At 71.4% G+C, this 55,015-nt stretch carries 52 protein-coding genes (1 of these 52 cut by a window edge); 16 read left to right on the top strand and 36 right to left on the bottom strand.

Annotation, left to right across the window (positions count from 1 at the left end; genetic code table 11):
• Window positions 1-787, top strand: the 3' portion of a protein-coding gene (locus G3A44_RS16615) for a hypothetical protein (RefSeq protein ID WP_163458869.1). The gene continues 32 nt to the left of window position 1, outside the view; the window shows 787 of its 819 coding nt (coding positions 33-819); its start codon lies off the left edge, out of view; it ends in the stop codon at window positions 785-787.
• Window positions 788-824: 37 nt separating this feature from the next.
• On the opposite strand, the gene G3A44_RS16610 is transcribed toward G3A44_RS16615, so the two are convergent.
• Window positions 825-2,378, bottom strand: a complete 1,554-nt coding sequence (locus tag G3A44_RS16610; RefSeq protein ID WP_310734398.1) for an ATP-binding protein — start codon at window positions 2,376-2,378, stop codon at window positions 825-827.
• Window positions 2,375-3,145, bottom strand: a complete 771-nt coding sequence (locus G3A44_RS16605; RefSeq protein ID WP_163458868.1) for a response regulator — start codon at window positions 3,143-3,145, stop codon at window positions 2,375-2,377. Before G3A44_RS16605 ends, G3A44_RS16610 begins: the two co-directional genes overlap by 4 nt.
• A gap of 253 nt (window positions 3,146-3,398) precedes the next feature.
• Here G3A44_RS16605 and G3A44_RS16600 point away from each other — a divergent pair, with 253 nt between their 5' ends.
• The gene (locus G3A44_RS16600) at window positions 3,399-4,013 is read left to right on the top strand and encodes a Spy/CpxP family protein refolding chaperone (protein ID WP_163458867.1); all 615 of its coding nucleotides are present in this window, start codon (window positions 3,399-3,401) and stop codon (window positions 4,011-4,013) included.
• Between the two features lie 30 nt (window positions 4,014-4,043).
• On the opposite strand, the gene G3A44_RS16595 is transcribed toward G3A44_RS16600, so the two are convergent.
• Together G3A44_RS16595 and trhA are read right to left on the bottom strand one after the other, a co-directional pair.
• Window positions 4,044-5,501 (bottom strand): M20 family metallopeptidase, encoded by a 1,458-nt coding sequence (locus G3A44_RS16595; protein ID WP_163458866.1) that lies wholly within the window; start codon window positions 5,499-5,501, stop codon window positions 4,044-4,046.
• Between the two features lie 60 nt (window positions 5,502-5,561).
• Window positions 5,562-6,230, bottom strand: a complete 669-nt coding sequence (trhA, locus tag G3A44_RS16590) for a PAQR family membrane homeostasis protein TrhA (RefSeq protein WP_239061926.1) — start codon at window positions 6,228-6,230, stop codon at window positions 5,562-5,564.
• Window positions 6,231-6,414: 184 nt separating this feature from the next.
• On the opposite strand from trhA, the gene G3A44_RS16585 reads away from it, so the two are divergent.
• Window positions 6,415-7,263: an enoyl-CoA hydratase-related protein gene (locus G3A44_RS16585; protein ID WP_163458865.1), complete on the top strand. Its 849-nt coding sequence runs from the start codon at window positions 6,415-6,417 to the stop codon at window positions 7,261-7,263.
• A gap of 29 nt (window positions 7,264-7,292) precedes the next feature.
• On the opposite strand, the gene G3A44_RS16580 is transcribed toward G3A44_RS16585, so the two are convergent.
• The 5 genes from G3A44_RS16580 to G3A44_RS16560 all read right to left on the bottom strand — a co-directional run bounded on the left by G3A44_RS16580 (window position 7,293) and on the right by G3A44_RS16560 (window position 12,246).
• A complete protein-coding gene (locus G3A44_RS16580; RefSeq protein ID WP_163458864.1) occupies window positions 7,293-7,820 on the bottom strand; it encodes a superoxide dismutase family protein in 528 nt (175 codons plus the stop codon).
• 130 nt (window positions 7,821-7,950) lie between these two features.
• On the bottom strand, window positions 7,951-9,855 hold the full coding sequence (locus G3A44_RS16575; RefSeq protein WP_163458863.1) for an ATP-binding cassette domain-containing protein: 1,905 nt from the start codon (window positions 9,853-9,855) through the stop codon (window positions 7,951-7,953).
• Between the two features lie 34 nt (window positions 9,856-9,889).
• Entirely contained in the window at window positions 9,890-10,498 is a 609-nt protein-coding gene (locus G3A44_RS16570) for a hypothetical protein (RefSeq protein WP_163458862.1), read from the bottom strand.
• A 73-nt stretch (window positions 10,499-10,571) separates the two neighbouring features.
• On the bottom strand, window positions 10,572-10,940 hold the full coding sequence (locus tag G3A44_RS16565; RefSeq protein WP_163458861.1) for a methylglyoxal synthase: 369 nt from the start codon (window positions 10,938-10,940) through the stop codon (window positions 10,572-10,574).
• Between the two features lie 97 nt (window positions 10,941-11,037).
• Window positions 11,038-12,246, bottom strand: a complete 1,209-nt coding sequence (locus G3A44_RS16560; RefSeq protein WP_163458860.1) for a hypothetical protein — start codon at window positions 12,244-12,246, stop codon at window positions 11,038-11,040.
• A 385-nt stretch (window positions 12,247-12,631) separates the two neighbouring features.
• Here G3A44_RS16560 and G3A44_RS16555 point away from each other — a divergent pair, with 385 nt between their 5' ends.
• The gene (locus G3A44_RS16555) at window positions 12,632-13,264 is read left to right on the top strand and encodes an addiction module toxin RelE (protein WP_163458859.1); all 633 of its coding nucleotides are present in this window, start codon (window positions 12,632-12,634) and stop codon (window positions 13,262-13,264) included.
• 17 nt (window positions 13,265-13,281) lie between these two features.
• A complete protein-coding gene (locus G3A44_RS16550; RefSeq protein ID WP_375138671.1) occupies window positions 13,282-13,995 on the top strand; it encodes an HAD family hydrolase in 714 nt (237 codons plus the stop codon).
• 50 nt (window positions 13,996-14,045) lie between these two features.
• On the opposite strand, the gene G3A44_RS16545 is transcribed toward G3A44_RS16550, so the two are convergent.
• Both G3A44_RS16545 and G3A44_RS16540 read right to left on the bottom strand, forming a co-directional pair.
• On the bottom strand, window positions 14,046-14,558 hold the full coding sequence (locus G3A44_RS16545; protein ID WP_163458857.1) for a hypothetical protein: 513 nt from the start codon (window positions 14,556-14,558) through the stop codon (window positions 14,046-14,048).
• Between the two features lie 35 nt (window positions 14,559-14,593).
• Window positions 14,594-16,513 carry a sensor histidine kinase gene (locus G3A44_RS16540; RefSeq protein WP_163458856.1) on the bottom strand — a complete coding sequence of 640 codons (1,920 nt, stop codon included), beginning with the start codon at window positions 16,511-16,513 and terminating at the stop codon, window positions 14,594-14,596.
• Window positions 16,514-16,646: 133 nt separating this feature from the next.
• Between G3A44_RS16540 and G3A44_RS16535 the strand changes: the two genes are divergently transcribed.
• Window positions 16,647-17,276: a response regulator gene (locus G3A44_RS16535; protein WP_163458855.1), complete on the top strand. Its 630-nt coding sequence runs from the start codon at window positions 16,647-16,649 to the stop codon at window positions 17,274-17,276.
• Here G3A44_RS16535 and gshB read toward each other — a convergent pair whose 3' ends face one another.
• Window positions 17,277-18,236, bottom strand: a complete 960-nt coding sequence (gene gshB, locus G3A44_RS16530) for a glutathione synthase (protein WP_163458854.1) — start codon at window positions 18,234-18,236, stop codon at window positions 17,277-17,279.
• A gap of 235 nt (window positions 18,237-18,471) precedes the next feature.
• Here gshB and G3A44_RS16525 point away from each other — a divergent pair, with 235 nt between their 5' ends.
• Together G3A44_RS16525 and G3A44_RS16520 are read left to right on the top strand one after the other, a co-directional pair.
• A complete protein-coding gene (locus G3A44_RS16525; RefSeq protein ID WP_163458853.1) occupies window positions 18,472-19,863 on the top strand; it encodes an L-serine ammonia-lyase in 1,392 nt (463 codons plus the stop codon).
• A 65-nt stretch (window positions 19,864-19,928) separates the two neighbouring features.
• Entirely contained in the window at window positions 19,929-20,756 is an 828-nt protein-coding gene (locus G3A44_RS16520; protein WP_163458852.1) for a polysaccharide pyruvyl transferase family protein, read from the top strand.
• A 34-nt stretch (window positions 20,757-20,790) separates the two neighbouring features.
• Here G3A44_RS16520 and G3A44_RS16515 read toward each other — a convergent pair whose 3' ends face one another.
• On the bottom strand, window positions 20,791-21,411 hold the full coding sequence (locus tag G3A44_RS16515; RefSeq protein ID WP_163458851.1) for a class I SAM-dependent methyltransferase: 621 nt from the start codon (window positions 21,409-21,411) through the stop codon (window positions 20,791-20,793).
• Between the two features lie 58 nt (window positions 21,412-21,469).
• On the opposite strand from G3A44_RS16515, the gene gloA2 reads away from it, so the two are divergent.
• A complete protein-coding gene (gloA2, locus tag G3A44_RS16510; protein ID WP_163458850.1) occupies window positions 21,470-21,904 on the top strand; it encodes an SMU1112c/YaeR family gloxylase I-like metalloprotein in 435 nt (144 codons plus the stop codon).
• Between the two features lie 55 nt (window positions 21,905-21,959).
• Here gloA2 and G3A44_RS16505 read toward each other — a convergent pair whose 3' ends face one another.
• The 8 genes from G3A44_RS16505 to G3A44_RS16470 form a co-directional block, all read right to left on the bottom strand.
• On the bottom strand, window positions 21,960-23,225 hold the full coding sequence (locus G3A44_RS16505; protein WP_163458849.1) for a phenylacetate--CoA ligase family protein: 1,266 nt from the start codon (window positions 23,223-23,225) through the stop codon (window positions 21,960-21,962).
• The gene (locus G3A44_RS16500; RefSeq protein WP_163458848.1) at window positions 23,218-23,517 is read right to left on the bottom strand and encodes a hypothetical protein; all 300 of its coding nucleotides are present in this window, start codon (window positions 23,515-23,517) and stop codon (window positions 23,218-23,220) included. Before G3A44_RS16500 ends, G3A44_RS16505 begins: the two co-directional genes overlap by 8 nt.
• A 32-nt stretch (window positions 23,518-23,549) precedes the next feature.
• Window positions 23,550-24,356, bottom strand: coding sequence for an ABC transporter ATP-binding protein (locus G3A44_RS16495; protein WP_163458847.1), 807 nt, complete (start codon window positions 24,354-24,356; stop codon window positions 23,550-23,552).
• Window positions 24,357-24,490: 134 nt separating this feature from the next.
• Complete coding sequence (locus G3A44_RS16490; RefSeq protein WP_163458846.1) at window positions 24,491-25,819, bottom strand: ABC transporter substrate-binding protein; 1,329 nt, start codon at window positions 25,817-25,819, stop codon at window positions 24,491-24,493.
• Between the two features lie 60 nt (window positions 25,820-25,879).
• On the bottom strand, window positions 25,880-26,944 hold the full coding sequence (locus tag G3A44_RS16485) for a branched-chain amino acid ABC transporter permease (RefSeq protein ID WP_163458845.1): 1,065 nt from the start codon (window positions 26,942-26,944) through the stop codon (window positions 25,880-25,882).
• A gap of 36 nt (window positions 26,945-26,980) precedes the next feature.
• A complete protein-coding gene (locus tag G3A44_RS16480) occupies window positions 26,981-27,910 on the bottom strand; it encodes a branched-chain amino acid ABC transporter permease (protein ID WP_163458844.1) in 930 nt (309 codons plus the stop codon).
• Between the two features lie 114 nt (window positions 27,911-28,024).
• Window positions 28,025-28,810 (bottom strand): ABC transporter ATP-binding protein, encoded by a 786-nt coding sequence (locus G3A44_RS16475; protein WP_163458843.1) that lies wholly within the window; start codon window positions 28,808-28,810, stop codon window positions 28,025-28,027.
• A gap of 1 nt (window position 28,811) precedes the next feature.
• Window positions 28,812-30,761: an AMP-dependent synthetase/ligase gene (locus tag G3A44_RS16470; RefSeq protein ID WP_163458842.1), complete on the bottom strand. Its 1,950-nt coding sequence runs from the start codon at window positions 30,759-30,761 to the stop codon at window positions 28,812-28,814.
• A 245-nt stretch (window positions 30,762-31,006) separates the two neighbouring features.
• Between G3A44_RS16470 and G3A44_RS16465 the strand changes: the two genes are divergently transcribed.
• On the top strand, window positions 31,007-31,747 hold the full coding sequence (locus G3A44_RS16465) for a Crp/Fnr family transcriptional regulator (protein ID WP_163458841.1): 741 nt from the start codon (window positions 31,007-31,009) through the stop codon (window positions 31,745-31,747).
• A 35-nt stretch (window positions 31,748-31,782) separates the two neighbouring features.
• Window positions 31,783-32,535: an MgtC/SapB family protein gene (locus tag G3A44_RS16460; RefSeq protein WP_163458840.1), complete on the top strand. Its 753-nt coding sequence runs from the start codon at window positions 31,783-31,785 to the stop codon at window positions 32,533-32,535.
• A gap of 28 nt (window positions 32,536-32,563) precedes the next feature.
• Here the strand turns inward: G3A44_RS16460 and G3A44_RS16455 are convergent, their stop codons facing one another.
• Window positions 32,564-33,475 carry a 5'-nucleotidase gene (locus G3A44_RS16455; RefSeq protein WP_163458839.1) on the bottom strand — a complete coding sequence of 304 codons (912 nt, stop codon included), beginning with the start codon at window positions 33,473-33,475 and terminating at the stop codon, window positions 32,564-32,566.
• 120 nt (window positions 33,476-33,595) lie between these two features.
• Between G3A44_RS16455 and G3A44_RS16450 the strand changes: the two genes are divergently transcribed.
• Entirely contained in the window at window positions 33,596-35,452 is a 1,857-nt protein-coding gene (locus G3A44_RS16450) for a diguanylate cyclase (protein ID WP_163458838.1), read from the top strand.
• Here G3A44_RS16450 and G3A44_RS16445 read toward each other — a convergent pair.
• The 12 genes from G3A44_RS16445 to gspG all read right to left on the bottom strand — a co-directional run bounded on the left by G3A44_RS16445 (window position 35,442) and on the right by gspG (window position 47,888).
• Window positions 35,442-36,386, bottom strand: coding sequence for an AAA family ATPase (locus G3A44_RS16445; RefSeq protein ID WP_239061929.1), 945 nt, complete (start codon window positions 36,384-36,386; stop codon window positions 35,442-35,444). The genes G3A44_RS16450 and G3A44_RS16445 overlap by 11 nt on opposite strands.
• Before the next feature lie 323 nt (window positions 36,387-36,709).
• Window positions 36,710-37,924, bottom strand: coding sequence for a type II secretion system inner membrane protein GspF (gene gspF / locus G3A44_RS16440; RefSeq protein ID WP_163458836.1), 1,215 nt, complete (start codon window positions 37,922-37,924; stop codon window positions 36,710-36,712).
• 27 nt (window positions 37,925-37,951) lie between these two features.
• A complete protein-coding gene (gene gspE / locus G3A44_RS16435; RefSeq protein ID WP_163458885.1) occupies window positions 37,952-39,367 on the bottom strand; it encodes a type II secretion system ATPase GspE in 1,416 nt (471 codons plus the stop codon).
• 20 nt (window positions 39,368-39,387) lie between these two features.
• On the bottom strand, window positions 39,388-41,655 hold the full coding sequence (gene gspD / locus G3A44_RS16430) for a type II secretion system secretin GspD (protein ID WP_163458835.1): 2,268 nt from the start codon (window positions 41,653-41,655) through the stop codon (window positions 39,388-39,390).
• Between the two features lie 2 nt (window positions 41,656-41,657).
• The gene (gspN, locus tag G3A44_RS16425) at window positions 41,658-42,527 is read right to left on the bottom strand and encodes a type II secretion system protein N (protein ID WP_163458834.1); all 870 of its coding nucleotides are present in this window, start codon (window positions 42,525-42,527) and stop codon (window positions 41,658-41,660) included.
• Window positions 42,528-42,564: 37 nt separating this feature from the next.
• Window positions 42,565-43,089: a type II secretion system protein M gene (locus tag G3A44_RS16420; RefSeq protein ID WP_163458833.1), complete on the bottom strand. Its 525-nt coding sequence runs from the start codon at window positions 43,087-43,089 to the stop codon at window positions 42,565-42,567.
• A gap of 5 nt (window positions 43,090-43,094) precedes the next feature.
• A complete protein-coding gene (gene gspL / locus G3A44_RS16415) occupies window positions 43,095-44,588 on the bottom strand; it encodes a type II secretion system protein GspL (RefSeq protein ID WP_163458832.1) in 1,494 nt (497 codons plus the stop codon).
• 151 nt (window positions 44,589-44,739) lie between these two features.
• Window positions 44,740-45,771: a type II secretion system minor pseudopilin GspK gene (gene gspK, locus G3A44_RS16410; RefSeq protein WP_163458831.1), complete on the bottom strand. Its 1,032-nt coding sequence runs from the start codon at window positions 45,769-45,771 to the stop codon at window positions 44,740-44,742.
• Window positions 45,768-46,496 carry a prepilin-type N-terminal cleavage/methylation domain-containing protein gene (locus G3A44_RS16405; RefSeq protein WP_163458830.1) on the bottom strand — a complete coding sequence of 243 codons (729 nt, stop codon included), beginning with the start codon at window positions 46,494-46,496 and terminating at the stop codon, window positions 45,768-45,770. Before G3A44_RS16405 ends, gspK begins: the two co-directional genes overlap by 4 nt.
• A 41-nt stretch (window positions 46,497-46,537) precedes the next feature.
• A complete protein-coding gene (gene gspI, locus G3A44_RS16400) occupies window positions 46,538-46,954 on the bottom strand; it encodes a type II secretion system minor pseudopilin GspI (RefSeq protein WP_163458829.1) in 417 nt (138 codons plus the stop codon).
• A complete protein-coding gene (locus tag G3A44_RS16395; RefSeq protein WP_163458828.1) occupies window positions 46,951-47,403 on the bottom strand; it encodes a prepilin-type N-terminal cleavage/methylation domain-containing protein in 453 nt (150 codons plus the stop codon). Before G3A44_RS16395 ends, gspI begins: the two co-directional genes overlap by 4 nt.
• A 17-nt stretch (window positions 47,404-47,420) precedes the next feature.
• Complete coding sequence (gene gspG, locus G3A44_RS16390) at window positions 47,421-47,888, bottom strand: type II secretion system major pseudopilin GspG (RefSeq protein ID WP_163458827.1); 468 nt, start codon at window positions 47,886-47,888, stop codon at window positions 47,421-47,423.
• A 96-nt stretch (window positions 47,889-47,984) separates the two neighbouring features.
• On the opposite strand from gspG, the gene G3A44_RS24130 reads away from it, so the two are divergent.
• Window positions 47,985-48,611: a hypothetical protein gene (locus G3A44_RS24130; protein WP_163458826.1), complete on the top strand. Its 627-nt coding sequence runs from the start codon at window positions 47,985-47,987 to the stop codon at window positions 48,609-48,611.
• A 71-nt stretch (window positions 48,612-48,682) separates the two neighbouring features.
• On the opposite strand, the gene G3A44_RS16380 is transcribed toward G3A44_RS24130, so the two are convergent.
• Complete coding sequence (locus tag G3A44_RS16380; protein ID WP_163458825.1) at window positions 48,683-48,988, bottom strand: hypothetical protein; 306 nt, start codon at window positions 48,986-48,988, stop codon at window positions 48,683-48,685.
• A 27-nt stretch (window positions 48,989-49,015) separates the two neighbouring features.
• On the opposite strand from G3A44_RS16380, the gene G3A44_RS16375 reads away from it, so the two are divergent.
• Genes G3A44_RS16375 through G3A44_RS16365 form a run of 3 tightly spaced genes read left to right on the top strand, consistent with a single transcriptional unit; the run spans window position 49,016 to window position 54,314 of the window.
• Window positions 49,016-51,121 (top strand): hypothetical protein, encoded by a 2,106-nt coding sequence (locus tag G3A44_RS16375; RefSeq protein WP_163458824.1) that lies wholly within the window; start codon window positions 49,016-49,018, stop codon window positions 51,119-51,121.
• Complete coding sequence (locus tag G3A44_RS16370) at window positions 51,118-53,676, top strand: amidohydrolase family protein (protein WP_163458823.1); 2,559 nt, start codon at window positions 51,118-51,120, stop codon at window positions 53,674-53,676. The genes G3A44_RS16375 and G3A44_RS16370 overlap by 4 nt, the downstream gene beginning before the upstream one ends.
• A 26-nt stretch (window positions 53,677-53,702) precedes the next feature.
• On the top strand, window positions 53,703-54,314 hold the full coding sequence (locus tag G3A44_RS16365) for an SLATT domain-containing protein (protein ID WP_163458822.1): 612 nt from the start codon (window positions 53,703-53,705) through the stop codon (window positions 54,312-54,314).
• Window positions 54,315-54,328: 14 nt separating this feature from the next.
• Here G3A44_RS16365 and G3A44_RS16360 read toward each other — a convergent pair.
• The coding region (locus tag G3A44_RS16360) for a hypothetical protein (protein WP_163458821.1) at window positions 54,329-55,015 on the bottom strand (687 nt) is incomplete at its 5' end.

Raw genomic sequence — 55,015 nt, 5'->3', positions numbered from 1 at the left:
CGTCCTGGTTTTGAACCGCCGCGGCCTGCTGGTGCTGGCTGCCACCGCTGGGCTGCCGGCCGCGTGGCGCCCGGCGCGCGCAGGTGCCACCGCCCCGGCCCCGCCCTGGCTGGCGCTGGACCAGGTCTACATCCCCGCCCTGTTCCACACGGGCAGTGGAGGGCGTTCGCCCGAGGCCGCGCAGCGCGCCGGCCGTGCGCTGGCCCGCCTGCAGGCGCAGTGGCCGGCTTTGCGCCCAACCCTGCTGGCCTGGCGGCCGGCCGATGGCGGCTGGGTCGCCGCTTTGCGCAGGGTGGAAGGCCATCTGCAGCAGGCCGTGCAGGACGCGGCACGGGGCGACTGGCCGCACAGCCACGAAGCGCTGGAGGGCGTGCGCGACACCCTGGCCCAGGCCCGGCTGGCGCGCGGCGAGGCTTACCTGCTGGACGACTACACCGCCTTCCATGGCGCCATGGAAGCGATCACCGCGCAGGCGGCGAATCCGGCGCCGCTGGACCGCGCCGTGCTGCGCACCGCCTTCACCACCGCGCGGGCGCTTTGGCAAGCGTTGCTGCAGCAGCCGCCAGAGCCCACCCTCTGGGGCCTGAGTCCGGCGCGGCTGACCCAATGGCGCCAGGGCGTGCAGGAGGAGAGCGACGCCTTCACCGCCTTGTCGCAGGCGCTGGACCGGCCGGCCGCCGAGGTGCCGGAGCCGGCGCTGCGCCAGGCTGCCGCCGCCCTCAAGGCGCCCTTCGTCAAGGCTTACATTGCCTTTGGCCTGGGGCTGGATGAGGTGCCCGCGCGCTGACGCCTCCCCGCGTGCGCAGGGTCCTGACCCGACCGGTTCAGCGGTGGGCCGGGCGGGGCAGGCGCAGCTCGGCCTCCAGCCCGCCTTCAGGGTGGTTGCGCAGCCGCAGGCTGCCGCCGGCGGTCTCGGCGATGTGGCGGGCGATGCCCAGGCCCAGGCCGCTGCCGCCGCTGACGCGGTTGCGCGAGGCCTCCAGCCGGAAGAAGGGCTCGAACACCTGCTCCAGGCTCTCGGGCGGGATGCCCGGACCCTGGTCGCGCACCCGCAGCACCAGGCCGGTGGGGCCGTCTTGCAGCTGCAGGTCGGCGCGCTGGCCGTAGAGCACGGCGTTGTCGACCAGGTTGCCCACGCAGCGGCGCAGGCGGGCGGCGTCGCCCACCCAAGGGGCCACGGCGCGGCCGCGCAGGCTGACCGAGCGGCCCATGGCCTGCTGGTCGGCCACCAGGCTCTCCAGCAGCGCGTCCAGGTCCACCGGGCGGTGCTCCTGGGGCTGCTCCAGGCCGCGCAGAAAGGCCAGGGTGTCGCCCACCATCTGCGTCATCTCGTCCAGGTCGTGGGTCATGCGCTCGCGCAGGGCCTCGTCGTCCAGCAGTTCGGCGCGCAGGCGCATGCGGGTCAGCGGGGTCTTCAGGTCGTGCGACATGGCCGTCAGCATGCGGGTGCGTTCGTCCAGGGTACGGCGCAGCCGGGCCTGCATGGTGTTGAAGGCCCGGTTGGCCTGTTCCACCTCCTGCGGACCGTCCGTGGGCAGGGGTGGGCGGCTCAGGTCGTGGCCCAGGCCCTCGGCGGCCTCAGCCAGTTGCCGCAGCGGCTGGGTGACGCGGCGCACGGCCCACCAGCTCAACGCCAGCACGGCCGCCAGCAGCACGGCCAGGGAGCTGACCAGTCGCAGCGGCAGGTCGGGGTCGGCGGGCACGCCGGTGTCCACCCTCAGCCACTGGCCATCGGCCAGGCGCACCTGCGCGGCAAAGACCAGGCCGGCGCCGACCAGGCGCGCCCGGCGGCGGTCTTCGGCGCTGGCGGCCCGCTCGGCCCGCTGCTCCATCCGTTCCATCCGTTCCCGGTGGCGGCGCTCCATGTCCTCGTCCTCACCACGCGCCCAAGGGCCGCGCCGGTTTTCGGCGCCTCGGCCCGGTGGCAGGGGCAGCAACTGCACCTGCAGCACGCGGTCTTCGCCCAACTGCTCGCGCAGGGCCGCCTCAAACTGGGCCAGGTGCCGGGCTGCGCCGGGGTAGGCGTCCAGAAAGCCCGCCGGCGGCAGGGGCAGGTGGCGGGCCTGGGCCTGCAGCCGCACCTGCAGCGGCGGCGCGTCCAGCACCCGCACCAGGCGTTCACGCTCGCTGGGCTCCAGCGGGTCCAGCAGCAGCACCAGGTCGGCCAGGCGCTGGGCCGGTTGCGCCCCGGCGGCGCGCAGCATCACGCGGTCGCGTTCGGCCAGATTGATCCAGGCCGACAGGCCTTGCGCGGCCACCAGGCCCAGCACCATCACCGCCATCAGGCGGCCGAACAGGGTGCGTGGCAGCCATCGGGACCCGCCGCGGGCGGGCGAGGGCGCCGCCGGCGCTGCGGCGGGGGGCAGGGGGGCGATCACGGCTGGGCGCTCACCGGCACGGCCAGCACATAGCCCTCGCCGCGCACCGTCTTGATGTAGCGCGGCTCGCGCGGATCGTCCCCCAGGCGCTGGCGCAGGCGGCTGATCTGCACATCAATGGCCCGGTCCAGCGGGTCGGCTTCGCGGCCCTGGGTGAGGTCCAGCAGCTGGTCGCGGTTGAGCACACGGTGGGGATGGGCCAGCAGCACCCGCAGCAGCTTGTACTCGGCGCCGCTCAGCGGCACCACCAGGCCATCGCCCGCGCCTTCGAGCTGGCGGGACTGGGTGTCCAGCACCCAGTCGCCGAACTGCAAGCGACGCGCCGCATCGGGCTGCAGGTTGGCCGGCAGGCTGCGCGCGCGCCGCAGGATGACCTTGATGCGTGCCAGCAGCTCGCGGGCGCTGAAGGGCTTGGGCAGGTAGTCGTCGGCGCCCATCTCGAGGCCGATGATGCGGTCGGTCTCTTCGCCCCGGGCCGTCAGCATGATGATGGGCGTGTCGTCACCCTTGGCGCGCAGGTTGCGGCACAGGGTCAGCCCGTCCTCGCCGGGCAGCATCAGGTCCAGCACGATCAGGTCCACGCGGGCGCCTTCGAGCGCGCGCCACAGTGCGCGCCCGTCGGCCACGGCGCTCACCTTCAGCCCGTTGCGGCCCAGGTAGGTGGCCAGCAGGGTGCGGATTTCGGCGTCGTCGTCGACGATGAGGATGTGGTCGGGGCCATCGGCGCGCGCCTCAGGGCGGGCGCCATCCCAGGCGGGGGCGTTCATCTTCTGCTCCATGCCGTGATTGCACCCCGGGACCGCGGGCCGGGCCAGGGGTTTTGTATCGCAGTATGTCAAGCCGCCACGGTGCAACGCAGGCTGACAAAACGGCCGGCGGCTGACATGCGCGGTTGACATGCGGGGCGTGAAATGCAGTCCAAGGCGATGCCAGCCCGCCAGCCGCCAGGTCCCCCAAAGGCACCCAGCCGCCAGCCCGCCAGCTCAGCCTCCCCCTTCTTTCCGCTGCAGGAGATTCAGCATGACCAACGCCCGTCGTTTCGCCCCCTCCCGTCTGATGGCTGCCTCCGCCGTGGCCCTGGCCTCCACCCTGTGGCTGGGCCAGGCCCTGGCCCAGCCCGCCAGTGCCCCGCAGGGCGCACCCGCCGGCCAGCCCCCCATGGCCTGTGACGGTGCCGGCCCCATGGGCGGCCCGGGTGGCCACGGTGGCCGCCATGGCGGCTGGGATCGCGACGACCGCGAGGGCCGCGACCCCGTGGCCCGGGCCGAGAAGCACCTGGGCCGCCTGAAGACCGAGCTCAAGATCACCGCCGCCCAGGACAAGGCCTGGCAGGCCTTCAGCGGCACGGTGGGCAAGCAGGCCGCCACCCTGAAGGAGCGTCAGGCCAAGGCCCCGGACCGCGCCGCCCTGGCCAAGCTCACCGCCCCCGAGCGCATGGCCCAGCACACCGAGGCGATGAAGCAGCGCGTGGCCGACATGGAGGTGATGAACAAGGCGGTCAAGGACCTCTACGCCGCCCTCACCCCTGAGCAGCGCACCACGGCCGACAAGCTGATGGACCGCCTGCACGCCGGCCATGGCGGTCGGGGCGACCGTGACGACCGCGGCCCGCGTGGCCACCACGGCCGCGGCTGAGCGCCACGACCGGTCGCGCCACCACCCCGCTCAGGGGTGGGCGGCGATCACCTCGGCCACCGCGGCGGTCAGCCGCGTGGCGTACTCCAGGTGCAGGAACTCGTTGGGCCCGTGGGCGTTGCTCTTGGGGCCCAGCACGCCGCAGACCATCATCTGCGCGGCCGGGAAACCCTGCTGCAGCAGGTTCATCAGCGGGATGGTGCCGCCCTGGCCGATGTAGCCCAGCGGCGCGCCAAAGTGCCGCAACGAGGCGCCATCCATGGCCTGGCGCAGCCACGGGGCCAGGCCCGGCGCGTTCCAGCCGGTGGCGCCCCAGTTGCCCACCCGACCATCGGGCTCGAACGTCACCTTGGCGTTGTAGGGCGCGTTGTCCTCCAGCAGGGCCTTGAGTTGCACAGCGGCCTCGTGGCCCTCCACCAGCGGCGGCAGGCGCAGGCTGAGCTTGAAGGCGGTATAGGGGCGCAGCACGTTGCCGGCGTTGGCCAGGCTGGGCATGCCGTCCACGCCGGTCACGCTCAGCGTGGGGCGCCAGGTGCGGTTGAGCAGCGCTTCCACCGGGTCGTCGGTGGTGGGCAGGGCCAGGCCGCCGTCGGCACCGCAGGCCCAGGGGTAGTTTTTCCACACCGCCTCGCCCAGGATGGCGGCGGTGGCCCGGGCCTCGTCCACCCGGTGGGCCGGGATTTCGCAATGGAACCCCGCCGGCAGCAGCTGGCCGCTGCGCGCATCTTCCAGCCGGTCCAGCACCTGGCGCAGGATGCGGAAGCTGCTGGGCACCAGGCCGCTGGCGTCGCCGCTGTGGATGCCTTCGGTCAGGATCTCCACCTTCAGCGTACCGGTGATGTTGCCGCGCAGGTTGGTGGTGAGCCAGAGCTGGTCGTAGTTGCCGGCGCCCGAATCCAGGCACACCACCAGGCCCACGTCACCCAGGCGCGGGCGCAGCACGTCCAGGTAGGCGGGCAGGTCGAAGCTGCCGGATTCTTCACAGGTCTCGATCAGGCCGACGATGCGCGGGTGGGCCGCGCCCTGGGCCTTGAGCGCCTCCACCGCACTCACCGCCGCGTAGAGGGCGTAGCCGTCGTCGGCGCCGCCCCGGCCGTAGAGCTTGCCGGCCTCGATCTTGGGCGTCCACGGCCCCAGGTCACTGCGCCAGCCGCTGAATTCGGGCTGCTTGTCCAGGTGGCCGTACATCAGCACGGTCTGGGTGCTGGCGGGCTTGGTGGCCGCCACCTCAAAGAAGAGGACCGGCGTGCGGCCCTCGATGCGCACCACCTCCAGGGTCAGGCCGGGCACCTTGCGGGCCTCCACCCAGGCGGCGGCATCGCGCACCACCCGCTCGATCAGGCCGTGGGCCTGCCAGCTGGGGTCGAACATCGGGCTCTTGGCCGGCACGGCCACATAGTCCACCAACGCGGGGGTGATGCGCTCGCGCCAGGCCTCTTCCACAAAGCGGGACAGGGCGGGGGTGTCAAGCAAAGGGGCGGGGGTCATCAGGTTCACTCCTTGTGGGGGTGTGGGCGTGCGGGCCCGGGCGGCCGCTGTCGGCAGCCTTCAGAAGGCGTACCAGAGCGCGGCGAAGAAATGGCAGATGCTGCCACCCAGCACGAAGAGGTGCCAGATGAAGTGCCCGTAGCGCAGGCGGTGGTCCAGCACGAAGACGCCCGCGCCCAGGGTGTAGCTCAGGCCCCCGGCCACCAGCCAGGCCAGGCCGGCGGCGGGCATGCGCTCCAGCAGCGGACCGGCGGCCAGCACCACTGCCCAGCCCAGCCCCAGGTACAGGCCGGTGGACAGCCACGGGTGCTGGAGCCGGTTGAGCAGCTTAACCACCACCCCCAGCGCCGCCAGGCCCCAGACCAGGCCGAACAGCGTCCAGCCCCAGCCGCCGTGCAGCACACCCAGCGTGAACGGGGTGTAGCTGCCGGCGATGAACAGGTAGATGGCCGCATGGTCCAGCCGGTTCAGCCAGGCCTTGGCGCGGCCAGCCGGCAGCGCGTGGTACAGGGCCGAGACGGCGTAGAGCACGATGGCCGTGGCGGCAAAGACACTGGCGGCCACCACATTGCGGGCGCTGCCCTGGCTGGCGGCCTGCCAGACCAGGATGGGCAGGGCCGCGATGGCCAGGGCCGCGCCCAGCCCGTGGCTGATGGCATTGGCGATCTCTTCGCCCAGGGTCTGGAGGCGGTCGCGGCCGGTGGCGGCCGCCAGCGGGGGCAGGGACAAGTCAGGGCTCCGGGCCCGCAGCCGCCGCCGGAGGGTGGCGGGCCTGTGGGACAGCCTGGATTCTGCCGGGCGGGACAAGCCCCTGCGGACGACCCGAAGGCGCGCTGTCGCCCAGGTGATTGGCCGGCGTGGGCCGGCGGCCTAGCCTCGACGCTCCACCCTTGCTGCCGCAGCCGCCACCGCCATGTCCCACGACGCCTTTGACCTCTCCCTGGACGCCCAGACCGGCATTGCCCGCCTGGTGCTCAACCGCCCGGAGCGCCTGAACGCGCTGGAGCCGGCCTTTTTCCCGGCGCTGCGCGACGCCGTGCGCGCACTCGACGATGCCGGCCAGACGCGGGTGCTGGTGATCCGTGCCACCGGCAAGCATTTCAGTGCCGGCATGGCGCTGGAGGTGTTTGCCGGTGCCGACGCCGCCACGCAAGCGCTGCTGGACACCCGCAACGCACGCCAGCGACTGGCCTTCCAGGCCGGGTTGCGTCGGCTGATGGCCTGCCTGACGGCGCTGGACGAGGCGCGCTTTCCGGTGATCTGCGCCATCCAGGGCGGCTGCATTGGCGGCGCGCTGGACCTGGCGGCGGCCTGTGACATCCGGGTGTGCACGGCCGATGCCTTCTTCACCGTGCAGGAGATCCACATAGGCATGGCCGCCGACCTGGGCAGCCTGCAGCGCCTGCCTAAGGTGATGCCGCAGGGCCTGGCGCGGCAGCTGGCCTACACCGGCGAGCGCCTGGGCGCGGAGCGGGCGCTGGCCTGCGGGCTGGTGAATGCGGTGCTGCCCGACGCCGCGGCGCTGGAGGCACATGCCCTGGCGTTGGCCCACGAGATCGCCGGCAAGAGCCCGCTGGCGGTGGCGGGCAGCAAGCTGGCGCTGAACTTTGCGCGTGACCACGGCACGCCCGAGGCCCTGGCGCAGATGACGCTGCTGCAGAGCGCCATCTTTGACATCGGCGAGATGGAGCTGGCCATCGACGCCTGGAAGCACAAGACCACCGCCACCTTTGAGCCGCTGCCGCCCACGGTGGGCGGCTGAGCGCCACGGGGGCAGCGCGGCCCGGTGGCTCACTCGGCCTTGATCACGGCGCAGGCGATGCGCGCGCCGGCGTTGCCGGTGGGCTGGGTGGTGTAGTCGTCGGGGCCGGCGTGGACGATCAGGCCGCGGCCCACCAGGCTGGTGGGCCCGGGGGTGAGGGTCACGCCGTCCAGGTGGAAGCTGAAGGTGGCTTTGCCGTTGGCATCGGCCTGCAGCGCGGGCATGTCACCCGCATGGTGGGCGGCGTGCTGCGGGCCGTGGGGCTTGCCATCGGGGTTGAAGTGGCCCTTGGTGCTCATGCCATCGCCGCTGCTGCAATCGCCCACCTCATGCACATGAAAACCGTGCTGCTGCCCGGGCTTGAGGCCGGTGACGCTGCCACTGACCATGACGTGCGCGCCATGCTGGGTGAACACCACCTGGCCGGAGGCGCTGTTGCCCTTGGTGGGCTGCAGCAGGGCCACGGCGGTGGGGTCGCTGTTGAAGGCGGCGCAGCCGGTGAGGGCGGCCAGCAGGGCGGCGGTGGCGGTCAGGCCGGCGCTTCGGACGAGGGACATGGGAGGACTCCGGTGGGGCGGCCGGCGCCGCAAGGCGCGCGCCGCGGTGTGGGGCGCCCATTGCACGCCAGGCCCGCCCGCCTGTCCAGCCCCGTGGCCGTGGTGGCGGGGCGGCGTCGGGACCGGCTGCTCAGCGGCTGCTCAGCGCCTCCCAGCGCTCCATCAGCGCCAGCAGCTCTTCGTCGATGGCGCCATGGCGGGTGGTCACTTCGGTGATGCGCGCTGCGCCCTGGGTGTAGAGCTCGCTGCCGCCGATCAGGGCGGCCAGCGTGGCCTGCTCCTGCTCCAGGGCCTCGATGCGGGCGGGCAGCTCGTCGAGCTCGCGCTGCTCTTTGTAGCTGAGCTTGGTGCGGGGCTTGGGCGCCGCAGGGGCGGCGGCCGGGGCGGCGCTGGGCGGGGGGGGCACCGCCGCCTCTGCCTTGGCGGCTTGTGCCGCGGCCTTGGCCTGGGCGGTGCGGGTGCGCTCGCGCTGCACCAGCCAGTCCTCAATGCCGCCTTCGTACTCGCGCCAGAAGCCGGCTTGGGTCTCGCCCTCCCAGGCAATGATGCTGGTGACCACGTTGTCCACAAAACGCCGGTCGTGGCTGACCAGGAACACGGTGCCGTTGTAGTCGGCCAGCAGTTCTTCCAGCAGCTCCAGGGTTTCGATGTCCAGGTCGTTGGTGGGCTCGTCCAGCACCAGCACATTGGCCGGCCGGGCAAACAGGCGGGCCAGCAGCAGGCGGTTGCGCTCACCGCCAGAGAGGCTCTTGACCGGCGAGTTGGCACGCGCCGGGGCGAACAGGAAGTCGCCCAGGTAGCTCATCACATGCTTGCGGCTGTTGCCAATCTCGATCCACTCGCTGCCCGGGCTGATGGTGTCGGCCAGCGTGGCCTCGGGGTTGAGCACCTCGCGCATCTGGTCAAAGTAGGCCACCTGCAGGTTGGTGCCGGTGCGCAGGGTGCCGCTGTCGGGCTGCAACTGGCCCAGGATCATCTTCAGCAGCGTGGTCTTGCCCACGCCGTTGGGGCCCACCAGGCCGATCTTGTCGCCGCGCAGGATGGTGGTGCTGAAGTCCTTGACCAGGGTGCGGCCACCGTAGCCCTTGGTCACGCCGTCCAGCTCGGCCACCAGCTTGCCGCCGGCGGCGCCGCGGTCGATCTCCAGGCGCACATTGCCCTGCACGTCGCGGCGCGCAGCGCGCTCGTTGCGCAGCTGGTGCAGGCGCTGCACGCGGGCCACGCTGCGGGTGCGGCGGGCTTCCACGCCCTTGCGGATCCACACCTCTTCTTGCGCCAGCAGCTTGTCAAAGCGGGCGTTGGCCAGGGCCTCGGCCTCCAGCTCGCGGGCCTTGGCGGCCTGGAACTGGGTGAAGTTGCCGGGGTAGCTGCGCAGCTGGCCCCGGTCCAGCTCCAGGATGCGGGTGGACACCATGTCCAGGAACGCGCGGTCGTGGGTGATGAGCACCAGCGCACCGCGGAACTCACGCAGCAGGCCGGCCAGCCAGTCAATCGCGTCCAGGTCCAGGTGGTTGGTGGGCTCGTCCAGCAGCAGCACCTCGGGGTTGGCCACCAGGGCGCGGGCCAGGGCCACGCGCTTCTTCATACCGCCCGAGAGGTTTTGCACCACGCCGGCCGGGTCCAGCACCAGGCGGTGCAGGGTCTCCTCCACGCGGCGCTCCCAGTTCCAGCCGTCCAGGGCCTCCAGGCGGGTTTGCACCGCGTCCAGGTCGTCGGCGGGGTCGTGGCGTTCAAAGCGCTCGCGCAGGGACTTGACCTCGGCCAGGCCCTCGCTCACGGTCTCAAACACCGTGGCGCCCGGCGTGAAGGCGGGCTCCTGCGGCACGTAGAAGCGCTGGATGCCGCCCTGCACCTGCAACTCGCCATCGTCGGGTTTCTCCATGCCCGCCAGGATTTTCAGCAGCGAGGACTTGCCCGCACCGTTGCGGCCGATGATGGCCACGCGCTCGCCGTTCTCCAGGGAAAAGTCGGCGTTGTCGAGCAGGGCCACGTGGCCAAAGGCCAGGTGGGCTTGAGTCAGGGTGATCAGGGCCATGGGGCCGGATTGTCGGCCAGGCAGCCCGCGGGCTTCAGCGCCGCGGCGCCGGCACCACCACCCGGCCCTGCCAGCAGTCCTCGTAGCGGGCCAGCAGGCGCTCGCGCTGCGGGGTGTCCAGCCGGGCCTCCAGGGCCAGCCAGCGCTGGGCCACGGCCTGCAGCGTCTCCAGCCAGTCGCGGGCGTCCTCGGCTTCGGCGGTCAGGTCGCGCGCCACGTCCACCTTGGGCGAGGTGACGGCCCGCTGGCGGCGCAGGGCCAGGCGCACGCGCCGCTCGTTCTGGGCCTGCAGGTCGTCCAGCTCGCGCAGCAGGGCGGTCAGCTCGGCCTGTGCGGGGGCCATGGCGGGATCGGCCAGCTCCTCGCGCAGCACGCCCAGCCACAGGCGCCAGGGGTCCGGGCGCAGCAGGTCCTCGATGGCGGGGGCGGCCTCGCGGGGGGTGGGGGCGCTTCGGCGGTCGCCGCCCGGTCCGCCCGGGCCTCCCGGCCCGCCCATGCCACCCGGAAAACCCTGCGCGCCGGCGTCGGCCGGGCTCAGCAGGGCCAGCACCATGGCGGCGCTGAGCGCGGCGGCGCCGGCGGTGCGCAGGCGGTCATGTCGAAGGCGGCCGGCGGCGGGCTGCCAGGGGGAGGGCGCAGGCATGGTCCGCATGCTGCGCGGCCCTTGTAAGGCCTGGCCGGGGCGTACGGTGATGTTTTGTAAGGCGGCGGCCGGCTCAGCCGGCCTGCAGGGCGCGCAGCAGCAGGCGGGCGCCGGCCACGTTGGTGGCGCAGGGCACGTCGTGCACGTCGCAGGCGCGCACCAGGGCGTTGATGTCGGGCTCGTGGGGCTGGGCGGTCATGGGGTCGCGCAGGAATACCACCGCGTCCACCTCGCCCACCGACAGCCGGGCGCCGATCTGCAGGTCGCCGCCCAGCGGGCCGCTCAGCAGGCGCTCCACCGTCAGGCCCACCTCGTCCTGCAGGCGGCCGCCGGTGGTGCCGGTGGCCATCAGGGTGTGCTGGCGCAGGAAAGGCGCGAAGTCGCGCGCCAGGGCGACCATGCGGTCTTTCATGCGGTCATGGGCGACGAGGGCGATGTGCATGCCGTCATTGCAGCATCCCGGGCGCCGCGGCGCCAAATGGCGCCGGTGACAGTCCGGGTACGGCACAGGGAATTGGCCCTGTGGGCCGTGCCGTGGCTCAGGTCAGCTGGCCCAGGGCCGGTGGCCCGGCGTGGTCAAGGCGGTTGGCGCTGCCCGCGGGGCCGTGCAGGTGGGCGGCCGGCACCTGCAGGTCCCAGCGCGGCGGCAGGGGCTGGCCAAAGCAGTGGGGGTCGGGCAGGCCCAGCCGCAGGCCGTCGAAGGCACGGGCCACCAGACCCATCTGCGCCGGGTTGACCTGAAACCAGTCCTGCTGCAGCACATGGGCCTGGCGCTCCACATGGGCGGCATGGTGCAGCGCCATGGCTTCGGCAAAACAGCCGAAGGCGGTGCCGCGTGGCAGGTGCAGCTTGTGGTGGCTGAGGCGACCCAGCACGTAGCGCAGCTGGGGCGAGTGGGCGTTGCCGGCGTCCTGGCGGATCACCCGGCCGCCGCAACGGGCCAGCGCCTCAGGGGTGAGGTTGGCGGGCTCGGCCACGTCCACCACCACCAGGCGGCGGCCCTCCGGGCGCAGCAGTTCAAGCTGCTCGGCGCTCAGTCGCGAGTCTGGGCTGTGGGTGCAAGTCACCACGATGTCAAAGTGGCCGGCGGTCTCCAGGTTCATGCACACCGGCAGCCCGGTGCGCGAGCTGAGCTCCTCCAGCAGGACCACCTGGCGACCCCAGCCCGCCACTTGGCACCCCTGGGCCTGGAGGTGGCGCGAAACGGCGGTGCCCAGGATGCCGTAGGCGCCCACCACCAGCACCCGCGCCTGCTGCAGCGTGGGCAGGCCGGCCAGCCGTGCGGCGCGTTCCACGTCGCGGCACAGCAGCCAGGCGGTGCCGTTGTCGCCCAGGGTGAAGAGCAGGTGCGGGAAGCGGGCCTTGAGGTCATGGCCATCCCGCCCGAACAGGCGTTTGGTGGACGCGGCCAACAGCACCACCCGCGCACCCTGGTCCTGGGCCCAGTCCACCGCGTCCATGAAGACCTGCCGTGCCCGGCGCCGGCCCTCGCGGTCCAGGATCTCGGCGGCCGTGACATTGAGGCCGCGGATGGCGCCCGCCACCGGGCCCAGGTGCAGGCGCGGGCCGCTGGCATGGCGGTCCAGGGCCGCGCCGGGGGTGAAGAAGCGCCGCCGCTCGTCCTCGTCGCGCAGGTTGGTGATGAAGGCCACGTCCAGCGCGGGCCGGTCGCTGAGCTGGCGCAGGTGGTGACGCCAATCGGCGGCGGCCAACAGGCTGCGCCAGACGGTGGGTTGGGTCAGCGGCATGGAAGGGCTCCGGGGCAGTGCGGTGAGGCGATGGCTTGACTGTGCCGAGGGGCGACGGGATCGGGGATACGGGACCCACCGTAATTGCGTGGCCGTCAGCCTCCCCCCCCGCCAAGCAGGCGGTCGATTTCCAGCGTCCGCAGCCGCCTGGCCGCCCTGTCTCAGCCTTTCAGCCCGGCAACAGGTGCAGCCCGTGCCGGGCCGCTGCCTGGCGCCACGGTGCCAGGTCCTGCGGGTCCGGCAGCATCAGGGCCCAGTTCCACAGTTGGCGGTCAAGGCGTTGCTGCTCGGCCAGAGGACACAAGGGTCCGGTCTTGCAATCCAACAATTCCACCCTACGTCACGACCTGCGCGCATCAACCACCTCGTCGCCAGGAAATCCAGCATGGCCAGACCGCTGCGGCTTCAGTTCTCAGGAGCCCTGTACCAGCGAGTGGGACACGTGTTCCAAGGTCGCGACAAGGCCGTGCTGGTCGAGCGCGAAGCGCACCTGTTGGAACTGATCCGCCACGTGGTGCTGAACCCGGTGCGTGCCGGCATGGTCAACGATGCCGCAGACTGGCCCTGGAGCAGCCATGCCGACGTGCTGGGTGGCCCCGATATGGCACCGAATTGGCTGGAAGTGGATCAACTGTTGCTGGCCTTTGGATCCACCAGGAAACGCGCTGTGGCGCGGTATGTGGACTTCGTGCGGGCGGGCGTGGGCGTGCCTTCGGTGTGGGAGGGCCTGCGAGGGCAGGTGTTTCTCGGCAGCGAAGACTTCGTGGTCGCCCTGCAGCAGGGCCTTGAAAGCGCGGATCAGGCGCTTATGGAAGTCCCGAGGGTGCAGCGCCGCAGGGCCCCTTTGCCGCTGGCCGAGTACGCCAAAAACCCGAACCGCGACGTTGCGATGGCCGAAGCCTACGCATCGGGCGATCACAGCATGAAGGCCATCGCTGACCATTTCGAGGTGCACTACGCAACAGTGAGCCGAGCGGTGCGAAAGGTCGAGGCTCAAAGGTCACTGCAGAAGAACTGACCACGCGAAGGCAATGTATGAATGCAAGACCTGACCCAGTTGGCCTTGACCCTGTTGGCCCTTCTCATCACTTTGACGCGTTGGTCTTTGACATGGACGGCGTGCTCCTGCAGTCCAATCACATCAAGCACGACGCCATGCTCGCCTTGTTCGATGTCGACGCGCAGAAAAAGGTCGCCATCGCCCAGTACAACCAAGCCCACGGCGGCGTCCCGCGAAAGCAGAAGTTCGCCCACATTTGGACTTGCATCCTTTCTCGGCCGTATGACGCGCAGGTGGAGCGTCAGCTGGCTGGCGCCTACGAACGTGCCCTCGAGGAGGCACTGAGCGCCGCGCCATTGGTCGAAGGTGTCGATGCGTTCATCGCCGGCAGCGACCTGCCTTGCTTCGTGTGCACCGCCGCGCCCGAAGACGAGGCGTCGCGCGTCCTCGCGGGCCGCGGGCTGCTTGCCCACTTCAAGGTCGTCTACGGAGGCTCCACCACCAAGGCGCAGGCGCTGGCGCAGGTGGCGTCAGGAGTCGGCCGCGCCCCCGAGCGCGTGCTCTTTTTCGGCGACTCGAAAGCAGACCTCGAAGCGGCACGTTCGGCTGCCGTCCGGTTCGTGGGTGTGACGCGTGAGAAGGTCGACTTTCTTGTTGGTTCGGTCCCGACGATCTTCAATTTCGAAGATCGCAAGTTGCTGGATCTCGCGCTCCACGCTGCAGCGACCGGAAGCTTCCCCGCCAAGTAGACAGTCGATTTCCAGCGTCCGCAGCCGCCTGGCCGCCCTGTCTCAGCCTTTCAGCCCGGCAACAGGTGCAGCCCGTGCCGGGCCGCTGCCAGGCGCCACGGTGCCAGGTCCTGCGGGTCCGGCAGCACCAGGGCCCAGGTGTGGTCATGCCCCTCGTACACCACCGCTTGCTGCTGTGGCAACAGCGCGTGTCGCAGGGGCCGCCGCCCGCCGCCCAGTGAGGGTGGGCGCCAGGCCATGGCCAGTGCCTGGGCTGAGGTGTAGGCGCGCAACCGCAGCTGTTGCTGGCGTCGGCCCTTGAAGCGAAAGTCCAGCCACTCGGTCTGTGCTGCACAGTCCAGGGCCCAGCCCCACAGTTGGCGGTCACGGCGCTGCTGCTCGGCCATGGGCACATGCACCAGGGCCTGCCGGGCCTCTGCCTCGGTCAGCCAGTGGTCAAACACCGAGAGCGCCATGTGGCGAAGACCAGGCACCGGCCGCAGGTCATGCACCGCGGGCAGCCAGTGGAACTGCCGGGCCAAGGCCCGCTGCCGCAGGCCAGGGAGGTTGCAGGTGCTGCGCATGGGGTGTGGCAGGTGTGCTGAGGGCTTGGCGGTGCTCAGGCGGAGTCCGAACGACTGGCCACCGCCGCGGGCAGGTGAACGCCAAAGCAGCTGCCGTGCCCCGGCCGGCTGCGCACCACCAGCTGATAGCCCGCCTGCGCGCACAGGCTGCGCACGATGAACAGGCCCAGTCCGTGGCCCTGTTCGCTGGCCTGCGGGCCCTGCTGGAACGGGGCCTGCAGGGTTTGCAGCTGGTGGGCCTCCAGCCCGGGGCCCTGGTCCAGCACCTGCAGCTCCAGCGCCCCGCCCGCGCGGTGGCGCACGCCCACCAGGATGTGACCGCGCAGCGTGTAACGCACGGCATTGCCCACCAGGTTGTGCAGCAGGCGGTGCAGGATCAGCGCGGAGCCGGCCACCTCGGCGCTGGTGTCCACGGCGCGCAGGCGCAGGCCTTTGGCCAACGCGCCGGCCTGGTGCTCCTGCACCACCTGGCCGATCAGGTGGCCCAGGGACACGGTGTCGGCTGCCAAGTGCTGGTGGTCCTGCCGGGACTGGGCCAGGATGTCGCGCACCAGGGTCTGGGCGTAGTCCAGCGAGCGCGTCAGGTGTTCGGCCAGTGCGGGCGGCGCGCCGCCACCCGCGGGGGTGCCGGTGCCCAGCTGGGCGTGCAGGGCGTCGATGGCCATGCGCAGGGAGGCCAGGGGCTGGTGCAGGTCGTGGCCGGCGCTGGCCAGGCGCAGCAGCTGCTGGCGTGCGCGCTCGTCGGCCTCCTGGCGGGCGGATTCCGCCTGCCACAGGGCCTGGGCGTCGACCAGGCGGCGTTCGCGCAGCTCGGCCTGCTCCCGCTGGAAACGCCGTACCCGCAGGATGAGCGCCAGGCTGAAGAAGGCGGTCTCGGCCAGCAGGCCGATCTTGGGGTACATGAACATCGGCTGGTCGGGCCAGGGGTTGTGGCCCAGCACACTCAGGCCAAACAGGACGAAGCTGAACAGCACCAGCAGCAGCTCGCCCAGCAGGTACAGGCGCGCACCGGGCAGGCGTTGCCACGCGGCGTGGGCGGCGGCCCCCAGGCTCAAGGGCACGTAAATCGCCGCGCACAGCAGCAAGGTGGCGTACCACAGCGGGTGCAGGCCGGTGGCCAGCACACCCGCCAGCGCCAGGCCCGCCAGCCCCACCACCAGCCCATGCAGCCGGGCCAGGCCCGGCGCCCGCACACGCAGCCGCAAAAAGCTCAGGCTGAACAGTGCGTGCAGGCCCAGCGCCAGGGCAGCGCCCACCACCGGCACCAGCTGGTTCAGGCCGGGCGACTGGGGCCACCAGAAGGCCAGGCCGTAGCCGCCAAAGACCCCCAGCAGAAAGGCATGCACCGACACCAGCAGGACAAAGTACAGGTAGGAGCGCTCTCGCGCCACGCGCAGCAGCACCAGCACCACGTCGATCAGCACCAGCATGGCCCCGACGATGAGCCCGTTGCGCCAGTCAAACCGCGCCTGCCGCACCTGCCACCGCGCCGGCGGCTCCAGCGCCGGCTGCAGGCGTCCGCCCGCATGCACCCGGTAGGTCAGGGCGATCTCGTTGAGCCCGGGGGCCAGCGTGACCGGCAGGCTCAGCCGGGGGGCGGGCAGGGGGCGGTCGGCCACCTGGCTGTCGGGGCCCAGGTGGACCTGCGCCAGTGGCGCGTCCCGGCCCGCGGCGGTGTGGGCCATGCTCAGGTGCATCGCGTCTGGCACGCCCAGGTCCAGCAGCAGGGCCACGGGTTCGGGGCCCGCCCAGTGCAGCCGGATCACGTCATGGTGGGCGGCCTGCAAGGGCGCCAGCCAGTGGGGCACCGTCGCCGTGCCCTGCCACGCCGGGCTGCCGGCGGGCGCGGGGCTGGAGCGCGTGCAGCCGCGCAGCGTCTGGGCGGGCAGTCCGGTGGCCACCTGGGCCGGCCCCAGCTGACAGGCCGCCGCCTCCTGCGCCCAGGCTGGCGACAATGCCCACCCTGGCAGCCACCACAGGGGCCACCACAGTGCCCGCAGCAGGGCTCCCCGCAGCAGGCGCCATGGCCACCGCGGCCCGCGTCCCCAGACCGATTGGGCCGCGGCTGCCGTTGACCGGATCGACTTCATGAACCTGCTCACCCCCACCCGCTTGTTGCTGGCCGACGACCACGCGATTTTCCGCGAGGGGCTGCGGCTGTTCCTGGCCAGCCAGCCTGGCTGGACGGTGGTGGGGGAAGTGGCGTCCGTCGACGCGGTGCTGCCCCAGGTGCAGGCGCTGGCGCCGGATCTGGTGCTGCTGGACTTTCACATGCCCGGGGGCGATGTGCATGCCCTGATCCGCTACCTCAAGCAGCGCGACCCGCGCCTGAAGGTGGTGCTGCTCACCGGTTCGGGCTCGGGCGTGGTGCTGCAGCAGGCCGACCTGGCCGGCGCCGACGGCCTGCTGCTCAAGGAGATGGGCGGGGCGGCCCTGCTGGGCCACCTGCAGGCCGTGATGCAGGGCATCACCGTGCGCCCGCCCGAGGTGATGGAGCGTGTGGCCGAGGTGCAGGTGCAGCTCACCCCCCGTGAGCTGCAGATCGCCCGCCTGGTCTGCGAGGGCCACAGCAACGCCACCATGGGCGAGCTGCTTCACCTCTCACCCAAGACGGTGGACAAGCACCGCGAGAACCTGATGCGCAAGCTGCAGACCCGCAATGTGGCGCAGCTCATTGGCAAGCTGCAGGCGCTGGGGTGGCTGGACCCGCCCGCCTGATCAGGCGCGCAGCGCCGCCTCCAGCGCGTCCACAAACAGCGCCGCCACGTCGCAGCCGGTCTGGTCAAAGATTTCCTGGAAGCAGGTGGGGCTGGTGACGTTGATCTCGGTGAGGGTGCTGCCGATGACGTCCAGGCCGATGAGCAGCAGGCCACGGGCGGCCAGCTTGGGGCCGATGGCGGCGGCAATCTCGCGGTCGCGCGCGCTGATGGGCTGGGCCACGCCCTTGCCACCGGCGGCCAGGTTGCCGCGCACCTCGCCACCCTGCGGAATGCGCGCCAGGCAGAAGGGCACCACCTGCCCGCCAATCACCAGCACGCGTTTGTCGCCGTCCACGATCTCGGGCAGGTAGCGCTGCACCATGAGGGTCTGGGCGCCGTCGCGCGTCAGGCTCTCCAGGATGGCGCCCAGGTTCAGGCCGTCGTCCTTGACGCGGAAGATGCCCATGCCGCCCATGCCGTCCAGGGGCTTCAAGATGATGTCGCGGTGCTCGGCATGGAAGGCCCGCACGTCGGCCGCGCTGCGCGTGACCAGGGTGGGCGCGATGAACTCGGGGAACTCCAGGATGGCGAGCTTCTCCGGGTGGTCGCGCAGCGCCTGCGGGCTGTTGAAGACGCGGGCGCCTTCGGTCTCAGCCCGCTGCAGCAGGTGGGTGGCGTAGAAGTATTCGCTGTCAAAGGGCGGGTCTTTGCGCATCAGCGTGGCGTCAAAGTCGGCCAGCGGGCGCACGGCCTCGGCCACCACGGTGTACCAGTCGTGCACGCCATAGCCGCTCTTGCCGGTGAGGGTGATCTCCTGCACCCGGGCGCTCACCGGGGTGCCGCGCTGCCAGTGCAGGCTGCCGGCCTCGCAGGCAAACAGGCGGTGCCCGCGGCGGGCGGCCTCGCGCATCATGGCGAAGGTGGTGTCCTTGTGGATCTTGAAGCTGTCCAGGGGGTCGGCGACGAAGAGCAGGTTCATGGTGGCGTCGGAAGAAGGGGCAGGCCGCAGTGTGCCTGCGCCGGCCGGCCTTGGCCGGGCCCGGGGTTTGCAGGGCACCGGGCCCGCGGCCTGCGGGTCTTCACCGTCTGCCTGGGTTGCGCAGGCGCTCCACACTGGGGGCGCACGCCGGCCCGGTGCCGTACGGGGTGGGCCGGCACGCCTTTCCGTCCAGACCCTCATCCGTTTGGCGCCGCGCGCGTCCAGACCGCATGCCATGGCCATTTCTGTCTTCGACCTGTTCAAGATCGGCATCGGGCCCTCCAGCTCGCACACCGTGGGGCCCATGCGCGCTGCGGCCCTGTTCACCCGCCGGCTGGCGGCCGACGGCCTGTTGCCGCAAGTGGCCCGCGTGCAGGCCGATCTGTACGGCTCGCTGGGCGCCACCGGCAAGGGCCACGGCAGCGACACCGCCGTGCTGCTGGGCTGGCTGGGTGAGGAGCCCGACACCGTGGCGGTGGAGACCATCGCCCCGCGCCTGGCCCAGGTGCGCGCCACCGGCCAACTGCCGCTGCTGGGCACCCACCCGGTGGCCTTTGTGGAGAAGACCGACCTGGTGATGCACCGGCGCGAGAGCCTGCCGCTGCACGCCAACGGCATGCGCTTCTCGGCCTTTGACGCGGTGGGCGCCCGCCTGGCCGAGCGCTGCTACTACTCGGTGGGTGGCGGCTTTGTGCTGAGTGAGGAGGTGATGGCCGACGGCGCGCGCGCCCAGCGCATCGCCCCGGACGCCACCGTGCTGCCCCTGCCTTTCCACAGCGGGGCCGAACTCCTGGCGCTGTGCCAGCGCGAGGGCTTGAGCATTGCCGGGGTGATGCGCGTGAACGAGCGCCACTGGCACGACGACGCCGCCATCGACGCCGGCCTGCTGCGCATCTGGGCCGTGATGCAGGCCTGCGTGCAACGCGGTTGCGCCACCGAGGGCACGCTGCCCGGCGGCTTCAAGGTCAAGCGCCGCGCGCCCGAGCTGCACCGCCAACTCTGTGCCCATCCCGAGAAGGCCCTGCGCGACCCGCTGCAAGTGCTGGATTGGGTCAACCTCTATGCCCTGGCGGTCAACGAGGAGAACGCCGCCGGCGGCCGCGTGGTGACCGCGCCCACCAACGGCGCGGCCGGCATCGTGCCCGCCGTGCTGCATTACTACTGGACCTTTGTGCACGGCGCCACACCGGCCGGCGTGGTGGACTTTCTGCTCACCGCCGGCGCCATCGGTCTGCTCTACAAAGAAAACGCCAGCATCTCCGGCGCCGAGGTGGGCTGTCAGGGTGAGGTGGGCGTGGCCTGCTCCATGGCCGCCGGGGCCCTGTGCGCCGTGCTGGGCGGCACCCCCGAGCAGGTGGAGAACGCCGCCGAGATCGGCATGGAGCACCACCTGGGCCTGACCTGCGACCCCGTGGGCGGCCTGGTGCAGATCCCCTGCATCGAGCGCAACGCCATCGCCTCGGTCAAGGCCATCAACGCCGCGCGCATGGCGCTGCGCGGCGACGGCAGCCACTATGTGAGCCTGGACAAGGTCATCAAGACCATGCGCGAGACCGGCGCCGACATGCTCACCAAGTACAAAGAAACCGCCCGCGGCGGCCTGGCCGTCAACATCGTGGAGTGCTGATCGGTCAAGGGGGATGCCCCCCGGTTGTTGCTGGAAGTTTCCTGCCGCCCGGCATACTGCCCGGCATGGCGAAATCCAAGACTCTCAAGCTCTTCTGGTGGAAGGGCAACGACGGGGTGCCCAACCTGGGCGACGAACTGGGGCCGCTGCTCTTTGAGCGGCTCTTCAAGCTCCGCGTGGCGTTTGCGGGCATGCAGCAGTGCGAGGCCATCTCGGTGGGCTCCATCCTGGGCTGGCCGGTCAAGAGCGGCCTGCTGGACAAGCGCAGCACCCCGCTGCACGTGCTGGGCTCGGGCTTCATGCACGGCCGGCGCATGGACGTGCCGGCCAAGACCAAGGTCAAGGTGCACTTTGTGCGCGGCGCGCTCTCGCATGCCAAGCTCGACCCGGACAACCCGCAAGCCGGGGTGATGGGCGACCTGGGGCTGCTCACCGGCGATGCGGTGCGGCCCAGCACCCGCCGCGTGCGCCCCTATCTGCTCATTCCCCACCACAGCCGCATCCAGGACCCGCGCTACCAGGCCTTTGTGGCCCGCCACCCCGGCGCCGCCATCCTGGACATGCGCACGGCCGACCTGGACGCCGCCTGCCAGATGATCAGCCAGTCCGGCATGGTCATCAGCCAGAGCCTGCACGGTCTGGTGATGAGCGACGCCCTGGGCGTGCCCAATGTCTGGCTGCGCGGCGAGACCCTGCACGGAGGGGCCGACTTCAAGTTCTTCGACTACTTCTCCTCGGTCGGCCGGCCTTCGCAGCTCTCGGTCAGCGCCCTGGACGCGCCCGACACCCTGCTGCAGCTCGAACGCAACGCCTTTGAGCTGGGCCGCGCCACCCTGATGCGCCTGAAGGACGACCTCTACCGCGCCACCGAGGGCTTTCTGGCCAACCGCTGAGGCGCACCCTTCCGGTGCCGCTCAACGGTGCCGCTCAACGCCGCCGCCCCACCCAACGCGTCACCCGCGCCAGGCCTTGGTGGCCGGGGCCCTCGTCCAGCGTGGTCTCGGTCTCCTCGCCGTGCAGTTCCTCCAGCAGGTCGCTGAAGTCGGCCTGCAGCGTGGCCAGCGGGTAGAGCATGTCCACCTCGCGCGGGCCGCCGCTGGCGCCCTGCAGCTCGGTCCACTGTGTGGGGTGGAAGGCCTCCAGCAGCAGCACGCCACCGGGCTTGAGGCCCTGCGCCAGCGCGCGGTGCGCCTGCTGGCGGAAGCTGGACGGCAGGTGGGTGTAAACCAGCACCACCGCATCCCAGGTGTCGGGGACGGGTGCCCACTGCGCCAAGTCCGCCACCTGGGTGGCGTAGTGCGTGGCGCAGCCTTGCGCAGCGGCGAGCTGGCTGGCCTTGGCCAGGCCCACGTCTGATGCGTCCACCGCCAGCACCTGATGGCCCTGTGCGGCCAGCCACACGCCGTTGCGACCCTCGCCATCGCCGGGCACCAGCACCTGGGCGCCGGGCGGCAGCAGGGCCGGCGCCTGGGCGCGTAAGAAGGCATTGGGGGCGGTGCCGTACTTGAAGCCGGGGGCGGCGAAGCGTTCGTTCCAGAAGGCGGACATGGCAGGCAGGTGGGGGAAAGCCAGAATCCGGCGCATTGTCCGACTCGCCTGAGGCCGCATGACCGTCACCCCCGCCGCCGCCACCTCCCGTCCCAGCCCCCTGCGCGCCCTCCACCATGTGGCGCTCATCGTCTCGGACTACGCCGCCTCACGGCGCTTTTACGTGGACCTGCTGGGCCTGGCCGTGGTGGGCGAACACTTCCGCGCCGAGCGCCAGTCGTGGAAGCTGGACCTGGCGCTGCCCGACGGCGGCCAACTGGAGCTGTTCAGCTTCCCCTCGCCCCCGCCGCGCCCCAGCCGGCCCGAAGCCTGTGGCCTGCGCCACCTGGCCTTCTGCGTGGCGGATGTGGCGGCCCTGGCCGCCTGGTTGCAGGGCCAGGGCGTGGCGGTGGAGCCCCTGCGGGTGGACGAGTTCACCGGCCGGCGTTTCACCTTCTTTGCCGACCCGGACGGGCTGCCGCTGGAGCTGTACGAGGACGCACCATCGGCCTGAGCCCGCGCCGGCGGCCGGGGCGACGGTACGCCTTCGCGCGGGCCGCCCGGCCAGGTCATTGGTAGCTGCGCGCGTCCTCAATCACCTTGCCATCGTTGGGCAGGCTGCCCGGGGCCAGCAGCTGCACCTCGGCGCGCAGCTTGGTCACGTCGCGCACGGCGTCGGCGATGCGGGCGGCCAGGCCGTCGGGCTGGGTGGCGGCTTCCACTTTCAGGGTCATGCGGTCGGTGGCCATTTCACCTTCCACCACCAGGCGGGCCTTGAGCGCCTCGGGGAAGCGGCGCAGCACCTCGGCCACCTGGCTGGGGTGCACGAACATGCCGCGCACCTTGGCGGTCTGGTCGGCGCGGCCCATCCAGCCCTTGATGCGGCCGTTGCTGCGGCCGGTGGGGCAGGGGCCAGGCAGCACGGCGGAGAGGTCGCCGGTGCCAAAGCGCACCAGCGGGTAGTCGGGGTTGAGGGTGGTGACCACCAGCTCGCCCACCTCGCCCTCGGGCACCGGGTCGCCGGTGCCGGGGCGCACGATCTCCACGATCACGCCCTCGTCCAGCACCAGGCCCTGACGGGCGGTGGTTTCATAGGCGATGAGGCCCAGGTCGGCGGTGGCGTAGCACTGGTAGGCGGCAATGCCGCGCTCGGCCAGCCAGTCGCGCAGCGAGGGCGGGAAGGCTTCGCCCGAGACCAAGGCCTTGCGCAGGCTGCCGAGGGCGGTGCCGCCTTCCGCCGCCTTTTCCACCAAGATCTTCAGGAAGCTGGGGGTGCCGATGTAGGCCTGGGGCCGCAGTTCGGCCACCGCCTGCAGCTGCAGCTCGGTGTTGCCCACGCCGCCGGCAAAGGTGGTGCAGCCGATGGCATGCGCGCCACTTTCCATCATCGAGCCGGCGGGGGTCAGGTGATAGCTGAAGCTGCAGTGCGCCAGATCACCTGCGCGCAGGCCGGCGGCGTACAGGGCGCGGGCCATGCGCCAGTAGTCGGTGCCCTCGCCCTCGGGTTCGTAGATCGGGCCGGGGCTCTGGAACACGCGGCGTGCGCCGCGCGGGTGGTGCAGGCCGGTCCAGCCGATGGCGGCAAAACCGCCGAAGGGGTCGCCGCCGGCGGCCCGGGCGGCCTGCTGGCGTTCCAGCAGTTCGTGCTTGCGCACCACGGGCAGGGCCGCCAGCGCGGTGCGGCTGCTCACCTGCGCCGGGTCCACGCCGGCCAACAGCTCGGCGTAGGCGGTGGTGCGTTGGGCCTGGGCCACCACCCCGGGCAGGGCGGCCATGAGGGCGGCTTCGCGCGCGGCGGCCGGGCGGGTCTCCAGGGCGTCGTAGAAATCACTCATCGCTGTCGCTCCAGCCGGCAAGGTTCTTCTTCACCAGCGCGACAAAGTCGCGCACCTGGGCGCTGTCTTTCAGCGCCTTCTGTGGGGTCCATTCCGGGCTGCGCGCCGGGCGCTTGACCAGCGCCACCTGCAGCGCAGCGCCGTCCACCACCGCGCGGGCGATGGCGCTGCCGCGCCGCTCAAAGCGGCCCTCGCGCTCCGTCAGGCCCAGCTCACGCAGGTCGCGCCGCAGGCGCTGCAAGGCCTCGTCGGGCTTGAACGCTGGCGGCTCGAATCCCCAGTCTTCGTCCATCGTCGTCTCCAGCGTGCGGGGTCGAGGCAGGGTCAAGCCAACCAGCGCTTGCGGCGCTTGTAGCTCTTGACGTCCTTGAAGCTCTTGCGGTCGCCGCCGCCCATGCCCAGGTAAAACTCCTTGACGTCCTCGTTCTCGCGCAGGGCACGGGCCTCGCCGTCCATGACGATGCGGCCGTTCTCCAGGATGTAGCCGTAGTCGGCGTACTTCAGGGCGATGTTGGTGTTCTGCTCGGCCAGCAGGAAGGTCACGCGCTCCTTGGTGTTCAGGTCCTTCACGATCTCGAACACCTCCTCCACGATCTGCGGGGCCAGGCCCATGCTGGGCTCGTCCAGCAGCACCATCTTGGGGTTGCACATCAGCGCGCGACCAATGGCGCACATCTGCTGCTCACCGCCCGAGGTGTAGGCCGCCTGGCTGGTGCGGCGGGTCTTGAGGCGGGGGAAGTAGGTGTAGACCTTCTCCAGCGTCTGGGCCACGGCGGCCTTGCCGTCACGGCGGGTGTAGGCGCCGGTGAGCAGGTTCTCCTCGATGGTGAGGTGGGCGAAGCAGTGGCGGCCTTCCATCACCTGCACCACACCGCGCTCCACCATGTCGGAGGTGGACAGGGCTTCGATGCGCTCGCCGCGCAGCTCGATGCTGCCCTTGGTGACTTCACCGCGCTCGCCGGCCAGCAGGTTGCTGACCGCGCGCAGGGTGGTGGTCTTGCCCGCGCCGTTGCCGCCCAGCAGGGCCACCACCTTGCCCTCGGGCACCTGCAGGCTCACGCCCTTGAGCACCAGGATGACGTGGTTGTAGATGACTTCGATGCCGTTGACGTTGAGAAGCATGTTGCTCATACGTTCGCGTCCTTGATGGCGCAGGGTTCTTGTTCAGGCAGACGTCGCGCGCGGCGCCTGCGTGAAGGCCCCCGTGGGGAGGCCCGCCCGGCACAGGGGCCGGGCGCGTGGAAAAAGGGGGGGCGCTTGCGGCTTCAGGCGCCACAGTCGGCCGCGGCGCGGCGCTCGAGCTTCTTCTCGGCGGCGTACTTGTCGGCCGCGGCCTTGACCATGGGCTTGAGCAGGGACTCGTCGGCCTGGTACCAGTCGGAGGTGAAGTTCCACTTGGCCCCGTCCCAGGTGTGCACGCGGGCCCAGCTGGAGCCCATGTGGTCCTTGCACGAGGTGGAGACCGGGCGCATCACGCCGGCAAAGCCCAGGGCGTCAAGCTTCTTCTGGTCCAGCGCCAGGTTCTCCAGGCCCCAGCGCATCTGCTCACCGGTGATGACCTTGCCCTTGCCGTAGTTCTCCTGGGCGCGGCGCATCCCCTCCACCGCCAGCATGGCCGAGAGCAGGCCGCGCATGTAGAGCACCGAGCCCACCTCCTCCTTCGGCCCGGTGCCCTGGCCCTTGCCGTGGATCTGGGCCAGGATCTCCTTGACCACGGCGGCATTGGGTTCGGCGCCGTGTTGCATGGTCACGGCGTTGTAGCCCTTGGCGCCGTCGGCCACGTCCTTGACGTCAGGCTCGGCGCCGGCCCACCACACGCCATACATCTTGTCGCGCGGATAGCCGGTGGCCTGGGCCTCCTTCAGGGCGGTGGAGTTCATCACCCCCCAGCCCCACAGCAGCACATAGTCGGGCCGGCTCTGGCGCACCTGCAGCCAGGTGGCCTTCTGCTCCACGCCCGGGGCGGTCACGGGCAGCAGCTGCAGGTCAAAGCCGTGCATCTTGCTGCGCTCGGTCACCAGGGGGATGGGCTCCTTGCCGAAGGGGCTGTCGTGGTAGACCAGGGCAATCTTCTTGCCCTTGAGCTTGTCCCAGCCGCCTTCCTTCTTGGCGATGTGCTGCAGCAGCACATCGGCGGCCACCCAGTAGGTGCCCAGCAGCGGGAAGTTCCACTTGAACACATTGCCGTCGGCACTCTCGCTGCGGCCGTAGCCGGCGGTGATCAGCGGGATCTTGTCCGCAGGGGCCTTCTCGGTCAGCGCGAAGGTGATGCCGGTGGACAGCGGCTGGAACACGGTGGCGCCCTTGCCCTTGAGGCGCTCGTAGCACTCCACGCCGCGGTCGGTGGCGTAGCCGGTCTCGCATTCCTCGTAGCTGATCTTCACGCCGTTGACGCCGCCCTTGGCATTGATGAGCTTGAGGTAATCCACATAGCCGTTGGCCCAGGGCACGCCGTTGGGCGCGTAGGCGCCGGTGCGGTAGACCAGCACCGGGAAGAACTGCTCCTTGGCCTGCGCAAAGGCGGGCGAGGTGGCGACGGCGGCCAGACCGGTGGCCGCGATCAGGGCGGCTTGAGCGAGGGTCTTGAACTTCATGGTGTCAACCTCCAAGAGGGTCAGGGGAACGAGCGGGGAAAACGCGGGGTGCGGGACAGCTCAGTGCGGGAAGGGCCACAGGCGCAGCTTCTCTTTGGCGGTGGACCACAGGCGCGCCAGGCCGTGCGGCTCCACGATCAGGAAGAACACGATGAGGGCGCCGAAGATCATGGCTTCCAGGTGCGAGGCCAGGGCGGTGTTGATGGGGATGCCCAGCATGGCGGGCACCTGGTTCAGGAAGATGGGCAGCAGCACGATGAAGGCCGCGCCGAAGAAGCTACCCATGATGGAACCCAGGCCGCCGATGATGACCATGAACAGCAGTTGGAAGCTGCGGTCGATGGAGAAGGCGGCCGGCTCCCAGGAGCCCAGGTGCACAAAGCCCCACAGCGCGCCGGCCATGCCCACAAAGAAGGAGCTGACGGCAAAGGCGCTGAGCTTGGCGTGGATGGGCCGTATGCCGATGACGGCGGCGGCCACGTCCATGTCGCGCATGGCCATCCAGGCCCGGCCGATGTGGCTGCGCACCAGGTTCTTGGCCAGCAGGGCGCACACGCAGACAAAGCCCAGGCAGAACAGGTACTTCTCCACCGGGGTGTCGATCTGCCAGCCCAGCAGGCTCAGGCCGCTGACGCTGACCGAGCCCGAGGCCGAGTCGTTGGTGAACCACTTGATGCGCAGGAAGGCCCAGTCGGTGAAGAACTGCGCCGCCAGCGTGGCCACGGCCAGGTACAGGCCCTTGATGCGCAGCGAGGGCACGCCGAAGACCACGCCCACCACCGTGGCGCACACGCCCCCCAGCACCACCGCCAGCAGCAGCGGCATGCCGTCGATGCGGACCAAGAAGTTGTAGGCCCCGTAGGCGCCGATGGCCATGAAGGCGCCGGTGCCCAGCGAGATCTGGCCGCAGTAGCCCACCAGGATGTTGAGCCCGATGGCCGCCAGCGACAGGATCAGGAAGGGGATGAGGATGGCGCGGAAGGCGTACTCGCTGGCCAGGGCCGGCACGGCCACGAAGGCCACAGCCAGCAGCAGGCCGATGACCACGCGGTCCTGCAGGATCGGGAAGATCTGCTGGTCGGCCGCGTAGGAGGTTTTGAACTGGCCGTTCTCACGGTAGAGCATGGCAGGTCTCCGGGTGTTCTGGTCGTGGAAGGGGGCTCAGACGCGATCGATGATCTTTTCGCCGAACAGGCCCTGCGGCCGCACCAGCAGGAAGCCCAGCGCCAGCACGTAGGCGAACCAGATCTCGATGCCGCCGCCCAGCAGCGGGCCGATGTAGACCTCCGAGAGCTTCTCGCCCACGCCGATGAGCAGGCCGCCGATGATGGCGCCGGGCACCGAGGTCAGCCCGCCCAGGATCACCACCGGCAGCGCCTTGAGCGCCACCTGCGACAGCGAGAACTGCACGCCCAGCTTGCTGCCCCAGATGATCCCGGCCACCAGCGCGGCAAAGCCGGCCACGCTCCAGACGATGACCCAGATGCGGTTCAGGGGGATGCCGATGGACTGGGCGGCCTGGTGGTCGTCGGCCACGGCGCGCAGGGCGCGGCCGGTGGCCGTCTTCTGGAAGAACAGCGCCAGCACCACCACCAGGGCGGCGGCGATGCCCGCGGCGATCAGGTCCTCCTGCCCGATGAGCACACCGCCTTCGAAGGTCTTCTCGAACAGGAAGATCGGGTCCTTGGGCATGCCCACGTCGATCTTGTAGATGTCCGAGCCGAACACCGTCTGCCCAAAGCCGTCCAGGAAGTAGGTGATGCCCAGTGTGGCCATCAGCAGGGTGATGCCCTCCTGGTTGACCAGCTTGCCCAGCACAAAGCGCTCGATCACCCAGGCCACCACCACCATGCAGGCCATGGCCAGGCAGAAGGCGATGAGGTTGGCGGCGATCTTGCTGTCGATGCCCGTCCACTGCGGCACCCACTCGGCAAAGCGCGCCATGGCCAGGGCGGCGAACAGCACCATCGCGCCCTGCGCAAAGTTGAAGACGCCCGAGGCCTTGAAGATGAGCACGAAGCCCAGGGCGATGAGCGAATACAGCATGCCCGCCATCAGGCCGCCAAACAGTGTTTCCAGGAAAAATCCCATGGTGTGTTCACCCCTGGTTCGTTGGGTACACCGAACCGCCCCCCGAGGGGGCCGGACCCGGCTTGGGGCGGCCCGGCGCCGGGTCCGCGTGCGGCGTGTTCATGGCCATGGCACTCAATGCGAGGTGCCCAGGTAGGCGCGGATCACGTCCTCGTTGGCGCGCACCTCGTCGGGCGCGCCATCGCCGATCTTCTTGCCGTAGTCCAGCACCACCACACGGTCGGAGATGTCCATCACCACGCCCATGTCGTGCTCGATCAGGACGATGGTGGTGCCGAACTCGTCGTTCACGTCGAGGATGAAGCGGCACATGTCCTGCTTCTCCTCCACGTTCATGCCGGCCATGGGCTCATCGAGCAGCAGCACCTGCGGCTCCATGGCCAGGGCTCTCCCTAAGTCCACGCGCTTTTGCAGGCCGTAGGGCAGGCGGCCCACCGGGGTCTTGCGGTGCGCCTGGATCTCCAGGAAGTCGATGATGTGCTCGACAAACTCGCGGTGGGCCGACTCCTCGCGCTCGGCCGCGCCCCATCGGATGGCCTGCTGGAACAGGTTGGTCTTCATCTTCAGGTTGCGGCCGGTCATGATGTTGTCGATGACACTCATGCCCTTAAACAGCGCCAGGTTCTGGAAGGTGCGTGCCACCCCCATCTCGGCCACCTGCCGGCTGTTCATGTGGCTGAAGGTCTGGCCGCGGAAGGTGATCTGACCTTCCTGGGGCACGTACACCCCGTTGATGCAGTTGAGCATCGAGCTCTTGCCAGCGCCGTTGGGGCCGATGATCGAGCGGATCTCGTGCTCGCGCACATTGAAGCTGATGTCGGTCAGCGCCTTGACGCCACCGAATCGCAGGCTGATGTTCTGGACGTCCAGGATGACGTCGCCGATCTTGCGGTCGCCCATCTCAAGCTGCCTTCCGGGTCTGTGCGGGGAAGGTCTTGGCGTCCAGCAGCGCCAGCGTCGCGCTGACGCTGCCGGTGCGGCCATCCTCGAACTTCACCGCGGTCTCGATGAACTGCTGGGCCTTGCCCTCGTAGAGCGCCTCCACCAGCACCGCGTACTTGTCCTGGATGAAGCCGCGCTTGACCTTGCGGGTGCGGGTCATCTCGCCGTCGTCGGCGTCCAGCTCCTTGTGCAGCACCAGGAAGCGGTGGATCTGGCTGCCGGCCAGCAGGTTGTCGCGCGCCAGGTCGGCATTGACCTGCTCCACGCACTCGCGGATGAGCTCCAGCACCTGCGGCTTGGCCGCCAGGTCGGTGTAGCCGGCGTAGGGCAGGTTGCGCCGCTCGGCCCAGTTGCCCACCGCCTCGAAGTCGATGTTGATGAAGGCGCAGACCTTCTCGCGGCCATGGCCGAAGGCCACCGCCTCCTTGATGTGCGGGAAGAACTTGAGCTTGTTCTCCACGTACTTGGGGGCGAACATCGCGCCGTCGTTGGCGCCGCCGCGCAGCCGGCCCACGTCCTTGACGCGGTCGATGATCTTGAGGTGGCCGCTGGCGTCGATGAAGCCCGCGTCGCTGGTGCAGTACCAGCCGTCGGCGGTCAGCACCTCGGCCGTGGCCGCGGGGTTCTTGTAGTACTCCTTGAGCAGGCCCGGCGACTTGACCAGCACCTCGCCGCTGTCGCTGAGCTTGATCTCCACGCCCTCGCAGGGCACGCCCACGGTGTCGGCGCGCACCTCATGGTCGGGCTGCAGGCAGACGAAGACGGCCGTCTCGGTGCTGCCGTAGAGCTGCTTGAGGTTGATGCCGATGGAGCGGTAGAAGGTGAACAGGTCCGGCCCGATGGCCTCGCCCGCCGTGTAGGCCACCCGCACCCGTGAGAAGCCCATGGTGTTGCGCAGCGGGCCGTAGATGCACAGGTCGCCCAGGCGGTAGCGCAGGCGGTCCAGCAGGCCCACGGGTTTGCCATCCATCAGGTCCGGGCCCACGCGCTTGGCCACCGCCATGAAGTGGTGGAACAGCCGGCGCTTGAGCGGCGAGGCGTCCTCCATGCGGATCATCACCGAGGTCAGCATGCCCTCGAAGATGCGCGGCGGCGCGAAGTAGTAGGTGGGGCCGATCTCCTTGAGGTCGATGCCCACGGTGCTGCCCGACTCGGGGCAGTTCACCACATAGCCGCAGGCCAGCCACTGCGCATAGCTGAAGATGTTCTGGCCGATCCAGGCCGGCGGCAGGTAGGCCAGCACCTCCTCGCGCTCGGTGAGGCGGTCGAACTTCTGGCCGGCCATGGCCCGGTCCAGCAGCGAGCGGTGGGTGTGCACCACCCCCTTGGCGTTGCCGGTGGTGCCCGAGGTGAAGAACATGGCCGCCACGTCCTGCGGCTGCACCTGGCTGGCATGGCGCTCGAAAAAGCCCGCGTCACGCGCCAGCAGCGCCTGGCCTTGCGCCATCAGCGCGTCCAGGCCGGCCAGGCCCGGCTCGTCGTAGTGGCGCAGGCCGCGCGGGTCGTCAAACCAGATGTGCGACAGCAGCGGACACTGCCCACGCACCTCCAGCAACTTGTCCACCTGCTCCTGGTCCTCCACCACCGCGTAGCGCACCTCGGCGTTGGTCAGCGGGAAGACGAACTCGGCGGCCACCGCGTCCTGGTAGAGCGGCACCGGGATGGCGCCCAGGGCCTGCGCGGCCAGCATGGCGGCCGACAGGCGGGGGCGGTTGTCGCCCACCACGATGACATGCTGACCGCGCTGCACGCCCGCGGCATGCAGGCCCGCGGCCAGGGCCTGCACCGTCTGCAGCAGGCCGCCCCAGGTGGTGGTCTGCCAGATGCCGTACTCTTTCTCGCGCAGGGCCGGTGCCTGGGGGCGGCGCGTCGCATGCGCCTGCAGCAGGCGGACGAAGGTGTGGGACACGGGCGGGGTCTCCTTCTGGGTGCGAGCCCCAAGGGGTATGCGCACCTGATGTGATGGTCCCCATCGTAGGCAGGGCTTTGACGCCGTGTTGTCCTTCTGACGACATTCCTAGGACTAGCCCAGGGGGGACTTTCCCGTGTGTGCGCCGCTGAGTCCGCGCGGCATGCTGCGGACATGTCCACCGGCGGCGTCGAGCCTTGGCGCAGGTCAAGACTGGCGGTCCGCAGGCCGGTGGCGTGCCTGCCATGAGCCAAGACCTGCCCCCCCGCGCCCTGCGCGAGCGCGCCCGCGTGCCCACCGACGCGGAGTTCGCCAACATCCCCTGGCTGGCCTTGCTGGACCCCGCCGACCAGCGGGCGATGCGCCAGGAAATCAAGATCGCCGCGGCCGAGCCCGGCGACCTGGTCTGCCGCATCGGCCGGCCCGCCACCTACTGGTTCGGCGTGGTCGATGGCCTGCTCAAGATGAGCAACGACGCCAGCCAGGGGCCTGCCGTCACCTTCACCGGGGTGCCGCCGGGCGCCTGGTTTGGCGAGGGCACGCTGCTCAAGCGCGAGCCCTACCGCTACAACATCGAAGTGCTGCGGCCCAGCCTGGTGGCCGGGCTGCCGGTGGAGGCCTTCCACGGCCTGCTGGACCGCAGCATCCCCTTCAACCGCTTCGTGCTCAACCAGCTCAACGAGCGCCTGGGCCAGTTCATCGCCGCCCGCGAGACCGACCGCCAGAACGACCCCGACACCCGCGTGGCCCGCAACCTGGCCGCGCTGTTCCACCCGGTGCTCTACCCCGGTGTGGGCGAGGTGCTGCGCATCACCCAGCAGGAGCTGGGCTTCTTGGTGGGCCTGTCGCGCCAGCGGGTCAACGAGGCCCTCAAGGGCCTGCAGGCGCAGGGGCTGATCCGCATCGAGTACGGTGGGGTGCGGGTGCTTAGCCTGGCGGGCCTGCGCCGCTACGCGCCCGCCGCGCGCGACGCTGCCGTGGGCTGAACACCCGTCGACCGCCACCCCTGGGGGCCATCGCCATGAACACCGCCGACCTGCAGCACCTCATCCAGGCCTATTGGTCCACCTCGGAGCTGCGCACCAATGCGCTGGTCTTCATGACGCTGCTGGGGGCCTGGGTGCTGGGGGCCATCCTGGGCTACGAGCGCTCCTACCGCGGCCGCGCGGCCGGCATGCGCACCTACGCGCTGGTGTGCATGGCCTCGGCCGGCCTCACCGTCATGTCGGGCTATCCCCTGCACTGGTTCGGTGGCATGGCCGAGTCCACCGCCGAGGTCGATCCCACCCGGGTGGTCCAGGGCATCGTCACCGGGGTGGGCTTCCTGGGCGCCGGCGTCATCATGCGCGAGGGGCTCAACATCAGTGGCCTGACCACCGCCGCCTCCATCTGGGTGGCCTCGGCCATCGGCGTGCTGGTGGGCGTGGGCTTCTTCGCCTCGGCCATCCTGCTGACCCTGCTTTCGGCGGCCACCATGATCTGGTCAGGACGGCTGGAAGGGTGGCTGCCTGCGCGCCCGGCGATCGGCCTGACGCTGCAGTTTCCGCCCGGGCACGAGCCCGGCATGCAGTGGCTGGACGACTTTCTGGCCACCCAGGGCTACCAGCGGGCCAAGGGATCGCTGTCGGTGCAGGTGCATGAGGGCCGGCAGGAATGGCGCCTGGTGGCCCTCATGCTGGACCGGGCGCAAGCCGCTCCGCTGGACCGTTTGGCCCAGGCCCTGCAGGCTGGCGGGCAGGTCAGCGGCTTCTCGCTCACCCATGCCCGCAACTGAGCGGCGCGGCCCGGCGCGTCCGCCCGGGTCAGCCCCCGCTGGGCTCGTGGGCCACGCCGCTGAGCACCTGGCCCGCCGGCACATGGGGCAGGGCGTTCTCGATGTGGCCGGTCTGGTCGTCAAAGAAGATGTCGGGCTCGAACTCCCGCAGGAACGGCCCCTTGGGCAGCCCGCCCAGGAACAGCGCCTCGTCCACCTCGATCTGCCAGTCCATCAGGGTGCGGATGGCGCGCTCATGTGCCGGCGCGCCGCGGGCCGTGACCAGGGCGGTGCGCAGGCGCATGCCGCGGTCGGCCGCCTGGGCCCGCAGCCGGTGCAGGGCGTCCAGCAGGGGCTTGAACGGCCCCGGGGGCAGGGGCTCGGTGGCGCGGTGGGTCTCGTGGCGCTGAAAGGCGTCCAGGCCTTCGCGCTGGAAAACCCGCTCGGCCTGGTCCGAGAACAACACCGCATCGCCGTCAAAGGCGATGCGCAGCTCCTGCGGGTGCGCCGCGCTGGCCTGCGCGCTGGTGGGGAACACCCGCGCCGCGGGCACCCCGGCGGCCAGCGCGGCCCGCACATCGCCCTCGTTGGCCGACAGGAAGAGCTGCGCCCCCAGCGGCCTCAGGTACTGCCATGGCGGGCGCCCGCGGGTGAAGGCCCCGCGCTGGATGTCCAGGCCGTAGTGCGCCGCCGAGCGGAAGACCCGCAGGCCCGAGACCGGATCGTTGCGCGAGAGGATCACCACCTCCACCTGCGGCGGCCCACCGGCGTTGAAGCCCAGCAGCTTGCGCGCCAGCGAGAAGGCCGCGCCGGGCGGCGCCGGCTCGTCCAGGCGCTGGTTCTGCACCTGCATGTAGGCCGCGTCGTCGCCAGCCTCGAAGACACGGTTCTCCGCCTCGAAGTCGAACAGCGCGCGGGAGGACAGGGCGACGACCAGCCGGTCGTCCAGACGGGTGGGCATGGCCCATCATAGGCCGGGCGTTGCCTCAAGCCCGGCATCCGGGCGCCGATATGCGCTCATGGCGTGTGCCTGCCGCCGGCCGCGGTGGCCGGCGCCGTGCTGCGCGTCTTCCTGCCTTCCATGTCCACACCCGTCTCACGTGCCGTCAGCGCTTTCCGGAGGATGCCGGGGGCATGGTGGCGCCTGCCGCTGCTGGTGGTGTTGACGGGCCTGCTGGTGGCCCTGCTGGCGCTGGCCGGCATGGGCTCGAGCCGGGCGGGGGCGCCGCCGGCGCCCGCGCCCGGGGCGGAGGTCCTGACGCTGGAGGATGGCCTGGAGCGCCTGGACGCCTGGCCCTGGGTGCGCGTGCGCATGGAGCCTCCCGGCCAGACCTGGACCGCCGCCCAGGCCGTGGCCGATCCCGCGGCCTTCGTCCCGCCCGACACCCCGCATGCCAACCTGGGCGTGCGCCGCGAGGCGGCCTGGCTGCGCGTGCCGCTGGCGGTACCCCCCGGCCACACCGGGCGCTGGCTGCTGCACATCGACTACCCCTCGCTGGACCGCATCGAGGTCTTCCTGGTGGTGCGGGGCCTGCCCGTGCCGCTGGCCCGCACCGGCGACGAGACGGTCTACGCCCAACGCACCCTGCGCGCCCGCGGCCACCTGGTGCCCTTCCAGCTGCCCGAGGGGGGACGCGCCGAACTGCTGCTGCGGGTGCAGACCAGCAGCACCATGACCGTGCCGTTGCAGATCCTCAAGGCCGCGGCCTACGCCGAACAGGAGGCCCGCGAGCAGATGGCCCAGGGCGTGCTGACCGGCATGAGCCTGTTCCTGCTGCTCTACAGCCTGGCCCAGGCGGTCATGCTGCGCGACGTGAGCTTTGCCTGCTACGGCCTGGTGGTGCTGGGCACCAGCCTGTTTACCCTGAGCTACTTTGGCCTGGCGCAGCAGCACCTGTGGCCTGAGCATGTCTGGCTGACCCAGAACATGCCGCCGCTGGCCGTGCTGCTGGCCGAGGTGGGCGCGGCCATCTTCGTGGACCGGGCGCTGCGGGTGCGCGAGCTGCGGCCCCGGCTGTCCCTGGCCCTGCGGGCCACCGCGGGGGTGGCCAGCGCACTGGCGCTGGCCTTTGTGTGCGACCTCATCCCCTACCGGGTGGCCCATGTGGCGGCCACCACCCTGGGCATGAGCCCCATCGTCTTTGGCCTGCCGGCGGCCTGGGCGCGCATGAGGGCGGGCGACCGCGCCGCCTTCTACATCGTGGCCGGCTGGGGGGTGTACGCGGTGGGCATCGTCGTGCTGGCGGGGCTGCTGCGGGGCTGGGTGCCGTTCAACTATGCGACGCAGCATGCCTTTCAGGCCAGCGCCCTGCTGGAGATGATGATCTGGATGCTGGCCCTGGGCGCGCGGGTGCAGATGCTGCGCCGCGAGGCCGAGCGCGCCCGGCAGGAGCGCGAGGTGCTGCACGCCCTGGCCCATACCGACCCCCTGACCGGCCTGCCCAACCGCCGCGGCCTGCAGGCCCAGCTGGCGCAGGCGCTGCGCGGGGCCACGCCGCAGCGGCCGCTGGCCCTGCTCATGCTGGACCTGGACGGCTTCAAGGCGGTCAATGACCGCCTGGGCCATGACGTGGGCGACCTGCTGCTGGAGGCCGTGGCCCAGCGCCTGCGCCAGCAGCTGCGGGCGCACGATGTGGTGGCCCGGCTGGGCGGAGACGAGTTCGTGGTGCTGGCCCCGGGCCTGGGCGGCGAGGCCGACGCCCGGTTCATTGGCGACAAGCTGCTGCAGGCCTTCGACGAACCGTTTGCCCTGCAGGGCGAGGGCTGCCGCGTGGGCCTGACCATCGGCTACGCCCTGGCGCCCCAGGACAGCCAGCAGCCCGGCGAGCTGCTCAGGCTGGCCGATGCCGCGCTCTACCAGGGCAAGCAGGCCGGCAAGCACCAGCAGCGGCGCGCCGTCCCGGCGTCGGCGCCCGCTGTCGTGCCGCTCAGTGCATGAAGCCGATGGGGCTTTTGCGCCCGGCGCCGCCAGCCGGCGGCAGGTCCTTGGCCTGCAGGGTGCCGCGGCCGTCCAGGCGGGCATTGCCAAAGGCCGTCATCCAGGCGCGGCGCATCTCGCGCGGGGCCAGCTCGGCCAGCCGGTCCAGCACCTCGGCGGTGGGCTCGGCGTCAAAGCGCTCGCCCCAGGCATGGGCGGTGCGGATGCTGGTGTAGAGCCGCCGGGCGATGGTGCGCGCCGCGTCGGCATCGGGCATCTGCACCTCGAACACGTTCATGCGGTTGAGGATGGGCTCGGGGATGCTGCGCTCGTCGTTGGCCGTGGCCACCCAGATCACCTGGCTGGCATCGATGGGCACCTCGGCGAACTCGTCGGTGAAGGCCTTGGCCGTGTCGTGCTCCAGCAGGCTGTAGAGCGCGCCCAGCGGGTCATAGGCATGTTCGCCCCGGGCCTTGTCGATCTCGTCGACCACGATCACCGGGTTGGCGTAGGGGCCGTCCACCAGGGTTTCGAACACCTTGCCCGGGCGCGCGCCCTTCCACTGGCTGCTGGCGCCGGAGAGGATCCAGCCGGCGGTGAGGGAGCTCATGGGCACCAGGCCCATGCCCGTGCCCAGCAACTGCGCCACCTGGCGGGCAAAGTGCGTCTTGCCCACGCCCGGCGGGCCCAGCAGCAGCATGGGCGTGATCTCCAGCGGGTCGCGGCTGTCCTCGCACAGGGCGATCTGGCGCCGCACATCGTCCAGCACTTCGCGGAAGTTGGGCAGCTCCTCGTACAGGTGCTCCATGGCCGGGACGCCGGCGGGCTTGACCTGGAAGCGCTCGGGGCCCTTCTCCAGCATGCGTTCGTAGGTGCTGCGCAGGCTTTCGTGGTCGCGCTGGGGCAGCTTGTTCAGCCGCTGCGACACCTCTCCCGGCTGGAACACCGGCCGCATGCGCGCGATGGGAATGCCGCCCTGCGGGCGCGGCGGCACGATCAGCTCATGCCCCGTGCTGGACGGTGAAGAAGACGTGGACGACCTCGACGACATGACCGGCACCTCCTGCAACCCAGACCGCCGACCCGGCCCGTGCCGGGGGGCGGTCTCCACTTGATTCAAGCAAAGCGCCGGCCGCCTGAAAAGGGGGAGTTGGCCCTGTCAACCAGGTCAGATTGCGCCCTCGGCGCGGCGACGCCCAGCCCGGCTGCTGCAAAAGGCGGGCCACCGGTGGGGCGGCCGGGTGCACCAGGCCGGGGCGTTCAGACCCCGCAGCCCCGTCACTTCACCCAGGTGTTGAGCTGGATGATGGGCAGCAGCACCGAGAGCACGATCAGCATCACCGCCACGCCCATGGCGACGATGAGCAGGGGCTCCAGCAGGGTGGCCAGGGCCAGGGCGCGGCGCTGCACCTCGCCACCCAGCTGGCGGGCGGCGCGGTCCAGCATCACCGGCAGCTGGCCGGTCTGCTCGCCCAGGCGGGCGAACATGGCGATCAGGCCGGGAAAGCGCTTCTTGGCGGCCAGGGCGCTGGCCAGGGGCGCGCCTTCGCGCACCTGCACCAGGGCGTCCAGGGCGTCGGCGCGCATGGCGCGGTTGCCCAGGGTCTCGGCGGCGGCCTGCAGGGCCTTGAGGATGGGCACGCCCGCGCCGGCCAGCATGGCCAGGGTGCCGGCAAAGCGGGCGGCGTTGTAGCCGCGCACCAGCTTGCCGGCCAGGGGCAGGGTGAGCAGGGTGGCGTCCACCCGGCGGCGGAAGGGCTCGGCCCGCAGGGCGTAGGCAAAGCCGGTGGCGCCGGCCAGGGCCAGCACCAGCAGGTACAGGCCCCAAGCCCGCACAAAGGCGCTCAGGCCCAACATGAAGCTGGTGAGTGCGGGCAAGGTGCGCTTGCCCGTGGCGAACACCGAGGCCACCTGCGGCACCACATAGGTCACCAGGAAGGTGACGATGACCAGGGCGATGACCGAGACGATGGCCGGGTAGAGCATGGCGCCGATGACCTTGGCCTTGAGCGCCTGGCGCTCCTCCAGGTCGTCGGCCAGGCGTTCCAGCACCGGGCCCAGGGCGCCGCTGGCCTCGCCGGCGGCCACCACGGCGCGGTAGATGTCGTCAAACTCGCGTGGGGCGCTGGCCAGGGCGCGGGCAAAGGGCTGGCCGGCGTTGACCTCGCTCTTCAAGTGGGCGATCAGCTCGCGCTGGCGGGGCTCGTCGGCCTCGTCGGCCAGGGCCGAGAGGGCGCGCTCCAGCGGCAGACCAGCGGCCACCAGGCCGGCCAGCTGCCGCGTCCAGACCGTCAGGCCGCTGGCGCTGAAGGCCTTGCGGCGCAGGCTCAGCCCGCCGGTTTCGGCCTGCGCCACCACCACCGATTCCACGGTCAGCGGCGTCAGGCCCTGGCCGCGCAGCGCGCTGCGGGCCGCCTTGGGGGTGTCGGCCTCGACCAGGCCCTTGCGGGTCTTGCCGGCGGCGTCCAGGGCTTCGTAGGTGAAGGCGGGCATGGGGTGCGTCTCGGGCCGGGCTGGGGGTCAGTCGCGCGTCACACGCAGCACTTCTTCCAGCGAGGTGATGCCCTGCGCCACCAGGCGCTCGCCGTCCTCGCGCATGCTGCGCAGGCCGGCGGCGCGGGCGGCGGCGGCCAGCTCGGCCTCGGCGGCGCGGCCGTGCACCAGGGCCTTGGCCGCTTCGTCCACGGTCATCAGCTCGTACACGCCGGTGCGGCCCTTGTAGCCGCTGTGGCCGCACTCGGGGCAGCCCACCGGGCGCCACTGGCCGTCGGCGCCCAGGGTCTTGCAGTGCGGGCAGAGCTTGCGCACCAGGCGCTGGGCCAGCACACCCAGCAGGCTGGAGGACAGCAGGAAGGGCTCCACGCCCATGTCGATCAACCGGGTGACGGCGCTGGGCGCGTCGTTGGTGTGCAGCGTGGCCAGCACCAGGTGGCCGGTCAGCGAGGCCTGGATGGCGATCTGCGCGGTCTCGAAGTCGCGGATTTCACCAATCATGATGACGTCCGGGTCCTGGCGCAGGATGGCGCGCAGCGCCTTGGCAAAGGTCAGGTCGATCTTGGCGTTGACCTGCGTCTGGCCAATGCCGGCCAGCTCGTACTCCACCGGGTCTTCCACCGTCAGGATGTTGGTGGTGCCGGCGTCCAGGCGGCCCAGGCTGGCGTAGAGCGTGGTGGTCTTGCCCGAGCCGGTGGGGCCGGTCACCAGCACGATGCCGTGCGGCTGGCGCACCAGGCGGTCGAACTCGGCCAGCACGTCGCCGCTCATGCCCAGGCCTTCAAGGGTGAACTTGCTCTCGCTCTTGTCCAGCAGGCGCAGCACCGCCCGCTCGCCGTGCGCGCTGGGCAGGGTGGAGACGCGCACGTCGATGGCCTTGCCGCCGATGCGCAGGCTGATGCGGCCGTCCTGCGGCAGGCGCTTCTCGGCAATGTCCAGCTCGGCCATGATCTTCAGCCGGCTGATGAGCGCGGCGTGCAGCGCCTTGTTGGGCTGCACCACCTCGCGCAGGGTGCCGTCCACCCGGAAGCGCACCGAGCTGGAACGCTCGTAGGGCTCGATGTGGATGTCGCTGGCACCGTCCTTGGCGGCCTGTGTGAGCAGGGCGTTGAGCATGCGGATGATGGGCGCGTCGTTGGCGGCCTCCAGCAGGTCCTCCACCGCCGGCAGCTCCTGCATCATGCGCGAGAGGTCCACCGCGTTCTCCACCTCGCCCACCACGGCGGCCGCGCTGCCCTCGCCACCGGCATAGGCCTCGGCCAGGCGTTCGGCCAGGGCCGTGGCGGGCTCCACCAGCACCTCGTCGACGGCGTACTGGCGCAGCACCTCGCCCAGCGGGCCGCGCGGGCTCTCCAGGGCGCAGCGCAGGCTCAGGCGCTCACCGTCGTCCTCCAGCAGCAGCGTGTGGGCCTTGGCGTAGGCGTAGGGCAGGGGGTGTCGCAGGGCCATCGGTGGGCTCCTCCTCAGCGCGCCGCGGTGTCGGCGGTGGCGGCGGGGGCCACGCCTTGCACCGGCGCGGCCGGGGCCGCGGGCACGGCGGTGGCCGGCAGCGGCGGCGCCACCGGGGCACCCTCCACCGGCAGCATGGTGCGCTCGGCCGGCTGGCTGGTCTGCTGCAGGGCCCGGATGGACTCATAGCGGCTCAGGCTCAGGCGGTCCAGGTCGCCCTGGTTGCGGATCACGATGGGTCGCAGGAAGAGCATCAGGTTGCTCTTGGTGCGCTTGCGCGCGTCGTTGCGGAACAGCGCCCCCAGCACCGGGATGTCGCCCAGCACCGGCACCCGGCTCTCGGTGTCGCCGTACTCGTCCTTGAGCAGGCCGCCCAGCACCATGGTCTGGCCATCGTCCACCACGATGGTGGTCTCGATGCTGCTCTTGTCGGTGATGGAGGAGTTGTCCGCGCGCAGCGAGGAGTTCTCCTGGTACACCGTCATGCGGATGGTGCCGCCCTCGCCGATCTGGCTCTTGATCTTGAGGGTGATGCCGACGTCCTTGCGCTCGATGGTCTGGAAGGGGTTGACCGTGCCGGTGCTGGTACCGGTGTTGGTGAACTGGCCGGTGACAAAGGGCACGTTGGAGCCGATGACGATCTTGGCCTCTTCGTTGTCCAGCGCCACGATGTTGGGCGTGGACAGGATGTTGGCCCCGGCCTGCGTCTGCAGGAAGTGGCCCAGCGCGCCCAGCGTCCACTCGCCGGCGATCTTCTTGAAGATGCCCACGTTCAGGCCCTGGCCCGGCAGGGCCGAGGAGCTGCTGCTGGTGGTGGAGCTGCTGCTGCCGGTGGCCGCGGCGATGCTCAGGTTGAGCAGGTTGCCGCTGGTGCCAAAGTTGGTGCCGCCGTACAGGGCGGTGCTGCCGTTGCCGGTCAGCCCCTGCCACTGGATGCCGAATTCCGCGGCCTTCTCGGCGTCCACCTTGATGATCATGGACTCCACATAGATCTGCGCGCGGCGGGTGTCGAGCTGGTCGATCACCTGGCGCATCTGGCGGTAGACCGGCTCGCTGGCGCTGATGATGAGCGAGTTGGTGGCCGGGTCGGCCTGGATCATGCCGCCGGTGCTGGGGCTGGCCGAGGCCGCCACCGGCGTGGTGGCCACGGTGGAGCCCGCCCCGCCACCCTGGCCGGCTGCGGCGCCGCCCGGCTGGAGGCCGCTGCGGCTGGCCGTGGTGCCGCCCCCGCCGCTGGCAAAGCCGCTGGTGCCGCCGCTGCTGCCTGAGGTGCCAGCCCCGGCGCCGGCCGCCCCAGCGGCCATGGCCGCGCGCAGCACCTCAGCCAGCTTCACCGCGTCGGCGTTCTTCAGGTGCACCACCCAGATGTTGCCGGCCGGGCCGCCGCCGTGCGGCGTGGGCCGGTCCAGCTGCTCGATGAGCTGGCGGGCCTCCTCCACCTTCACCGCGCTGGCGGCGCGCACGATCAGCGCATTGCCCCGCGGCTCCACCAGCACGGTCACGCCGCCCTGGGTGCCGGCCGCGGCCGCCGCCGGTTGCCCGGGCGTGGCCGCGCCACTGGTGGCCGCCCCCAGCAGACGCTGCACCAGCGGGGCCAGGTCCGAGGCCAGGGCATGCTGCACCGGCACCACCGCCATGGCCGAGCCGGCCGGCTGATCCAGGGCCGAGATGATCTTGGCCAGGCGTTGCAGGTTGTCGGCGTAGTCGGTGATCACCAGCGAGTTGCTGCCGGCGTTGGCGTTGATGGTGTTGTTGGCGCTGATCAGTGGGCGCAGCACCGCCACCAGGTTGTTGGGGTTCTCGTGGTTGAGCTTGAAGATCTGCGTCAGGATCTGGTCGCCGCGGGCGGTGGGCGCGCCCACCGAGACGGTGCCGGCCTGCAGCTTGGCCTCGGCCTCGGGCACCACCTTGAGCCAGCCGGCGTTCTCCACCACCGTGAAGCCCATGCCGCGCAGCGCGGCCAGGTAGCTGCGCCAGGCCTCGGCCGGGGGCTGGGGCTTCTCACTGGTGATGGTGAGCTGGCCGCGCACCCGCGGGTCCACCAGGATCTGCCGGTCCAGCATGGCGCCGATGGCCCGCGAGACGGTCTCAATCTCGGCGTTGACGAAGTTGAGCGTCACCGGCGCCCGGGCCCGGGTGGCGGGCATCGGCAGGTCCGCCTGGGCCGGCTGCGCCAGCAGCGGGCTGGCAGGCGCCAGCCACAGCGGCGCGGCCAGCAGCACCGGGGCCAGGCCGCGGCGGGGGCGCAGGGAGACAGGAGCGGGAGGGAAGGGCTTGGTCATGGTCAGCCGATCGAGAGGACGGACTGCGCGCCTTGGCGGCGTCCGAGAAGGTTCAGCAGGTTGTTCAGGGCCGGGGCCTGGGCCTCGGCCGCGGTGGCGCTGCCACGGAATTTCAGGCCCCGCGGGCCCAGGGTGCCGCTGCCGCTGAGCTGCAGCGCGCCTTGCAGGGTCTGCAGCTGCACCTGCAGGCCCTGGGGCCCCTGGCCTTCCAGGCGTACCCGGTAGCTGCCCAGCGGGGCCACGGTGGCCAGGCTGGAGGCGGTGTCGCGCAGCTGCAGCTCCAGCGCGCCCTGGGCCTGCCAGCCCTTGCGGTCCAGGTCCAGGGCAAAGCCCTGGCTGGCCAGTTGCACCTGGCCGGCCAGCTTGAGGGTGTTCCAGGGCGCGCCCAGGCCCTGCAGCCAGGCCGCCGGCCAGCGGGCCGGGGCCTGGGCGGGCAGCTCCAGCGCCACCTGCAGCCGGCCCCAGCCTGGGCGCAGGCGCACGGCGCTGCCCTCAGGCAGGTGGCCGGGCTGCTGCAGGTGCAGGGTCAGACCGCCCTGGGACCAGCCCAGGCGCCAACCCAGACGTGCGGGCAGCATCATGGCGTCCCGGCTGCCGGGCCCGCCGGTGAGCAGGGGCAGGGCGCTGCCGGCCCACCAGGGGCCCTGGGCGTCCAGCAGCTGCACCCGGCCGTCGGTGGCGCGGGACAGGGCGTCCACCGTCCAGGCGGCGGGCCAGCACAGCACGCCGGCCAGCAGCAGGCCGGTGAGCGCGCCGGTGCCCACCACCAGGCGGCTGCGGCGGCCGCCGGGGCGCCGCGGCCGTGGGCGGGCGGCCACGCCGGTGGTGGCGGGCAGCGAGGGGGGGCGACGGGTCCAGCGAAGGGCCTTCATGCGGGACTCGGGTGCGGGCTCATGCGGGGGCGCGGGTTCATGCCGGGCCACCCGGCAGCTGCAGCACCACCTGGCCACGCAGCAGGCCGCTGGCCTGGCGGGTGATCTGCGCCTCCACCGGGCGGGCACGGGCGGCCTGGCGTGCTTCGCCCAGCCACTGCCGCAGCTCCTCGGGCGACAGGTCTTTCAGCGTCAGCGTGGCGCGGTCGGCCAGCACCTGCAGGCTGGCCTTGGCGCCCAGCCGGGCGCTGGCGGCCTGCAGGGCCTCGGCCGCCTGCTGGGCGCCCACGGCGGGCTGGCCGCGCAGGTCGCGGGCCTCCTGGGCCTGGGCCTGCATCTGCAGCCACTGCGCCTCCAGCGCGCGGGCCTTGGGCGGCACGGTGCGCCAGGTCTGCCAGACCGGCTGCAGCGCCACCCACCACAGCAGCAGCAGGCCCACGGCGGCGGCGGCCACCGTCAGCATGAGCCGCTCGCGCGGGCTCAGCGCCTGCCAGCGGGCCAGCAGGGCCTGACGCTGCGGGGCCAGCCGGTCCTGCCACGAAGGGAGGCGGGGGGATGACATGGCGCTCACTGGTCCTCTTCATCGGCCGGCCGGGCGCCGGGCAGGGTGGAATGGGCGGCGCTGACGCCGCCCGGGGGCAGGGGGCGGGCGGTGCCCGGCACGGTGCCTGGTGGCGCCAGGCCCGGGCCGCGCACGCCCGGGGCCATGGCGCCGGGGCCGGGTGGGGCCCCCGGGCCCCCGGGCGGGCGTGCACCAGCCGGCGCCTGCGGCCCCGCCGGTGCGGGCAAGGTGGGCAGGGGCCCACGCAGGCGGCTGACCACCACCTGGCCCGGGCTGGGGGACTCGGCATCCAGCCCCAGCGGCCAGAGCTGGCTGCGGAAGGCCTGCAGTTCCTCGGCGCTCCAGCCGGTGGCCGAGAGCTGCAGCCGGCCAGGCTCAAAGCGCAGCTGTTCGGCCGGGCCGCGCTGCGGCGGCCAGGCCTGGTCGGCGGCCTGCAGCAGGGGCTCCAGGTCGGTCTCGCCCGGGCGGCCGGCGGCCGCGCGCAGCAGGTCCAGCTCGCGCTGCATCTGCGCCGGCGGGTCAAAGATGGCCCGCACCTGCGGAAACGCCGCCTGCAGCGTCTGGGTGAGCGACTGGGTGCGCTGGGTCAGGGCATGGCGCTGTTGCCAGGCCCAGAGGTTGGCGCCCACCAGCTGCACCAGCACCAGCCCCAGCAGGCCGCGGCGTGCCCACCGGCCGGCCGGGTCGTGCCACAGGCGCTGACCCAGGGCGCGCAGGGCGCGGTCGCGCCGGTGGCGCGGGGCCAGGTCGAACTGGCGCAGGTTCCAGGCGCCGGCAGCGGCCTGGGTCAGGCGCTCGGCCAGGGCATGGGCCTCCACCGGGGCGCCGGCCAGGCGGGCGGCCACCTCGGCACCAGCGCCCTGGCCGCTCCATTCGATGGTCGGGGTGCTGCCGTCGGCCTGCGGGGCCTGGGCCTGGTGCACCAGCTGGCGGGCCATGGCGCTGTCGGCCGGCAGGCACAGCGGGCCGCGGGCGTCGCGCCACAGCAGCCAGGCCTGGCCGCCTTCGGTCCAGACGTGGGCGCTCAGGCCCTCGCCCGGCGCCCAGGCCGGCACGATGCGCGCCAGGCTTTGCTGTTCGGTTTCGAGCTGGCCAATCCAGTGCGCCAGCCAGCTGCGCTGGGTGCTGGCCACCCACACGGGGGCGTCCGGCCCGGCCTGCTCCCGGGGCGACAGGGCCAGGTGCAGGTCGTCGGTCTCGTCGGCTAGGGATTCTTCCAGCAGGCCCTGCAGCGCGGCGCGCAGGCGGGCCGGCGGGGCCTTGGGCCAGGATTGCAGGGGGTGCCAGGCCACATCACGCGGGTCCAGCACGGCGACGCGGCTGGTGGCCTCGGGCAGGCCGGCCACGGGGCTGCGGCCGCTGTGCTGCGGCTGCAGGCTGTCGTCGCACAGGGTCCAGTCCAGCTCCGGGGTCTCGTCGGCCGGCTGCGCGGCCGGAGCGGGCGCCAGGTGGGCGGCGGTGCGGGCGCGAGCAGGCAGCTGGACGAGGAGGATGGACATGGATCGGGTCGGGGTCTTCTGGCGCCTGCGCCACAGGGTGGCGGGGGGCGCACGGCAGGCGCGGGGCGGGCCTATTGTGGCCTCAGGCCAGGGGCGGCCCGCCCCGGGCTTGCCAGGGCGGCTGCACCGGCGGCCGCCCTGGCGGGACGGGTCAGGATTCGGGCACGCGGTCGCGGCGCAGCACGCGCACCTCCAGGCCCTGGCGCTGCAGCAGCGAGCGCTCGCGCAGCACCATGTCCTCATAGCGGAGCTGGCCGGTCACCTCGAAGTGGCTGCTGCGCGTGCCGATGTGGCGCGGGCTCAGGCTCACCTTCTCGGGCAGGTAGGGTTTGGCGGCGGACAGGTCTTCGAATCCCTTCTTGAGCAACAGGCGCTGTTGCGCCAGGCGCTGGGCGCTGGCGCGGTCCAGGCCCTCGACGGCGGCCATCAGGACCTCCACCGGCGCGGTGTTGATGTTGACCGTGCTGCGTTGCGGCAGCATGACCAGATACGGTGCCAAGGTGTCCAGGCTGCGGCGGTCCAGGCCCAGCCAGGTGAGCTGCTCCGCCCGCTGGGGCATCAGGGGCAGGGCGGCGGCGTCGCCGCCGGCCTGGCCCGTGGACCCGTCGGCCGAGGCCGATCCCTGCGTGGCCTGGTGCGCCTGGCGCAGCCGCTCGCCCAGCTGCTGGGCCAGGGTGGGCGTGAGGCCCAGGGTCTCGAACAGGCGGTTCAGGATGGCCTGCTCCGCCTTGAGCTGCTCGGGGTTGCCCTCCAGCAGGTTGCGCAGGTTGTAGCGCGCCTGGGCATCCTCGATCTGGCCGCTGAGGAAGGCGTCCAGCCCGTCGTCGGCGCTGCGGTTGCTGTCGCTGGCCAGGAAGCTGGAGAGGCGGATCTCGGCCAGACCGGTGGCCCAGGGCTCGGTCAGGCCGTCGGCGCCGCCGTCGCGGGCGTCCTCCCGCAGGATCAGCCGGGCCCAGTCCAGGGCCCCGCCCAGCAGCCAGCTGGCCTGGGTGCGGGCGCGTTCGGCGGCCTCCACCTCAAAGGCCCGGTGCTGCTGCCACACCATGCCTGCGGCCAGGGTGGTGACCAGGGTGACGATGAGCATGGCCACCAGCAGGGCGGCGCCCCGCTGGTGGTGGCGGCGGCCCGGGCGCTGGCGGGGGCACCGGCCGGGCAGGGGGGAGGGACAGGGGGCGTGGCTCATGGTGCCAGGGGCAGCATCAGGTCGCGGGTGAGCACGCCGGCCGGCAGGCTGAGCTGCAGACGCACGCCGCTGGGGATCAGGTCGGCCTCGGCCGGTTCGTCCTCGCCGTCATCGCCGGGCTCGCCCGGGTTGTCGGGGCTGGAGGCGCCGGAGGCCGGCCGGGCCGGCACCGGCACGCGCCCGGCGGGGCGCCCCGCGCTGCTTTGGGCGTTGCTCCAGGCGTTGTCGCCGCTGCGGTAGTAGTACACCTGCCAGGCGCTCACGCCCTCCAGCACCGGCAGGGCCTGGCCCTGCAGCAGGGTCCACTGCAGGCCGGTCTGCCAGGCCCGCTGCAAGCCGGCGGTGTCGGTCTGCGGGGGCGAGGCCCAGCGCCACAGGCGGCCGTCCTGCAGCGTCCAGACCACCACCTGCAGGCCTTGCGGATGGCGGCGCACCAGGCGCAGGGCCGCGCCGTCGTGGCGCAGGGTGGGGGTGGTCGCGCTGCGCTGCAGCTGGGTCAGGTCGGCCTCCCACTGACCCACCACGGTGCCCAGGCGCAGGGCGGCGTCGCCGTGGGCGCTGGCCGCGTCGCGGGCGCGCACCAGGCCGTCCACCCCGCGCCACGACAGCAGCGCCACGATGGACAGGATGAACAGCGCCACCAGCACCTCCACCAGGGTGAAGCCGGCCGCACGGCGGGGGGCGCCGGGGGCGTGGGCGGGCGGCGGCGGGCGCAGGGCGGGCATGGGCAATGCGGACGGGATGAGCGGTGTCGGGGGGGCCGTGCTCAATAGCGCGGCAGCACCGTGGACAGGGTCAGGATGGGCTGGCGGTTCTCGTCCTGCACCTGCACATCCACCCGGCGGAAGTTGGGGTTGGGGGTGGGCTGCACCCGGGTGTGCAGGTTCAGGGTGCGGCCCAGCTGCTCGCAGGTCGCATCGCTCTCGCCCTGGTCGGGAAACTGCCGCGCCAGGCGGAAGGCGGTCAGCCGGTTGTCGGCGCACCACTGGGCCACCGTGGCGTCGCCCAGCCGGCTGGCATTGCCAATCAGGCTGTCGGCCGCCCGGCTGCCCGCCGCCAGGGTGACGGCCACGATGGCCAGGGCCACCAGTACCTCCACCAGCGTGAAGCCCTGCCGGCGGCGTGCGGTGCCCGCCGGGCGGACCGTGCGGGCAGTGGCGTGGCGGCGCGGGGTCGGGCTCATGGGGTGGCGCTTCCGGTCTCGTCCAGGCGCTGGAAGGGGCCCAGGCCGTCGGTGCCCAGGGTCAGGCTGCGCTCGCCAATCACCAGCCGCACGCGCTGCGGCGGGCCGATGGGTTCGGGGCCCAGCACCAGCTCGGGCGCCCCGTCCACCTGCGCGCGTGTGCGCTCGTCCAGCCACTGGCTGGGCAGCGCCTGGCCGTCAGGCAGACCGGAGAAGCGGAAGGCGCTGCCGTCCTTGACTGGCTGCCAGGCCACCGGCCGGCCCATGGCCCGGGAGCGGGCGCGTGCGCTGTCCAGCAGGGCCGACAGCCGTTGCGCCTCTTCCTCCAGGCGGTTGGCATCGGCGTCGCGCAGCGACAGGCTCACCATGCCCACCGACACCGCGATCAAGGCCACCACCAGCAGCAGCTCCAGCAGGGTGAAGCCGCGGGGGCGCTGCGCACCGCGCACCGGGCCGGCCTGCGCGCTTACTGCCAGGAGCCGATGTCGGCGTCGGCGCCCTCGCCGCCGGGCTGGCCGTCGGCGCCCAGGCTGAAGACATCGATCTCACCCTTCACGCCCGGGTTGGCGTACTGGTAGGGGCGGCCCCAGGGGTCGTTGGGCAGCTTTTCCACGTAGGTCTTCCAGTTGCCCGGAATGGTGCCGGTGGTGGGCTTGCTCACCAGGGCCTGCAGCCCCTGGTCGGCCGAGGGGAAGCGCTGGTTGTCCAGCTTGTAGAGCTTGAGCGCCTGCATCAGGCTGGAAATGTCGGTGCGCGCGGCGGTGATGCGCGCGTCATCGGCCCGGCCCAGCACGCCCGGCACCACCAGGGCTGCCAGCACGCCAATGATGACCACCACCACCATGATCTCGATGAGGGTGAAGCCGCGCGCCCGGCGGGCGGCCAGACCCTGGCCCGTGCGGCCGTGCGGAAGGAAAGAGCGGAATGCGTTCATGGCAGGCGGAAGACGGGTTCAGCAAAGGGGTTGCGCCGCGTGGTGAGACACCGTTCCATCATCGGCCGGCAACAGTCGGTGAATCATAATCTTCGGATGGTGACGCGATTGTTGACCTTCGGCGTCTGGGCCTTGCTGGCGGCCAGCGCGGTGTTCTGGGGCGTGCAGCTCACGGCCCACGGCTCCCCCGTGCCCGAAGGCGTGCGCACGCCCGCGCCCCAGGCCCTGGGCGGTGCGCCCCTGGACCGCCTGCTGGGCCAGGTGGCCGAGCCGGAAGAGGACGAGCCCGAGGCCGAGGCGGGCGACGCCCGCTTCCAGCTGCTGGGTGTGGTCTCGCCGCCGGGCGATCGCGCCGGCCGCCGCGAAGGCTGGGCCACCCTGGCCGTGGAAGGTGAACTGCCCCGCACCTACCGCGTGGGCGCCCAGGTGGCCGACGGCCTGGTGCTGCAGGCCGTGACCCGCCGCAGCGCCAGCCTGGGCCCGCGCGGCGAAGCCGCCACCCTCACCCTGCAACTGCCCGAGCCCGAGGCCGCCGGCCATGGCGCCGCCCCAGCCCCCGCCGGCCCGCGCCCCCAAGGTGCCGTGGCCGGCCCCACCCCCCACAGCCCGGGCCTGATCCGCCCGCGTGCCCCCGCCCTGGCCGGCGCCGCCGCCCAGCGCCCCATGCCCGGCGCCACCCCGCCTGGCGCCCGCCCCTCAGACGCCGAAGAAGACGACGAGTGAGCGGCGGCCCCGCCGGGCCGGCGAGCCGCACTTAACGCAGGGGTTTTGCGGTTACCGTTGGCGCTGTGTGTTCACAGCGCCAACGTGCCATGTCTGACCAGCCTCTTGTCATCCGGCTCGATCAACTCGACGCGCCCGACCCCTTCCAAACCGTCCACGTCAAGACGCTGAAGCGCCTGGTCCAGCAGGTGGACGACAGCATGGCGCAAGCCAAGGCGCAGAAGCGGCCTGCCAGCTGCTGTGCCCAGCCCGAGCCGTGGCGGGAATCCCTCCAGCCGCTGGACCAAGGCCACACCAGCTTCATTGACGGCACGCGCGGCGCCGGCAAGACCACCTTCTTGCGCGCGGCCTGCCGCGCCTTGTGCCAAGAACTGCAAACCGGCGCCGAGCCACCACCCCCCGCCGTGGCCCAGTCCACGCTCTGCTTCCTGGGCTTGCTGGACCCCAGCCGCGTGGAGACCGGCGAAAAGATCCTGCTCAACGTGGTGCGCGCCGTGCAGCGCCGGGTGGATGACTGCACGCCCACCTTTGGCGAACGTGCCCGCCAAGACGCCACCCAGCAGTTCCGCGCCACGCTGGAAAAGCTCTACGGCGGCCTGAGCCTGCTGCACGACAAGCACGATCCGCTCAAAGACGTGGTGGACCCGGAAGTCTTCGTCAGCCTGCAACTGGAGCGGGTGGACGAAGGCGAACACCTGCGCCGCACCTTCCACACCCTGCTTGACCACGCCTGCATCGTGCTGAAGGCCGACGCCCTGGTGCTGGCCTTTGACGACGCCGACACCAGCGCCCACAAAGGCACCGAGGTGATGGAGTGCCTGCGCAAATACCTCAACAGCCCGCGCCTGGTGGTGCTGGTGGCCGGCGACATGGAGCTGTACGCCCAACTTGCCCGCCGCAAGATGGTGGAGAACGTGGGCAAGGAGGTGGAAGGCGCCAAGCCCGAACGCCAAACCCAGCACCACCGCATGCTCGACCACCTGGAAGAGCAGTACCTGCTGAAGGTGTTTCCGGTGCAGCGGCGGTTTCAGTTGCTGCCGCTGAAAAACGTGGACCAAACCGAAGGCCCCATTCAGTTGCAGTGGCCGTCACGCACCGACACCACGGCCGATGCCAGCGTGCAGCCGCAAACCAGCTTGTCAGCGCTGTTGACCTTCACGCTCCAGCACGGGCTGTTGGTCAAAGACGCTGCAGAGCTGATGCCCTACCGCGACTACGTCTTGAGCTGGCCCATCCGCTCCATCTTGCAGGTGCTGGCCCGCTGCACGCCGCTGCTGGTGGTGGAAAACGGCCAGATCAAGCTGCGCGGCCCAGCCGCTGACGCCAAAGAAGTGTTTGCGCTGCTGCAAGCCTTTCAGCGCACCTTCACCGAGGCCGTGCGCTACGCCTGCCTGGGCAGCCTCTACGCCCACGGGGTGGACGTGGACGCCATCGCCCAAGACCACTTTCCGGCTCTCATCAAAGGCGTGGTGGACGTGGTGCTGGAGCAAGGCAACCTCGACACCGGCGCGTACCTGCGCCCCACGTCCACCAGCGAGAGTTTGAATGCCTGCTTCTTTGCGCTGTCGGCAGAAGTGGCGCGTTTCTGCATGGGCCGGCCAGACCGGGCGATTGCTTACATGCTGATGGGGCCGGGCACGGTGTCGGCGTTTCAGACCACGCAGCATGCCACCAGCGCAACACCGCCAGAAGCCGCGGCCCATGTGCGGATCACACCGCCCAGCGTCGATGAGTTCAAGCGCTACATGCGTGTGGGCGAGAGTGCAGATCCCCTGGAATGGGCGTGGTTGGTGGCGCCGATTTGGGGTGAGCCGGCGCCTAAACTCACGGCGAAGTTCTCTGGCGCCGCACTGGACCTTCAAACGCTTCAGGCCTTCTCGCGCTTGCTTTATCTGCACAAGGTGGTCGAGGAGCCCACTCGCTCCCTGGTGTTGACGACGAATCATGCGGCCCTAGCGGTTCTGGCACTGCTTATGACCCCGGGACAGTTCTTTGCCGAGGCGTCGCTCCCTGAGCACGTAACGCTTCATGCGAAGGGCGTACTTGTACGTGCCAAGGTTCCGCACTCCACATACCTTCCCCACTGGATAGGGTGGTCTGGCAAGTCGGTGGATTGGCCGGAATCATCGTTCCCTGTGGCCTGGAAACTGTTGGATCAGGTTGCGGTGTCGATCATGAACTGGTTGGCCATCGATCCCGAATCAGCAGACAGACAGACATTCTTGTGTTCGGCGCTCTGGCCTGGCAAGGTCTGGGCAACTTTGCACTTTCAGACCGAAGACTGGGCGGTTAGCTCAGAGGAACCGGAAGTCTTTGATGTCTTGCTGGATCGACACAGGCGTGCTTGGAGGAACCGAGGCTCGACTAGCTTTGACGTGGCTGTGCAGGGGCCGACTAAGAAATTTTCAAGCTTGAGTGGACTGTCGTGGTTAGACAAATTCCCGCTCATGCGTTTGCCTGACTCAAGAGTCCAGACGGCGGGCAGTTCGGCGCGTGATGTGGGCGCATGACCCCCACCACACCCGCCCGCCTCGCCACCGCCGCCCTCGGCGGCTACCGCCTGCTCAACCTGCTGTCAGCCGTTGACCTGCACCGCGAGCCCGCGCCGCGTGAGGTGGAAGAGGCGGTGTACCTGACCCAGCAGCCTTGGGCGGCACGCCACCCCGACCATGTGTTTCAGCAAGGCTGGGCCGTGCTGTGCAACGGTGCCCCAGCGCCCGGCGTGCTGCGCCTGCTGCAGGTACTGGCGGACGAGTTTTTAGAATGCCCGCACGGCCAGCCGGTGGTGAAGCTGGCCCACTTTGGCGTGTGGCAGCAAAGTGTGATGAGCCGCATCAGCGGCCTGCCGGTGCTGGCCGCCGCCCGGGCGGCGCAGGTGTTGGCGCCGGGCCGGCCCTGGCAGCACCCACACCTGCCCACCCTGGCCGAGCCCGCCCCGGTGCTGCGCCCGCACGACGGCGCGGTGGAGGCCTATGTGCAGCGCGAGGGCCTGCACGAAACCCACCTGCACCTGAACGGCAGCACCCATGCCGAGCTGAGCTGGCTGCAAGCGCTGCAACAGCCCGAAGCCACGGTGACGGCCTTCGCCGCTGAATTCCACCAGTGCGGCCCCAACGAGGCCCGCCTGCGCGAGCTGTGCCACGCGGTGGACCCTGAGCTGCGCCCGCAACGCCTGCTGGAGCACCTGCGCCACGCCGCCCGCCTGCGCCGCTGGCTGCTGCTGGCCAGCGCCCACTGCCTGCCAGACTTGCTGCCCGCCGGCACACCCGTGCCCACCACCCTGGCCGCGCTGATGGCCACGCCCGCCCCGCAACTGCCCGCCGCCGACCGCCTGGGCCCACCCAGCGCGGCGCAAGAGGTGGACTGGCTGACCCGCCTGCTGGTGCGCCTGCAACAGCCCGGCCAGCCCGCCGGCGCGCCGCCCGAGTGGCTGGCGCGGCTGCTGCACCTCTACCTGCTGCTGCAACACCAATACCACCGCCTGCTGGTGCAGGAAGAAGGCCAATACGGCTTTGACCAGTTCCAGCGCTTGACCTTTGTGCCGCTGCGCTGGAAACCCGAGGAACGCTACGCCGACCGCCTGGCCCAGATGCACGGTGCGCCTCAGCAGGGCTACAGCCGCACCGGCCGGCTGGAAGGGCGCTTTGCCCCCAAGGAATCGGTGGCCAAGAACGAGGCCCTGCTGGCCCAGGTGCTGGGCGACTACCGCCGTTACCTGGCCCAGCACCTGCCATCGCCCCGGCCCGCGCCGCCGGGGCCTGAAGAGGTGGCTGCACGCGAACCTGCCACCCTGGGCACGGTGTTGCGTGCGCTGGACGGGCTGACCGCCGGCCTGCCGCCCGACGACCGGCGCGTGCAGCACCTGACGCTGGTGGCGCACTTCATCAAGCAGCCCGACCCCGACCCCCAAGGCCGCAGCGCCTACCGCTTCAAGAAGTTGCGCCGCGAGCTGGACCAAAAGGCCGCCGCCCTGGCGCAAACACTGGCGCGCTGGCCGCGCCTGCGCCGCTGGGTGCGTGGCATTGACGCGGCGGCCAACGAGCTGCACGCCCCGCCCGAGGTGTTTGCGGCCTGCTGGCGCGCCTGCCGCGAGGCCGGCCTGACCCACAGCAGCTACCACGCGGGCGAGGACTTTGTGCACCTGGCCTCGGGCCTGCGCGCCATGCACGACGCGCTGACGCTGCTGGACCTGCAGCCCGGCGACCGCATCGGCCACGGCACCGCCATGGGCATCAACCCGGCGCTGTGGTTGGCGCGCACACCGCCCACGCTGCATGTGGCGGCGGGCGACTGGCTGCTGGACCTGCTGTGCGCCTGGCAACTGCTGCGCGACCGGCCCGACACCCTGGCCGCCGCCGAGCGCACCCAGCGCGAGGCTGCCGCCCTGGCCACCCGGCTGCTGGGCGAGCCGGTGTCTGCCACCGGCCTGGAGGCGGCCATGGCCTGCCGCCACCTGCACCCGCAGGCGGTGCAGGACGTGCTGGTGCAGCGGGGCGAGTGGCCGAAGGCGACCCCCCCGGGCACCACCCCGGACGACGGCGCGCCGGCCCCGGCCTGGAGCCCGGTGCCACGCCACCGGGCCGAGCTGGCCCTGGCCGAACAAGCGGCCGACCAGCACCCGCAGGCGCTGCGCCTGTGCTGGCGCTGGTGGAGTGACAAAGCGGTGCGCCAACGCAGCGCCCAGCGCCAAGCGGTGGCCGCCCGGTTTTGGACCGAGGCCGAGTTGCTGGTGATGCAACAGGCCTTGATGCAACGGCTGCTGGCGCGCCGGGTGGGGGTGGAGACGCTGCCCTCCAGCAATGTGCGCATCAGCCTGTACGAAGGATTTGCCGAGCACCACGCCCTGCGCTGGATGCGGGCCCCCGGGCATGAGGTGCCCACCGACCCGCAGGTGCTGGTGTCACTGGGGTCTGACGACCCCGGCATTTTTGCCGGCGACCTGAGCAGTGAGTTCTACCAGCTCTACGCCGTGCTGCGCGGCCAGGGCCTGACGGACCACCAAGCGCTGGACCTGCTGCGCCCGGTGAACGCACGTGGCCGGGAGCACGGGTTTCATGGGCGGTGAAAGCCACACAAGGAGGAGACGGTGTGATGTGGGGTGGAGATGCGGCGGCGGAGCGGCGGGCCTCTGTGCGCTTGGCCGATACGGTGGCGTGCCTGGCCTGGGCGCCGGGGCAGCGATTGGCTTCTTTGGCCACGCTGGCTGAGGCGGTGCGTGAGGTGGTGGCGGGGGACGTGGCGTACTACCGGGCGCGGCAGTGCCGCAGCAAGTGGTGGAGCAATTCGTGCCGGGTGGCCGCGGTGGGCTTTGGTGCCTTGGGCGCGCTGCAGCCGCTGATCACGCAGTTGTGGGGTCAAAGTGGCGGACCCTTGGCGTGCCTGAAGGACACGGGCCAGCTCTGGTTGATGCTGGGCGGCCTGGCCCTGGTGGTGGACACCGTGTGGGCGGGCACGCAGGCCCACGGCCGCTACACCAGCACCGTGATGGCGCTGGAGGCCGGGATGGTCCGCTGGACCCTGGCCTGGCAGGGCCAAATGGCGGTGTTGGCGGGGGCCGAGCCCGATGGGCCGCAAACGCAGCGGCTCATCCAGTCCGCCAGCGATTTTCTGGATGCGCATCACGCGCTGATGGCGAGCGAAGCGGGCCAGTGGCGCGGCGCCATGCAAGAGGCCTTGGCCAAGGCCAAGGTGCCAGGCCCCTGACGCTGCGCCAGCCTTCAGCGCTCCACCGCCGTGCACGCCTCTTGGGGCGCGGGTTCCGGCACCAGTTCCCAGCCGTGGGGGCCTTCGCGCAGTTGGGTGCGGCCGTCGGCGGGGCACGGGGCGGTGCTGTGCCAGTGCAGGTGCACGGCCAGGCCGTCACGGCGCCAGTTTTGCCAGCTGAACTGCAGGCTGGCGGGGGATTCCAGACGGAACTGCTGGCGCCAGCGGGTCTGGGGGCCGTCGCCGGCGCGCTGCAGCAGGCTCAGGGTGTGGCCGTCTGTGGACAAGGCAAACAGGTGCCGGCCGTCGGGCGACAGGCGCACCGGGCCGGGCAGGGGCTGCAGCCGGCCGGTGGCGGCCTGCAGCAGCCACAGGCCCTGCACCTGCTGCGGGGCCTGCGGTGAGGCCCGTTGGCTGACCAGGTGGTGGCCGGCGCCGGGCAGCCGGGCTTCGTAGAGCCAGACGGGGCCGCCGGGGGTGTCCTCCAGCGCGGGGGCACGGCCCAGGGTGAGGCGGCCGGCCTGGCGGCGCGGGGCGTCGGCGCTCTTCTGGCCGGCCAGGGCGCGGGCCTCGGCGGCCTGCAGGCGGCGCCAGCAGGCGATGCCCTGGGTGTTGGCGGGGCAGGGCGCGGGCGCGGCCAGGGCGCCTGGGCGCCTGGCCTGCGCCGCCGGGTGGGCGGCTGCGGCGGGGCCGGCCGCCGC

The organism is Ideonella livida (assembly GCF_010499455.1).
GTDB lineage: Bacteria > Pseudomonadota > Gammaproteobacteria > Burkholderiales > Burkholderiaceae_C > Ideonella > Ideonella livida.
Note: the sequence above shows the minus strand (reverse complement) of the source record. Positions and strands in the feature narration are given on the sequence as shown.

Bases quoted from the DNA above. Each gene is read 5' to 3' on its own strand.
- G3A44_RS16370 (WP_163458823.1), top strand. From the start codon at position 51,118: ATGACCCCCACCACACCCGCCCGCCTCGCCACCGCCGCCCTCGGCGGC.
- G3A44_RS16595 (WP_163458866.1), bottom strand. From the start codon at position 5,501: ATGACCCCCGCCCCTTTGCTTGACACCCCCGCCCTGTCCCGCTTTGTG.
- G3A44_RS16520 (WP_163458852.1), top strand. From the start codon at position 19,929: ATGGCGAAATCCAAGACTCTCAAGCTCTTCTGGTGGAAGGGCAACGAC.
- gloA2 (WP_163458850.1), top strand. From the start codon at position 21,470: ATGACCGTCACCCCCGCCGCCGCCACCTCCCGTCCCAGCCCCCTGCGC.
- G3A44_RS16365 (WP_163458822.1), top strand. From the start codon at position 53,703: ATGTGGGGTGGAGATGCGGCGGCGGAGCGGCGGGCCTCTGTGCGCTTG.
- G3A44_RS16600 (WP_163458867.1), top strand. From the start codon at position 3,399: ATGACCAACGCCCGTCGTTTCGCCCCCTCCCGTCTGATGGCTGCCTCC.
- G3A44_RS16490 (WP_163458846.1), bottom strand. From the start codon at position 25,819: ATGAAGTTCAAGACCCTCGCTCAAGCCGCCCTGATCGCGGCCACCGGT.
- G3A44_RS16525 (WP_163458853.1), top strand. From the start codon at position 18,472: ATGGCCATTTCTGTCTTCGACCTGTTCAAGATCGGCATCGGGCCCTCC.
- G3A44_RS16580 (WP_163458864.1), bottom strand. From the start codon at position 7,820: ATGTCCCTCGTCCGAAGCGCCGGCCTGACCGCCACCGCCGCCCTGCTG.
- G3A44_RS16555 (WP_163458859.1), top strand. From the start codon at position 12,632: ATGGCCAGACCGCTGCGGCTTCAGTTCTCAGGAGCCCTGTACCAGCGA.
- G3A44_RS16500 (WP_163458848.1), bottom strand. From the start codon at position 23,517: ATGGACGAAGACTGGGGATTCGAGCCGCCAGCGTTCAAGCCCGACGAG.
- G3A44_RS16480 (WP_163458844.1), bottom strand. From the start codon at position 27,910: ATGGGATTTTTCCTGGAAACACTGTTTGGCGGCCTGATGGCGGGCATG.
- G3A44_RS16545 (WP_163458857.1), bottom strand. From the start codon at position 14,558: ATGCGCAGCACCTGCAACCTCCCTGGCCTGCGGCAGCGGGCCTTGGCC.
- G3A44_RS16420 (WP_163458833.1), bottom strand. From the start codon at position 43,089: ATGTCATCCCCCCGCCTCCCTTCGTGGCAGGACCGGCTGGCCCCGCAG.
- gspL (WP_163458832.1), bottom strand. From the start codon at position 44,588: ATGTCCATCCTCCTCGTCCAGCTGCCTGCTCGCGCCCGCACCGCCGCC.
- G3A44_RS16570 (WP_163458862.1), bottom strand. From the start codon at position 10,498: ATGCCTGCGCCCTCCCCCTGGCAGCCCGCCGCCGGCCGCCTTCGACAT.
- G3A44_RS16585 (WP_163458865.1), top strand. From the start codon at position 6,415: ATGTCCCACGACGCCTTTGACCTCTCCCTGGACGCCCAGACCGGCATT.
- G3A44_RS16445 (WP_239061929.1), bottom strand. From the start codon at position 36,386: ATGCGGCCGGTGTTCCAGCCGGGAGAGGTGTCGCAGCGGCTGAACAAG.
- G3A44_RS24130 (WP_163458826.1), top strand. From the start codon at position 47,985: ATGGTGACGCGATTGTTGACCTTCGGCGTCTGGGCCTTGCTGGCGGCC.
- G3A44_RS16405 (WP_163458830.1), bottom strand. From the start codon at position 46,496: ATGCCCGCCCTGCGCCCGCCGCCGCCCGCCCACGCCCCCGGCGCCCCC.
- gspF (WP_163458836.1), bottom strand. From the start codon at position 37,924: ATGCCCGCCTTCACCTACGAAGCCCTGGACGCCGCCGGCAAGACCCGC.
- G3A44_RS16565 (WP_163458861.1), bottom strand. From the start codon at position 10,940: ATGCACATCGCCCTCGTCGCCCATGACCGCATGAAAGACCGCATGGTC.
- G3A44_RS16560 (WP_163458860.1), bottom strand. From the start codon at position 12,246: ATGCCGCTGACCCAACCCACCGTCTGGCGCAGCCTGTTGGCCGCCGCC.
- gspD (WP_163458835.1), bottom strand. From the start codon at position 41,655: ATGACCAAGCCCTTCCCTCCCGCTCCTGTCTCCCTGCGCCCCCGCCGC.
- G3A44_RS16515 (WP_163458851.1), bottom strand. From the start codon at position 21,411: ATGTCCGCCTTCTGGAACGAACGCTTCGCCGCCCCCGGCTTCAAGTAC.
- G3A44_RS16460 (WP_163458840.1), top strand. From the start codon at position 31,783: ATGAACACCGCCGACCTGCAGCACCTCATCCAGGCCTATTGGTCCACC.
- G3A44_RS16505 (WP_163458849.1), bottom strand. From the start codon at position 23,225: ATGAGTGATTTCTACGACGCCCTGGAGACCCGCCCGGCCGCCGCGCGC.
- G3A44_RS16575 (WP_163458863.1), bottom strand. From the start codon at position 9,855: ATGGCCCTGATCACCCTGACTCAAGCCCACCTGGCCTTTGGCCACGTG.
- G3A44_RS16485 (WP_163458845.1), bottom strand. From the start codon at position 26,944: ATGCTCTACCGTGAGAACGGCCAGTTCAAAACCTCCTACGCGGCCGAC.
- G3A44_RS16605 (WP_163458868.1), bottom strand. From the start codon at position 3,145: ATGAACGCCCCCGCCTGGGATGGCGCCCGCCCTGAGGCGCGCGCCGAT.
- gshB (WP_163458854.1), bottom strand. From the start codon at position 18,236: ATGAACCTGCTCTTCGTCGCCGACCCCCTGGACAGCTTCAAGATCCAC.
- G3A44_RS16495 (WP_163458847.1), bottom strand. From the start codon at position 24,356: ATGAGCAACATGCTTCTCAACGTCAACGGCATCGAAGTCATCTACAAC.
- G3A44_RS16535 (WP_163458855.1), top strand. From the start codon at position 16,647: ATGAACCTGCTCACCCCCACCCGCTTGTTGCTGGCCGACGACCACGCG.
- gspN (WP_163458834.1), bottom strand. From the start codon at position 42,527: ATGAAGGCCCTTCGCTGGACCCGTCGCCCCCCCTCGCTGCCCGCCACC.
- gspI (WP_163458829.1), bottom strand. From the start codon at position 46,954: ATGAGCCCGACCCCGCGCCGCCACGCCACTGCCCGCACGGTCCGCCCG.
- G3A44_RS16465 (WP_163458841.1), top strand. From the start codon at position 31,007: ATGAGCCAAGACCTGCCCCCCCGCGCCCTGCGCGAGCGCGCCCGCGTG.
- G3A44_RS16550 (WP_375138671.1), top strand. From the start codon at position 13,282: ATGAATGCAAGACCTGACCCAGTTGGCCTTGACCCTGTTGGCCCTTCT.
- G3A44_RS16455 (WP_163458839.1), bottom strand. From the start codon at position 33,475: ATGCCCACCCGTCTGGACGACCGGCTGGTCGTCGCCCTGTCCTCCCGC.
- gspK (WP_163458831.1), bottom strand. From the start codon at position 45,771: ATGAGCCACGCCCCCTGTCCCTCCCCCCTGCCCGGCCGGTGCCCCCGC.
- G3A44_RS16475 (WP_163458843.1), bottom strand. From the start codon at position 28,810: ATGGGCGACCGCAAGATCGGCGACGTCATCCTGGACGTCCAGAACATC.
- gspG (WP_163458827.1), bottom strand. From the start codon at position 47,888: ATGAACGCATTCCGCTCTTTCCTTCCGCACGGCCGCACGGGCCAGGGT.
- G3A44_RS16450 (WP_163458838.1), top strand. From the start codon at position 33,596: ATGTCCACACCCGTCTCACGTGCCGTCAGCGCTTTCCGGAGGATGCCG.